The organism is Shewanella sp. Isolate7 (assembly GCF_022398425.1).
Lineage (GTDB): Bacteria > Pseudomonadota > Gammaproteobacteria > Enterobacterales > Shewanellaceae > Shewanella.
Genome location: NZ_JAKEVJ010000024.1, coordinates 1 through 57,671, shown reverse-complemented (window position 1 = coordinate 57,671; position 57,671 = coordinate 1). Strand labels below are relative to the sequence as shown.

The following is a 57,671-nucleotide window of genomic DNA, read 5'->3' as shown; positions in this document are numbered from 1 at the left end:
GCGCTATGCTTGATGACGGCAGCGCGTATTGCCTTGATATGTTCCGGTGTAGTGCCACAGCAGCCGCCGATGATGTTGAGCAAGCCTTCCTGGGCCCAGGGGCCAATGACCTTGGCCATCTGCTCCGGCGTCTCGTCGTAGCCGCCAAACTCGTTGGGTAGGCCTGCGTTGGGGTGGGCCGACACATAACACTCGGCGATCTTCGACAGCTCCTCGACATAGGGGCGCAGCTCCTGTGGCCCCAGGGCGCAGTTGAGGCCGATAGACAGCGGCTTCACATGGCGCAGCGAGTTGTAGAAGGCCTCAGTGGTCTGCCCCGTCAGGGTACGGCCCGAGGCATCGGTAATGGTGCCAGAGATCATCACCGGCAGGCGCTGGCCCAGCTGGTCGAACAGGGTCTCAATGGCAAACAGCGCCGCCTTGGCGTTGAGGGTATCGAAGATGGTCTCCACCATGATGATGTCGGCGCCACCTTCGATAAGGGCCTGGGTCGATTCTAGATAGGCCGCTACCAAGTCGTCGAAATAGATGTTGCGATAGCCAGGGTCGTTGACATCCGGGCTGATGGAACAGGTGCGGTTGGTGGGGCCGAGTACCCCGGCGACATACACCTCGCGGCCGGTCTCGGCGGCGACTTCATCGCAGGCGGCGCGGGCCAGGCGGGCACCTTCGAGGTTGATCTCCTTCGACAGGTCCTGCATCTCATAGTCGGCCATGGCCACGCGGGTGGCGTTGAAGGTGTTGGTCTCTATGATATCGGCGCCGGCCAGCAGGTAATCCTTGTGGATCTGCTTAATCAGCTTGGGTTGGGTCAGTACCAGCAGGTCGTTGTTGCCCTTGAGATCGCAGGGCCACTGCTTGAAGCGCTCGCCGCGAAAGTCGGCCTCCTCCAGTTTGTGGTTCTGGATCATGGTGCCCATGGCGCCGTCGAGGATCAAAATTTCCTTATTGAGCCGCGCGCGGATCGCATCGTTAATCTGCCTTACGTTTCGAACGGGGGATTGGGTCGCCATAACTTTTACCTACTTCAACTGACCTGTGCCTAATCTGACTCTTCTTAAGGGCTCTGCCTGAGGCTCTGCCTGAGTGTCGACGTTTTATTTTAATTTTGGATGTATAAACGTATAGACGTCTATACTAATCGACTTATAATACTCAGGGCAAGTCAAAAGAGTATAAGCACAAATCTGGTTTTACTTCGAGGGAGGCGGGGCGCTGGGTGTAAGGGTTAAGGCGCTGTGGCCTTATCCGAAAGCTTGATTATTTTGAAAGTTTTTCAATACCTTATTCATCTTTAATTGCCAAGCGAGTCTCCCAGGGCGTATGCTGATAACGACTCAACTTGAAAAGGTTTAATGCTGGGGTTATGACGCAAACGACACTCTATTTGATGCGCCACGGTGAATGCGAAGGCGGCAACCTGCTTCGCGGACACAGCGATCAACCGCTTACCGAGATAGGTTTCGCCCAGATGCAGCTGGCCTATGCCAAGCTGCCCGAGGCGGTGGACAGGGTGATCAGCTCGCCGCTGTCACGCTGCCGCGTGTTTGCCGAGCATCTAACCAGCAAGAATCAGGTCAAGGTGGCGCTGGACGCCGGATTGAAGGAGGTTTACTTCGGTCGCTGGGACGGTCAGCCGATTCCTGAGCTGCATGCAGATCATGGCGCCGAGCTCACCGCCTACTGGCAGGACCCTTGGGTCAATCCATTGCCCGAGGGCGAGCCCATGGCGGCGTTCGAACAGCGTGTCGACGAGGTGGTCGAGCAACTTGTGCATCAGCACAGCGGCGAGGTGCTCTTGCTCATCACCCACGGCGGAGTGATTCGTCACCTGATGGCCAAGGCGCTCGGGGTCGAGCGCGCGGTGGGTTTCTATACCCGCTTGAGTCTGGATTACGCCAGCGTGGTCAAGGTAAGCCATTACCGCGATAAGGCGGGAGAAAGTTTCTGGCGTCTGCACTGGCATGACGCCGAGTGAGTCCGGCCTTGTGTCGGCGGCAAAATTTAGCATAATAACCGGGCGCAGGGACCGCCTGCGCCGGGAGTATGGTGTCGAGATCGCTAAGGCGAGAACTCGGACTTAATAGGGAATTGGGGAAGGCCGAGCGCCACTAGCCCAAACTGTGCCCGCAACTGTGAGTGTGCCCGCCAACTGGTTTTATCCTTTGGTCGCCACGAGTCAGGATACCTGCCTACTCTCTAACCACTATCTCAAGCGGGTGACTTGAGGGAAGCAAAAGATGAAGAATTCCTCGGGGCCGCAAAAGGCCCAAGGGCGATGGCGCCTCGGCGTGAGTCGTTTGGAGGGCGTGTAGTTGAACGCCCGTACAGATCAAGATCCACTCCCCGCACATGACCTAGGCGATGGCACAGGTGATGGCTTATATAAAGGCTTTGACGAGGGCTTAGACGCGAAGGTGGCGCTGTCGGTGCGCGACCTCGGCTGGCGCTGCGGCGAGCGCGCCATATTGTCTCAGGTTAATCTGGCGCTGCCCGAGGGCAAGATGCTGGGGATCATTGGCCCCAACGGTGCCGGTAAGTCCAGCCTGCTGCGTTGCCTCTATCGTTTTCTCACCCCGAGCCAAGGGGAGATCACCCTGTTTGGTCAGCCCATTGCCAGCCTGAGTGCCAGGGCCTTTGCCCGCGAGGTGGCGGTGGTGTTGCAGGATACGCCGCAACATTTCGATATGACGACGGCCCAGCTGGTGGCCCTCGGACTCACGCCTCACAAGCAGGCGTTCTCTCTGACGACCAAGGCTGACCGTCTGGCGGTGAGTCAGGCGCTGGAAACCGTAGGGCTTAAGGAGCGCGCCGGGCAGACCTACGCCTCCCTCTCCGGCGGCGAGAAGCAGCGGGCGCTTATCGCCCGCGCCATAGTGCAGCAGCCCAAGTTGCTGATCCTCGACGAACCCACTAACCACCTGGACATACGTTATCAGATCCAGATCCTCGAGCTGCTCAAGACCTTGGGGATCACTGTGGTGATCTCGATTCACGACCTAAACCTCGCCAGCGCTCTGTGCGATCACCTGTTGCTGCTGGATCAGGGCCGGGCCGTGGCGCAGGGAAGCCCCAAACAGGTGCTGAGCGAGGCGCAGATTGCCAAGGTGTTCGGCGTCTGCTGTCAGGTAGCGCCCCATCCTCAGCATGGTAACCCGCAGATCCACTATTTCTATGGCTATCACAACAATCAGCCGGGGGCTCAGCGAGATAAAGGAGGCGACTCATGCTGAGCGCTAGTCTGAGTCAGGGCGGGCGATATGGCGCCTTGCAGCAACTGGCCTTCGTCTGTCTGGGGCTCTTGACCCTGGCGACCCCGGTGCTGGCGGTGAGTTTCGGTGCGGCGCAGATAGGCGTTGCCGAGGTGCTGGAGCTGCTGCTGGCTAAGCTGAGCGGCGCCGACCCCGGCGGCGTGACCGCGAGGATCATCATAGAGCTGCGTCTGCCACGTATCTTGCTGGCTTTTATCGCCGGATTCGGCCTGGCCCTGGCGGGCGCGGTGTTACAGACGGTGACCCGCAACCCTTTAGCCGACCCCTATCTGTTTGGTATCTCCTCGGGCGCCTCGCTGGGGGCCGTGGTGGTGATCACCCTGCTGGGCGGCGCAACCGGTGTCCTGGCCAGCGTCGGCCTGCCGCTGGGGGCCTTCATCGGTGCCAGCCTGGCGGTGATGATGGTGCTGGCTTTGTGCGGGCGGGATCTGAATACTCAGATAGAGCGCATGCTGCTCTCTGGGGTGGCGATCTCATTCCTGTTTGGGGCGCTGGCTAGCCTGATGCTCTATTTCTCCGGGCCGCAATCGGCCGCCTCTGTGCTGTTTTGGAGCCTGGGCAGTTTCGCCAAGGCCAGTTGGTCTATGCTCTGGCTGCCCTGGCTGGTGGTGCTTGGCGCCAGCGTTGTGCTCCTGCTGTTGAAGCGGCAGATCCTCGCCATACAGGCGGGAGACGAGACCGCCCACACCTTAGGGATCCGGGTGCAGCGCCTGCGACTGATCAGCCTGCTGCTCTGCTCCCTGATCACCGCCGTACTGGTGGCAAATTGTGGCGGCATAGGTTTTGTCGGCCTGATGGTGCCCCATATGGTGCGCCTGCTGTTGCCGGGACGCTTCGCGCTCATGCTCACGGCGCTGGTGGGTGGCCTGTTTATGATCTGGGTGGATGTGCTGGCCAGGTGTCTGCTGAGTTACCAGGAGCTGCCCGTGGGGATCATCACGGCTGTGATAGGTAGCCTCTTCTTCCTGTTTATTCTGGGTGGCAAGCGGCGACGTTAGCCCCTGATGCGAATATTGAGTGATGCGAAAGAACTAGGGTGAGTTGTATGTATGAGGGAGCTGTATGTTTGAAGTAGTCGAGGTAAGCAGAGAGTTCGATGCCAGGATACAGGCGCGCATCGACAGCAAGACTAAACCCCTGGGGGCCTTGGGAGAGCTGGAATCCCTGGCGATGACTATCGCCCGGGTGCTGGGGCCCGACAAGCCGCAGATCAGCGCGCCGACCCTGCTGGTGTTTGCCGGCGATCATAGCATCGCCGCCTCGGGGGTCTCTATCGCCCCCAGCGAGGTGACCACTCAGATGGTGATGAACTTCCTGCAAGGCGGGGCGGCAATTAATCTCTTCTGTGCTCAGGCTGGAGTCACCATGGAGGTGATCGACTGCGGCATCGCCCTTGAGATCACCGATCAACCGGCGCTTATCAATCAGCGGCTAGGGGCTGGCACAGGTGCTATTCATCGCGAGAGCGCCATGACCCTGGGCGCGGTCAAACAGGGCTTTGCCATGGCTAAGGAGCGCGTCGCCCTGCACCATAGACGTGGCTGCAACCTGATCGCCTTTGGCGAGATGGGCATAGGCAACACCAGCTCGGCGGCGGCCATCATGGCGGCGCTGCTCGGGCGTGAGGCGGCCGAGTGTGTCGGCCGGGGCACAGGCATAGATGCTGCCACCCTGGCGCGCAAACAGATGCTGGTGGAGCAGGCGCTGTTTCTGCACCGTGAGCAACTGGGCGATCCCTATGGGGTATTGGCCTGTCTGGGCGGGTTCGAGATAGTGCAGATGACAGGCGCCATCCTGGCCGCGGCGGAGCTGAAGATGCTGGTGCTGATCGACGGTTTTATTGCCACGGCGGCGGCCCTGGCGGCGGTGACGATAGCACCTCAGGCGCGGGACTATATGATCTTCGCCCACGAGTCGGACGAGCGCGGCCATAGGCAGATGCTTGAGCACCTCAACGCCAGACCGCTGCTCTCTCTGGGTATGCGTCTGGGTGAGGGGACCGGGGCAGCCTTGGCCGTGCCTCTGGTGCAGGCGGCGGCCAAGTTTTATAACGAGATGGCCTCCTTCGAAGACATGGGCATTTCGATTTAGCGGCAATAGCCATTTGAGGGTTAGCAATAAGGAAAGGCTTAGATGTTCGCCAGAGAGTTAAACCTGTTTTTTATCGCCATGGGCTTCTTTACCCGCATCCCCATGCCTGTATGGGTGGAGGTCGACAACGAGCGCCTCAATCAGGCCAGCCGCTACTTTGCCCTGGTAGGCGTGGTGGTGGGTGGGCTCAGTGCCCTGATCTATGGCCTGACCATACAGATACTGCCTAATAGTGTGGCCGTGCTGTTTGCGATGCTGACGGGGTTGCTGCTCACCGGCGGCTTTCATGAGGACGGCCTGGCCGATACCGCCGACGGTTTCGGCGGTGGCTGGCAGGTGCAGGATAAGCTCACCATAATGAAAGACTCGCGCATCGGCACCTATGGTGTGCTGGCGCTGGTGATGGGGTTGCTGCTGAAATTTGTGTTACTGAGCGAGATCGCCCTGTTCGACGGCGACCTGGTGATCGCCGCGCTGGTGGTGGGTCACTGCTTGAGCCGCATGGTGGCGGCTTCCTTGATCTTCACCGAGACCTATGTCCGTGACGATAGCAGCAGTAAGAGCAAGCCACTGGCACAGTCGCAGACGCTGAACGAGCTGGGGATCTTACTGCTCACGGGTGTGCTGACCCTTTGGCTCAGCGGCATCGCCTCGGCGATATCGCTCTGTCTGTTGTTACTGGCACTCAGGCAGCTGTTGGTGCGTGGCTGTCGACGTCAGATCGGCGGCTATACCGGCGATGTCCTGGGCGCGGTGCAGCAGGTGAGTGAGCTGGTCTGCTACCTCTTTATCCTGGTGATCAGCCTATGATAAACCTTGTGCTGGGCGGTGCCCGCAGCGGCAAGTCGCGCCATGGTGTGGCCCTGGTGGCCGATTATGTGGCCAAGGGGTATGAGTGCCTGTTTGTGGCGACTGCCCAGGGGCTGGATGAGGAGATGCAAGCGCGCATCGCCCGCCATCAGGATGAGCGCCGTTGGGACGGCCTTCCCTGGCAGACCCTGGAGTGTCCGCTAGACTTGAGTGCCTGCATCGACAATCACGCCAGGGAGAACCGGGTGATCTTAGTCGACTGTCTCACCCTCTGGCTCAGCAATCAGCTATTGCAGGGAGACTGGCAGCCGGCCAAGGCGGCGCTGCTAAGCAGCTTGCAGAGTGCGCCGGGGAGCATAGTGCTGATCAGTAACGAGGTGGGCTGGGGCGTAGTGCCGGCCGACCCTCTGAGTCGCCGCTTCGTCGACGAGGCGGGCTGGCTGCATCAGGCGATAGCCGAGCTGGCAGACAGTGTGGTGCTGGTGAGCGCAGGCCTGCCGCTGCATCTCAAGGGCGCGGCGTCAGCCTCCTAGGCAGCGTAAGCAGCTAGGCAACTAAGCTGCTAAGCAACAAGGCAACCAGGTAACAAGATAGGATAAAACAGTTAATGTCAGTCGATAATGCCAGCGCCCAGCGTGAGGCCAAGGCGAGTATCTTGATGGTGCAGGGCACCACCTCGGACGCGGGTAAGAGTACCCTGGTGGCGGGCCTGTGTCGCTACTTTGCCCGCGAGGGACGAAGGGTCGCCCCCTTTAAGCCGCAAAACATGGCGCTCAACAGCGCGGTCACCTCAGATGGCGGCGAGATAGGCCGCGCCCAGGCGTTGCAGGCCGAGGCCTGTTATCTGGCGCCCCATACCGACTTTAATCCCATTCTGCTCAAGCCAAATTCGGATACCAGCTCACAGGTGATAGTGCAGGGCAAGGCACTGTCGCACATGGATGGTCAGGCCTATTTCGGCAAGGACAGTCAGGGCTATCGCACCAAGGCGATGGCGGCGGTGCTCGATTCGCTGTCGCGCCTGCAAAGGCAATATGAGTTGGTGCTGGTGGAAGGGGCCGGTAGCCCAGCGGAGATCAACCTGCGCGAGGGGGATATCGCCAACATGGGCTTTGCCGAGGCGGTAGACTGCCCGGTGATCCTGATCGCCGACATCGACAAGGGCGGGGTGTTCGCCCACATAGTCGGCACACTGGCGCTGCTGTCGGCATCTGAGCGGGCCAGGGTCAAGGGCGTGGTGATCAACCGTTTTCGCGGCGATGTCGCTCTGCTGCAATCCGGCCTGGATTGGCTGGAGGCCGAGATAGACAAGCCTGTGCTCGGCGTCTTGCCCTACCTTAACGATCTGCATCTGGACGCCGAAGATGCCCTGGACGCACGCCAGGTGACCCAGGCGAATAGCCGTTTCCGGGTCTTGGTGTTGGTCTTGCCCCGCATCAGTAATCACACAGATTTCGATCCCCTCAGGCTGCATCCGGATATCGATTTTCGCTACCAAAACATCAATGAGGCCTTCGATGGCCAGCCGATAGAAGCGGATCTCATCATCCTGCCTGGCAGCAAGAGCGTGCGTCAGGATCTGGCAACTCTGTTGGATAAGGGCTGGGATCGCGCCATTAAGCGCCATCTCAGGTATGGCGGCAAGTTAATTGGTATCTGCGGCGGTTATCAGATGCTGGGCCTAGCAATCGAAGACCCGCAAGGGGTCGAGGGCGAGGCGGGCGACAGCGACGGCCTCGGTCTGCTGCCCATAGTCACAGAGCTGACGCCCAACAAGCGGCTGGCTCAGGTGACCGGCAGCCTCAGGCTGGCGGGCAAGGCGGCAGAAGTCAGTGGCTACGAGATCCATTGTGGTCGCTCCAGCCTGTTATCTAAGGCGGCCAAGCCCCTCACCCTAACGAGCGACGAGGGTAACCATTTCACCGAGGGCTGCCTGTCGCAGGATGGGCAGATATTTGGCAGCTATTTGCATGGCCTGTTCGACAGCCCCGAGGCCTGTGCATTGCTACTAGAGTGGGCCGGGCTATCGACAGCATCCACCATAGACCCACAGGCCATCAAACAGGCACAGCTGGATCGCCTGGCCGATACCCTGGCCGAGCATCTGGATATGAGCAGGCTGGGCGCGATCCTCGCGAGTGGTAACTAAAGGGTTTTGAGACTAATGAGTAATCAAAGGAGTAAAGATGAGCGCGGATAACCAGGCGGCAAACGACAAGGCCAAACGTCATAAGGCGCGCCAGCAGAAGGTGAAAGAGGCGGTCGATGCCAAGATCGCCAAGGCCCAGACAGAGAAGGGCGTGCTGCTGGTGATGACGGGCAATGGCAAGGGCAAGACCACCGCCGGTTTTGGCAATATCACCCGCGCCGTGGGCCATGGCAAGAAGGCCGCCGTGGTGCAGTTTATCAAGGGCAACTGGCCCTGCGGTGAGCGCGCCGTGCTGGAGCAGGTAGGCGTCGAGTTTCATGTGATGGCCACTGGCTTCACCTGGGAGACCCAGGACAGAGAGGCCGATACCCTGGCGGCGCTGAGTGCCTGGGAGGCCGCCGAGACTTTGCTTAAAGACGACACCATAGACATAGTGCTGCTGGACGAGCTGACCTACATGGTGAGTTATCACTATCTGGAGCTGGAGAGGGTGCTGGAGGCGCTGAAAAACCGCCCGCCTATGCAGCATGTGATCATCACGGGGCGAGCCTGTCACAGGGCGATTCTGGAGCTGGCGGATACAGTGAGTGAGGTGCAGCCGATAAAGCATGCATTTGAGAATGGCGTTAAAGCCCAGCTCGGCTTCGATTACTAAAAATTGCTTTTGCAGCACTCAATTGCGGCGTTGCGTCCTCATTCACGGCTCGCCTACCTATAGGTATGTCTTCGCCGTTCATTGCGGGGCGCCTTGCTCTTGAGCACTTCATGACGCAATTTGGATTTCTGCCTGTTTGCTCCTGTGGCGGTATTGTCTGCGCTGACTCACCCAATCACATACTCGTGTATGCTCATGGGCTGAGCCAGCTTGACGGCTTAGCCACAGAAGCAAACAGATTGAAATGAAGGATATAGGCTTCATGACGCAATTTGGATTTCTGCCTGTTTGCTCCTGTGGCGGTATTGTCTGCGCCAGTTCACCCAATCACATACTCATGTATGCTCATGGGCTGAGCCAGCTTGACGGTTTGGCCACAGAAGCAAACAGATTGAAATGGGCGAGTGGATTTTCTTCGAGCTCACCACGGTGGCGTTATTGTCTTCATTTCTACTGCCAATCACATACTTATATATGCTCATGTCAGTAGAAAATCGACGGCTTAGCCACCGCGGCGATCTCTGTGAAAAATTGATTGGGATGGCGGGTTGAAATGTTTGATTGCGAACAAGTTATTGTTCTGTCAGCTTAATATGGAAAGGGAAAAGGAATCGATGAAGATAAGGGTTAAGCTGTGGCTGATGTTGGCCTTGTTGCTGTGTGCGCCTGGGCTTAAGGCGGCGCCTGCGAAGCGGATCATCGCCTTGTCGCCCCATGGGGTGGAGATGCTATTTAGCATAGGGGCGGGTGACAGTGTGGTTGCCACTACAGATCACGCGGATTTTCCCGATGCGGCCAAGGCGATTCCGCGCATCGGCGGTTACTATGGCGTGCAGATAGAGCGAGTGATCGAGTTAGACCCAGATCTTATCGTCATCTGGGGCGGCGGCAATAAGCGCGAGGATATCGAGCGCCTGACCCAGCTGGGTTACCCCATCTATGACAGCGATCCTAAGAGCTTGGAGGCGGTGGCGGAGGATCTGCTGGCGCTGGGTAAGCTGACCGGTAAGGAGGTTGAGGCGCAGCGGGTGGCCGAGCAGTACCTGATTGGCCTTAAGACGCTGAGAGAGGAGTACCGCGCCAAGGCGCCGGTGAGCGTCTTCTACCAGCTCTGGTCAGTGCCTCTGATGACGGTTTCCAGGGGGAGCTGGATAGAGCAGATCATCGAGGTCTGTCATGGCGAGAATGTGTTTATCGATGCGGGTAACGAGTATCCCCAGGTGAGCCTGGAGGCGGTGCTGCTCAAGCGTCCTCAGGTGATTCTGCAGAGTCAGGATGAGGGCAATGTCAGCGGCATCGACTGGTCGGCCTGGCAGGAGATCCCGGCGGTGAAGCAGCATAATATCTATCAACTGGATGCCGACCTCTTGCATCGCGCCACGCCTAGGGCCATCTTAGGGGTTGAATCTCTGTGCCAAGCCCTGGATCGGGCGAGATAATTTTCGATATAAAATAAGGAGAACGTCGATGACTATGTTACTGGCCTGCCTACTCCTGGCCATGTTGCTACCCTACTTAGCCAAGGTGCCAGTGGCCATGGCGATGGCCAAACAGGGGGGCTATGACAATGCCTATCCCAGGACCCAGCAGGCGCAGCTCACTGGCTTTGGTGCCCGGGCCTTGGCGGCCCATCAGAACGCCTTCGAGTCCCTGCTTATCTTCGCCGTGGCGGCGCTGACCGTGATAGCGCGGGACAAGGTGGACGATACAGTCGGCCTGTTGGCCCTGGTGCACGTGTTGGCCAGATGCGCCTATCATCTCCTCTATCTGCTGGACAAGAGCACGCTGCGCTCCCTCTCCTGGTTTGTGGCCATTATCGCCGCCTTCGCCATCTTCGCCCGGGCGTTTTAAGCCTCTATAGGCTAGTTCCTTATCAGCCCTCTATTAGCATTAGCCCTCTAAACCGTCCTGTACAGGCGGTGAGAGGGCCTGAATAATGCCCTCGTTCTCTTTCACATCTCCCCATCTGTCCGCTTTTACTCATTTGCGGACACCTGGGGAAAATGACCGGACACTTTTGCGGGTGTCCGCGGACACTTTCATCGAGCGATGAACGGACGAGTTTACTTNATATAAAAGTTGGCACGACAATTGTAATCCTAATGGGCAGAAATCGACTCGGTCGAGTAACGGACACTGTTAGGGATAAACAATGATTAAAGATACCAGCGCACAAGATAAGCAAGTTGCCCCCAGCTTAGGACGTCGTATCAAATGGCCTGTCACTATCGGCGCAGGCGTACTCCTGGTTTCTGGTCTGGTTTGGGCCAGCGTCAGCGGCAGCAGCGTGAGCGAGTCTATCGACCGTAGTGAGCTGCGTTTTGCCACCCTTGAGCGTGGCACCCTAGTACGTGACATCGCCTCGACCGGCAAGATAGTCGCCGCCAACGCCCCCATCCTATACGCCCCCGAGAAGGGCACGGTTACCCTTATCGCCAACCCGGGTGACAAGGTGGATCAGGGCCAGGTGGTAGCAACCATAGAGAGCCACAGCCTGACCAATAGCCTCAAGCAGCAACAGGCGCTGCTGGAAGGGATGCAGAGCAGCCTTGAGCGTGCCCGCCTCGATGCCCGCCGCGACCAACTCAAGGCGATACAGACCCTAGACATGGCCAAGGTGGATCTGGAGGCGGCGGATCGCGAGAGCCGTCGTGGCGACCAGCTGATCGAGTCCAGCCTGATCTCCAAGATAGATTATGAGAAGAGCAAGGATGAGCTACACAAGGCCAAGTTGCTCTACGCCCACGCCCAGCAGGAAGCCGAGCTGATGAAAGATACCTTGAGCTTTGAGCTGAAGAATAAGGCCTCCGAGGTGGATCGTCAGGCCTTAGTGGTTAGCGAGCTGGAGCGTCAGGTGGCGGCGCTGAGTATCACCGCGCCCGTCGGCGGCATCATAGGTAACTGGCTGACCGAGCAGAAGGCCCGCATCGGCCAGAGTCAGCCCATTTTGACCGTCGTGGACCTGAGCGCCTTCGAGGCCGAATTGGCGGTGCCAGAGTCCTACGCCGACGAGCTGGGTCTGGGCATGGATGTCGAGCTGAACTTCGGCGGCCAACTGGTGATGGGCAAGCTGTCGGCCATCTCCCCCGAGGTGCGTAACCGTGAGGTGACCACCCGAGTGCGCTTCGCGCAGCAAGATTCGCTGCACCTGCGTCAGAACCAGCGCCTGTCGGCCCGCGTCCTGCTGGAAAACCGTCCCGACGTGCTCATGGTCAAGCGTGGCCCCTTCGTCAACAGTGGCGGCGGCACTTTGGTCTATGCGGTCAAGGGCGATCTGGCCGAGCGCACCGAGATCCAGCTGGGTGCCCGCAGCATGAGCCATATAGAGGTGGTCTCGGGCGGCGAGGCGGGTGAGCAGTGGATCATCTCCTCCACCGACGCCTTTAAGAACGCCGCGCAAGTATTGATACGCTAAGGAGCGAAGCGATGAAGTCCCTGATAACAAGCCTTAATCCGCAGAGAGTGGTCGCAAGCCTGGCTCTATTACTCCTGCTGGTGGCGACTCAGGTCTATACCCAGAATGCCTCAGACTGGTTTCTGCTTGGGCTCAACATTATCGAAGCGACCGGCATGCATGGGCAGGCCGTCGATAGCAACCAACTTCCCGACGTCGCCAGAGTTGGCGGTGATTTAACTCAATGGTTATTGGCCCGATTGTCTTAGGGAAGGTGCGAATAAGTCCCGTGCTTGCTCTGCGTGTGCTTAAAGTGGATAGATGCAAGGCACAGTTTGCAGCGAATGGCCCTAGTCCTTCGCAAGAACTGTAACGCAGCAAATACCGCTGTAAGCCTCGCCCTGCGGGGCTTTGATAGCAACACCATTTCGGCGTTATTCAACTTCAGCAGGCCTCGGCATGCCCTCAGTTGAATGCCTTGAACTGTCGCTGCTATCAAAGCCAGAGCTGTGCGTGCTTGCTCTGCGTGTGCTTAAAGTGGATAGATGCAAGGCACAGTTTGCAGCGAATGGCCCTAGTCCTTCGCAAGAACTGTAACGCAGCAAATACCGCTGTAAGCCTCGCCCTGCGGGGCTTTGATAGCAACACCATTTCGGCGTTATTCAACTTCAGCAGGCCTCGGCATGCCCTCAGTTGAATGCCTTGAACTGTCGCTGCTATCAAAGCCAGAGCTGTGCGACGACTTGTTCGCACCTTCCTTAGTTGTAGGCATAGGTGAAATAGCAAACTGAATAACGCGATACAAGAAACAAAGGAAACAACCCATGTTAACGATGAAAAATATCAACAAGGTGTTTAAAACGGATTTGGTGGAAACCCATGCGTTACGGGATTTCAATCTCGAGGTGAAAGAAGGCGAGTTTGTCGCCGTCACCGGACCGTCTGGTTCGGGCAAGACCACCTTTCTCAACATCGCCGGCCTGCTAGAGGGCTTTACCAACGGCGAATATCATCTGGACGATGTCAACATCTCCAACCTGAGCGACAACAAGGCAGCCGCCATTCGCAACGAGAAGATAGGCTTTATCTTTCAGGGCTTTAACCTTATCCCCGATCTTAACCTGGCGGAGAATGTCGAGGTGCCACTGCGCTACCGCGGCTTTAGCGGCAAGGAGCGTCAGCGCCGGGTGAAGGCCGCGCTGGAGCAGGTAGGCCTGGGCGCGCGTATGAAGCATCTGCCATCACAACTTTCCGGTGGTCAGCAGCAGCGTGTGGCGATTGCCCGCGCCCTGGCTGGCGAACCAAGATTTCTCCTCGCCGACGAGCCAACAGGTAACTTGGACAGCCTGATGGCTCGTCAGGTGATGGAGCTTTTAGAAGAGATCAACAAGGCGGGCACCACCATCATCATGGTGACCCATGATCCCGAGCTGGCGCGCCGCGCCCAGCGCAATATTCAGATCGTCGATGGTCAGGTGTGTGACTTCACCCTGTATCAGGGCGGCCAGTCGCACCTGGTCGATACGGCCGAAAAAGTGGCCAGCTAAGGAGAGTGAGCATGTTTCTATACTATGTCGATCTGGCCTGGCGCAGCATACGCAAGACGCCGATTCTGTCATTGCTCATGGTGCTGGCCATCTCCGTGGGGATAGGCATCACCATCACTACGCTCAATGTCTACTCTATGATGGCCTATAACCCGGCCGGTGAGCGCTCGGAGCAGCTCAATGCCATTCAGCTCTGGTCGCAGGGGCCGGACACCTGGGATGACTTTCATCGCCTGATCACCTACCAGGATGCGATGAACCTGCGTAAGGGCAATGTGGCTAATGCTCAGGCGGCCATGTTCCGTAGCGGCATGGCGGTGCAGGCAGACAACCCAGAGGTACTGCCCAGACTGCAAGGCATCAGGGTGACCGACGGCGATTTCTTCAAGATGTTTGAGGTGCCCTTCATCTATGGTAATCGCTGGGACAAGGCGGTGGACCTAGATCCTGCCTATCAGGCGGTGATTGGCGAGAAACTCAACCAGAAGCTGTTTGGCGGCGAGAATAGCGTCGGCAAGACCATCTACCTCAACCGTAAGCCCTATCAGGTGGTGGGGGTGATCGGCGACTGGAATCCTCAGCCTAAGTATTACGATCCGACCAGTGGCGCCTTCGCCAAATCGGAGCAGATCTATATTCCCTTTTCGCTGGCGGCAACCGAGGAATTTAGCGTCTGGGGTAACTCCTCAGGTTGGAAACATGAGCCGATGAACAACTATCAGGACAGGTTGAATTCGGAGAAGGTGTGGCTGGAGTTTTGGACCTATCTGCCGAGCGCGGAAGATCGCGCCGCCTATAAGAACTACTTGGCCAACTATGTCGAGCAGCAGAAGGAGCTGGGTCGTTTCACCGATAACAAGTCACCTGTCGACTCTGTGCTTATGTCAGATGTCGACGGCTGGTTGGAGCGCAGCCATGTGGTACCGGAAGATAACAAGATTCTGGTGGGACTGAGCGCCCTGTTCCTCAGCGTCTGCCTGGTGAATATCCTCGGCCTGATGCTGACCAAGTTTCTTAAGCGTGCGCCGGAGGTGGGTGTCAGACGCGCCATCGGCGCCAGCCGGGCACAGATCTTCTCTCAGTACATGGTGGAAGTGGGCGTCATCGGCCTGTTTGGTGGCCTGGTAGGACTCTTATGGGCCTGGGGCGCCCTCTATGCCCTGTCGGCACGCTTCGGTGTCGCCGAGGGACTGACCCATCTCTCCATGAGCATGTGGTTGATCACCCCTAGTATCGCAGTAGGTACCGCACTGCTGGCCGGACTCTATCCAGCCTGGGTAGTGTGCCGCACTAAACCAAGCGTCTACTTGAAGAGCCAATAAGGGATTGAAAATGCTTAATATTAAACCAATTTTTAGCAGTTTGCTCCGCAGTAAGAGCGGCCCGGTATTGCTGCTGGTACAGATAGTTTTGTCGGTGGCCATAGTCGCCAACGCCAGCTTCATCATCCATGAGCGTCTCGAGATGATGCAGCGTGACTCTGGCATCGCCGAAGAGGAGGTGTTGACCTTTAGTGTGTTTAACTTCGACCCCAGCATAGATGGCGAACAGCAGAATAAGATCGATCAGCAGATCCTGCGCGGATTGCCAAACGTGCAGGCGGCCACCTCCACTAACATGTTGCCCCTGAGCGGCAGTGGTTGGTCGAGCACCCTCAACCTGGGGCCTGATCCTGAGACGGCCAAGTCGACGCCGCAGTTTGCCATGTACCTGGGCACAGAGCATACGGTTAAGACGCTTGGGCTCAAGCTTATCGAGGGACGTAACTTTTACGCCGATGAGATCAACACGAGCGTCAACGATCCCGGTAAGCTGGCGATCATCTCCAAGGCATTTGGTGAGGCGGTATGGCCGGGTGAGTCGGCCATCGGCAAGTTGCTCTATGTCGATGATGAGCAGCTTGAGGTGATAGGCGTGGTGGAGAAGTTTCAGGGCGCCTGGGTCGACAGCGACGATCTGGAATACAGTGTGATCCACAACGTCGACTTTGCCGGTTACAGCTATATGGTGCGCGCCGCGGCCAGCCAACATGAGGCGCTGCAGGATGCCATCGTCAAGGCGCTGATGAAGGAGAATCCTAACCGGGTGATCGACGATTTCCAGTCTGTCGCCGAGGTGAAGAAGCGCTCCTACAGTGACCATGAGCTGATGATAACCGTGCTCTCCATGATGGTGGTCTTACTGCTGTTGATCACGAGTCTGGGGCTGACAGGTATGGTGATGTTCAACATCCAGCGCCGCACCAAGCAGATAGGTACCCGTCGCGCGCTGGGCGCTACCAAAGGGGATATCCTTCGCCTCTTCCTGGTGGAGAACTACCTCATCTGTATCTCGGGCGGGGTGTTAGGCGCCTGTCTGGCGGTACTGCTTGGACAACAGCTGATGAAATACTATGACCTGCCGCAGCTCAACCTCTTCTATCCGGTCGTGACGGTAGTGGGTATGATGCTGGTGACCACCATTGCCGTGGTATTGCCGGCGCGCAAGGCGGCCAACATCTCGCCAGCCATGGCGACCCGCAGCGTCTAGCCTGATCTTTAACTCAGGGCGCTAAACAAGAGACACCGAAAGCGTTTGCCCTTTTCATCGGCGGCGCTTTCGGTTAGTTTGTTGTTTTTATGTGAAAATAAGAATATATGGATACGATTCTCATCGTCGACGACAATCAGGCTGTATGCAGTGCATTGTCTTTGATGCTCGAACTCAATGGATTTAAGACCCTAAGTTGTTTCTCTCCCGAAGAGGCGCTGCGCCTGGTGGCGGAGCAGGAGATCGCCCTGGTGATCCAGGACATGAACTTCACTCAGGACACCACCTCGGGCGAGGAGGGCAAGCGCCTGTTCTACGATATCCGCGCCAGTCAGCCGCAATTGCCTATCATACTCTTGACCGCCTGGACGCAACTGGAACTGGCGGTAGAGCTGGTTAAAGAGGGCGCCGCCGATTACATGGGCAAGCCCTGGGACGATGATAAGCTGCTCAACAGCGTCAATAACCTGATCTCCCTGCACGCCCTGTCGCGGCAAAACTCTCAGCTGGCCCGCTCAGAGCACCAGCGGATGTCGGCGATCAAAGATGCCGATCTCTGCGGCATCGTCTTCGGCAGCGGCGCCATGCAGCGCTGCATCGATCTGGCGCTGCAGATCGCCAAGTCCGATGTCTCTGTGTTGATCACTGGACCAAACGGTGCCGGTAAGGACAAGCTGGCAGACATACTGCACGCCAACTCGCCCCTCAAGCATAAGCCCTTCATCAAGGTGAATATCGGCGCCCTGCCCATGGAGCTGCTGGAGGCCGAGCTGTTTGGCGCCGAGGCCGGCGCCTTCACCGGTGCCAACAAGGCACGTATCGGTCGCTTCGAGGCGGCCGACGGTGGCACCCTGTTTCTCGACGAGATAGGCAACCTGCCGCTGTCGGGTCAGGTGAAGCTGCTGCGGGTGTTGCAGACCGGCGAGTTCGAACGCCTGGGCAGCCATCAGACCCGTAAAGTTAAGGTGCGGGTGATCAGCGCCACCAACGCGGACCTTGCCGAGGATATCGCCAGCGGCCGTTTTCGTGAGGATCTCTTCTACCGTCTCAATGTGATCGAGCTGGCGCTGCCGCCCCTGAATCAACGCCAGGACGACATTCTGCCCCTGGTGAATCACTTCATCGGTCAGGACTTTAGCCTAAGTAAGCCCACCCAGGAGGCGCTGGTGAGCTATCCCTGGCCCGGCAATGTGCGCGAGCTGGAGAATGCCTGTAAGCGGGCGGTCATTCTGGCCGCCAGCCCGACGCTGACCATGGCCGACTTTGGTTTGAAGCCTGTGAGCGGCTCAAAACCTGTGAGCGGCGCGTCAGCCACCTCTGAGTCCACGCCGAGTGGGGTCACTACGCAGCAGGCTAATGCTCAGCAATCGGCTCAGCAATCGGCTCAGCAAACGGCTCAGCAACCGGCTCAGCAAGAGCCTCTGCAACAGGGCGGGGGGGCGCAAGTCTCGACTCCCGCCGAGTCCCAGCCAGAAGTTAACAGACCTCAGGCGTACGAACCCACCGGGGCCGATATCGAGCTGGCCCTGGCGGAGCATAATGGGGTGATCGCCCGGGTGGCCAAGTCTCTGGGACTGAGTCGTCAGGCGCTCTATCGCCGCATGGAAAAATTTGGGATAGAGAAGTAATGCCTGCGCTGCGCACTAAACTCATCTGGGGCAATGTGATTGCCAGCCAACTGGCGATCGGCCTGTTTGTTCTGCTGCTCAATTGGCTGGCGCCCGAGCTGTACCACAAGGTCGCGCCTGAGCTGCTGGCGGCCTGCTTCTTGTTGTCCGGGGGGCTGGCCTGGCTCTTGAGTCGCTGGCTGACCCGAGGACTCTCCACCAGTCTTAAGGCGCTGGAGGTGGGGCTACTCAACATCAAGGACAATGATTTCAGCGTCAACATCCCAGTGAGCGGCGATAGTCAGCTCAAGGCGCTGGCCAGCCTGTTTAACGAGTCGGCGGCGGTGCTGCGCCGCGAGCGCCAGTATATCTATCAACGTGAGTTGCTGCTGGACAAGGTGATTCAAAGCTCGCCCAATGTGATGGTGTTGCTCGATGACCGTCAGCGGATCATCTACGCCAACGACGCCGCCCGGCACCTGTTTGCCAAGGGGGCAAGGATAGAGGGCAGCATGCTAGATGAGCTGCTCGATGGTGTCAGCGAGGAGCTGGCCGGCGCGGTCAACAATCCCAAGGGCGGCCTGTTTACCCTGGCAAGTGTGGAGGAGGGCGGCGAAGATGAGACCTGGCATCTCTCCCGTGGCCGCTTCCTGCTCAACGGCCAGTATCATCACCTGATCCTGCTGAAGCAGATGACCCGTGAGCTGAACCGTCAGGAGGTGGCGGTGTGGAAGAAGGTGATTCGCATCATCAGCCACGAGCTGAACAATTCGGTGGCGCCCATCGCCTCCATGGTGAACTCGGGACGCAAGCTGACAGAGCCGCTGGATGATCTTAAGCTCAAGCTGATCTTCGATACCATAGAGGATAGGACCAGCCATTTGAGCCAGTTTATCTTCAACTATGCCCGCTTCGCCAAGCTGCCGCTGCCGAAGAAGAGTGAGGTGGATTGGCATAAGCTGGTTGCCCAGTTGGCGGAGCATTTCAGCTTCAGCTTAGTGGGGGAGCTGCCCCAGGGCTGTGGCTATTTCGACCTGATTCAGCTGGAGCAGGTGCTGCTGAATCTGCTTAAGAACGCCCACGAGTCGGGATCGCCGGCAGAGGCGATCAGCCTCAGCGTCAGGGCCCAGCGCCTGAGTGATGGCAGTGATGGGGTGAGTATCGAGATCTGTGATGGCGGCAGCGGCATGTCCCCAGAGGTGCTGACCCAGGCGCTATTGCCATTCTATTCCACTAAGCAATCGGGAACGGGTCTTGGCCTGCCTCTGTGCAGGGAGATCATCGAGGCCCACGATGGCCGTATCAGCTTGCATAACCGTGAACCCAAGGGGCTGACGGTGCGCATCTGGCTGCCTGATGATGCCGCCCAGCCGCTGGAGCAGGCAAGCGCCTAAAGTTTTTTTCCCGATATTAGAGTCCGTTTATCAATAAAAAACACCGCCAATTGGCGGTGTTTTTCTTTTTATCTAGAGCGGGTTAGTCTTCTACCTGCCATTCAATGGTTTCGCCGGCGCGGATCGGCACTACGCCCGTGTCACCCAGCGGATAGGTGGCGGGCACCTCCCAGCTGCGCTTGACCAGGGTGATGGTGTCTGCGTTGCGCGGCAGGCCGTAGAAGTCAGGGCCGTTGAAGCTGGCAAAGGCTTCCAGCTTGTCTAGGGCGCCCACCGACTCGAAGGCCTCGGCGTAGAGCTCGATGGCGGCGTGAGCCGTATAAGAGCCGGCGCAGCCACAGGCGGCCTCTTTGCGATCCTTGGCGTGTGGCGCCGAATCTGTGCCCAGGAAGAACTTCTTGCTGCCACTGGCCGCAGCCGCGAGCAGGGCCTGCTGGTGGGTGTTGCGCTTGAGGATAGGCAGACAGTAGAAGTGAGGACGAATACCACCGGCCAGCATATGGTTACGGTTATACAGCAGGTGATGGGCCGTGATGGTAGCGGCCACATTGTCCGGCGCATTCATGACGAAATCTACCGCGTCCTTGGTGGTGATATGTTCCAGCACTATCTTTAGCGACGGGAAGTCGGCGACCACCTGTTTGAGGGTATTTTCGATGAAGGTCGCTTCACGATCGAAGATGTCGATGCTCGAATCTGTGACTTCGCCGTGTACCAGGAAGAGCATGCCGACTTCCTGCATCGCCTCCAGCACAGGGTAGATGTTTTTCACATCGGTTACACCCGAGTCAGAGTTGGTGGTGGCACCCGCAGGATAGAGCTTGGCGGCAACCACCTTACCCGAAGCCTTGGCGGCGCGGATGTCATCGGGTGTGGTGTTGTCGGTCAGATAGAGCACCATCAATGGCTCGAAGTTAGTGGTGCAGACCGCCTTGATGCGCTCATAGTAGGCCAATGCCGAGTCGACATTGGTGGCCGGTGGCACCAGGTTAGGCATGATGATGGCACGGCCCATATAGCGGCCTGTGTCTCTTACGGTATCGGTTAGCACGTCACCATCTCGCAGGTGAACATGCCAGTCATCGGGTCGGGTAATGGTTAATCTTGTCATCGAGGACTCTTTCTTTTGCGTGGACGGGCTGGATCTTATGTGGCTGGCCAGGGCCTGTAAAGGGCTATCTTTGTCCTGTGGTGTGACAATTTCTTGCAATTGATTGTTGACGATGCCACCGAGATCACTGTTTTCACTATTCGCTTAGATTTTTCTAATAAAAGGAATTTGCATGTAATGGTGAATGTAATACACTCACGGCCAAGGTCTGTTTAGTGCAGTAGGAGAAGCATTGAGATGAAGAAGATACTGATCATAGGCGGCGTCGCCGGTGGCGCCTCGGCGGCGGCAAGGGCGCGCAGACTCAGCGAAACCGCTGAAATCATTATGTTTGAGCGTGGCGAGTATGTTTCCTTTGCCAACTGCGGCCTGCCCTATCATATCAGTGGCGAAATAGCCCAGCGCAGCGCCCTGGTACTGCAGACCCCCGAGAGTTTCAAGGCCAGATTCAATGTGGATGTGCGTATCCAGCATGAGGTGGTGGCCATCGACCGCGTTGCCAAGCAGGTGACCGTAAGACGCTTGAGTGATGGCAGCGAATATCGGGAAAGTTATGACGCCCTGCTGTTAAGCCCAGGTGCGGCGCCCATAGTGCCGCCTATCCCGGGTGTCGATAATCCTCTGACCCATTCCCTGCGTAACATTCCCGACATGGACAGGATCCTACAGACGATCCAGATGAACAATGTCGAGCATGCCACCGTCGTCGGCGGCGGCTTTATCGGCCTTGAGATGATGGAATCCTTGCATCATCTGGGCATCAAGACCACGCTGCTGGAGCTGGCCGATCAGGTGATGACCCCGGTGGATCGTGAGATGGCGGGCTTTGCCCATCAGGCGATCCGTGAGCAGGGCGTGGATCTGCGCCTGGGTACGGCACTGTCAGCCGTTGAGTATCAACCGCAGACCCATCTGGCCAGCGAGGCCGCCGGTGAAGAGACGAGCCATCAACACATCAAGGGCCACCTCAGGCTGACCCTGAGCGACGGCGAAACCTTAGATACGGATCTGTTGATCATGGCCATTGGCGTGCGCCCCGAGACTCAGCTGGCGCGCGACGCAGGTCTGGCCATCGGTGAGCTCGGTGGCATCAAAGTAAACGCCATGATGCAGACCAGTGACCCCGCCATCTATGCGGTAGGGGATGCCGTCGAAGAGCAAGACTTCGTGACCGGCCAGGCCTGTCTGGTGCCACTTGCCGGTCCGGCGAATCGCCAGGGCCGCATGGCGGCCGACAACATGTTTGGTCGACAGGAACACTATCAGGGCACCCAGGGCACGGCGATCTGCAAGGTGTTCGATCTGGCTGTTGCCGCCACGGGTAAGAACGAGAAGCAGCTCAAGCAGGCGGGCATCGACTATGAGAAGGTGTATGTACACACCGCCAGCCATGCCAGCTACTATCCCGGCGCCGAGGTGGTCTCCTTCAAACTGCTGTTCGATCCAGTCAAAGGCACTATCTTAGGTGCCCAGGCGGTGGGTAAGGATGGCATCGATAAGCGGATCGACGTGATGGCGGTGGCCCGGCGCGCCGGCATGACGGTCGAGCAGCTGCAGCACCTGGAGCTTAGCTACGCGCCTCCATACGGTAGCGCCAAGGATGTGATCAACCAAGCCGCCTTCGTGGCCAGCAATATCATCAAGGGCGATGCCACACCGATCCACTTCGACCAGATAGATGATCTTAGGGAGGATCAGCTGTTGCTGGATGTGCGTAACCCGGGCGAGTTGAAAAATGGTGGCCTGGAAGGCGCGGTTAACATTCCCGTGGATGAGCTGCGTGATCGCATGCATGAGCTGCCAAAAGACAAGGAGATCATCATCTTCTGTCAGGTGGGTCTGCGGGGCAACGTGGCCTATCGTCAGCTGGTCAACAATGGTTACCGTGCCCGTAACCTGATCGGCGGCTATCGCACCTATATGTTTGCCCGGATGTAAATTTGCTAGGGCGTAAATTTGCCCGCGTGTAAGTTTCAGTATTTAAACTTCTCAGGCCGGGGCACCTTGCCCCGTCCCTTCCTTCTGCGACAGATGAAAGAGGTACTCGATGTTTTCATCATTCGCTATCGCCCTGTGCGGTGGTCTGTTAATTGGCTTGGCGGCAAGCCTTCTCATGGTCGTCAATGGCCGTATCGCGGGTGTCAGTGGCATCATATCCGGCGCCTTGTGGCGCAGTGAATCGACGGGTTCGGCCATAGGCTGGCAGGTTTATTTTCTTGCCGGAATGGTGCTGAGCGGTCTGCTGCTGGCCGCCCCCTTGGAGGCGTGGCTGGCTATCGAACCTGTGGTGATTAGTGCCAGGGGAATCGCCTTGCCGACCCTCTTGCTGGCGGGGCTGCTGGTGGGCCTGGGCAGTTCTCTGGGTAATGGCTGTACCAGTGGTCATTGCATCTGTGGCATGGGACGCCTGTCGCCGCGCTCCATCGCGGCATCGTTACTCTTTATGCTGGTGGGCGTCATCGCCGCCGTGCTGCTGAGTTAGGAGGGGCCTATGCGTAATTTAATGGCGTTACTGTCCGGGTTGCTGTTTGGTGCCGGTCTGCAGCTCTCTGGGCTTGCCGACCCCGCCAAGGTGCTTAGCTTCTTAGATATCAGCCGTGTGGTCAGCGGTGAGTGGGACCCGAGCCTGATGCTGGTGATGGGCACCGCCTTGAGTATCTATCTGCCCGTCTATCTCTTGTGGGTCAAACCCAGAGCCGCGCGTAAGCAAGGCCCGCTGCTGGACAGTCAATATCATCTGCCTGGCAACACCCGTATCGATGGGCAGCTAGTGCTGGGAGCCGCCTTGTTTGGCCTCGGCTGGGGCATGTTAGGCATCTGCCCAGGCCCCGCGGTGGTCAATCTGGCCAGCCTAGATCCCATGGCGCTGGCGTTCATGGCCGCCATGGTGCTGGGGGTCTACCTGGGTAGGCTGATTAAGAGAACGATCGCACGTAGGGAGTCTGGCCCAATCCAGATCTAAGCGGCTTATTTTTATATAAAAGTGCTTGGCAGCCTCACGCTTTGATGCTTAGCTTATAGGTAGATAATTGATAAGGCCAAGGTTGGCCATCTAGTCTGCTGGAGCTTGCTATGCACTGCTTGCTGTTTAGGGATAGGTTTGCGTTCTCGTTCTCGTTCCCATTCTTCGTGGCGTTAGCCCTGCGGCAGTTGGCGCCGGTCTGAGTCTGGTCGGTGCCATGTCAGAGATACCACAGCCACTGTTAACCCTCATCCTACTCCTGGTCATCGCCTTAGCGGCTTTGGCGACCCTTATTCTTCTGCGCCGCCGTGCTGTCGACTTTGCCGCCTTGGCAAGCTCAGTCGACGATGGACTCATTCTTATCGATGACAGCGCCAGGATCTTGGCCCATAACTCTTGCGCCGCCACCTTGATGAAGGGCGAGGGCAGCGATATCAAGGGCCAACCGCTCACCCTCTGGCTCAAGGATTCCAGCGGCGAGCAGTTGCAATTGTTTGCCGACCGTCAGCTTGGCACCAGCATGAATCTGGGCCAAGAGATCTTAAGCTTTACCCGCCTGGCTCGTGAGCCCAAGGGGCTGCTTCTGTTGGTGCGTCATCACGACCTGGAACAGGACATTCGCCAGGATATCGCCCGCTATCACCACAGCCAGTATTTCGCCAAGATAGGCACCTGGGACTGGCAGGTAGGTACAGACACCCTCTATTGGTCCGATGCCATCTACGGCATCTTCGGCTATAAGCTGGGCGAGGTGACGCCCAGCTATGAGTTCTTCTATTCACGTGTGCATCCCGAGGATCGCGACAAGGTCAAGGCGGGTGAGGCGCGCTGCATTGCCACGGGGGAAAATCATGACGAGGAGTATCGCATCGTCTGGCCCGACGGCTCTGTGCACTGGATGCGCGAGACGGGCAACCTGGTGAAGGATAGTGAGGGGCAAGTGGTGAAGATGGTGGGTGTGGTGCGCGATATCACCCAGGAGAAGACCTTGCATCATAAGCTGGAGCAGATGGCCCACCAGGACCCTTTAACCGGGCTGCCCAACCGGCTGCAGCTTGAGGTTCGCCTGAGTGAGGCGATTGGCGAGGCGGCGGCGCGAGATGGTCGTCTGGGACTGATCTTCATCGATCTCAATCAGTTTAAGCAGATCAACGATACCCTGGGGCATCAGGTGGGAGACTGGGTGCTGATGACGGCGGCGACCAGGTTGCAGAGCCTTCAGGGGCCAAAGGATCTGGTGGCCCGCATCGGCGGCGATGAGTTTGTGATGCTACTGCCCCAATGGCCGACTGACGCTGAGCTGGATGAGGTGGCGGCGCGCCTGGCCAAGGCGTTGTTTGAACGCTTCGGCGAGCCGGTGATCCAGACCGGCAGTGGCATACAGGCCAGCATCGGCTTTGCCATCTATCCGGATCATGCCAAGCATATGGATGCCTTGCTACATGTGGCCGATCAGGCCATGTATATCGCCAAGGGGCGGGGTGACAACCAATACCATCTGGGGCCGGATCATAGAGCCGACCTCGGTCATCGTCTGTTTCATTGAGCTAGCTGGCCGTCTGTAGCGCCGGGCTGACCGATAACGCCTGTCGACGGCGCAGGAAGAGGGCGTAATACCAGGCGAGCGCCGAGAACCAGGAGATGGTGAGCGTCCACACATCGTGTGAGATGAAGTGAGCGCCCCTGAGCTGTTGGGCTATGCCGAAGGTGAGCCCCAGCAGCAGGCCAAAGCCTAAGCCAATCCAACGAAACCTTGGGCCATAGGCCAGGGCGAAGAAATAGAGTGCCACCCAGGCGTAGCCGCCGCTGGAGTGACCGGCGGGAAAGCATTGACCCGGCGAGTCGGCATCAAACTGACCCGAGAACAGCGAGAAATAGTCGGCGCTACCGCCGAAGATTTTCAGGTGCCAGGGGCAGTCCAGGTGTACCCAGGACTTGCCGAGCCTCACCAAGATCACGCTAGTCAGCACGCTCATGAAGAGGAAGGCCAGGCCCCTGCGATAGGCCTTCAGGGCCGGTTTCTTATAGCTTAGCCCCAGCAGACTCAGCACTATCACACCCAGTAAGATCACCAAGTTGCGCCCGCCGACATGGATTAGCTTCTCGGTAAGCCAGGCATTGCGTAGCGGCCAGCCGTCGACGCCATCTTCAAGGCGAAACAGCCATTGCCCCAGGGCGATATCCAGGTGAAACAGCTCGATGAAGCTGACCGCCAGCAGGAAGCAGATGGCGGGTAGCATGAGGTGATGACGCCAGAAGGCGGGTGAGGTTGGCGTGTCTACTGGCAGGCTAATCGACCCAGTCATCAACTCTGTCATCGGCTCTGTCGTCGGCTCTGTCATAGGTTTGGCAATCGACATAGCAAAGTGTCCCATCGGCACCTAAGCTCAGGTGCAAAGATAAAAATAGCGGTTAGGGAAACAGTCTAGGGAGGGGGGCGTGAATATTATGTGGATCGCCCGGCCGCTTGGACGCAGCCGGTTTTGAACCGAGTATAGACCTTAGCGCTTGCTCGATTCGATGGCGGCGGCCTTGATCGCCTCGGCCAGTGCCAATACGCCGTTGGTGCGCGATGGACTCAGCTGGCCGCTGAGCCCTAGCTGATCGAAATAGGCATTGAGATCGAGCGCGGCTATGGTCTGCCTGTCTTGCCCCTGTACTGCTGTGAGCAGCAGGGCGATCAGCCCCTTGACGATGCGGGCATCGCTGTCTGCCAGGTAGTAGTGTTTACCCTCTATCTCTCTGTGATAGAGCCAGGCATTGCTCTCGCAGCCCCTGACCTGAGTCGACTGCTGCCTTAGTGCCTCAGCCAGTGGCGGTAGGCGTTTACCCAAGAGCATGAGGGCGCGGTAGCGCTCCTGCCAGTTTGCGGCCTGGGTGAAGCTTGGCAGTATCTCCTGGGGATCCAGTGTCAGGCCGGTAAAGGCCTCGGTGGATGGGCTTAGCTGGCTTTCATTTAACTGGCTTTTATTTAACTGACTTTTATTTAAATGACTGTCACTCATTTGGAACTCGTTCAATTAATACTGTGGCTCGTTAGAGCAAGAGGTCTTTTACCGATTCTAGCGCCTGGATGAAGCGATTGATATCTTCATCCGTGCTATACACGCCGAGGGAGGCGCGGCAGCAGCCAGCAAGGCCCAGGGTCTGCATCAGTGGCATGGCACAGTGATGGCCACAGCGCACGGCGATTCCCTGCTGATCCAATAAGATCCCCACATCCTGATGATGCTCGCCGCTAAGGTTAAAGGCCACGGCGCCGACATTGTCGTCGTGGGCGCCATAGAGGGTGATCCCCCCAAGTTGCTTGAGCTCGGCCTGCAGCCGTTTGAGCAGAGTCTGTTCGTGCGCCCTGACGGCCTCGCGCGGCAGCGACTGGATGAAATCGATGGCGGCGCCCAGGCCTATGACCTCGGCAATGGGCGGGGTGCCGGCCTCGAGACGATTGGGCAGGATATTAAATTCTGTGGCTTCGAAGCTCACCAGCTTGATCATCTCGCCGCCGGTCAGCAGGGGCTCGAGCCGGTCGAGCCGCTCAAAGCGGCCATAGAGGATGCCAACGCCCGTGGGGCCATACATCTTGTGGCCGGAGAACAGATAAAAGTCGCAGTCGATGGCCTGCACATCCACCTCAAGATGGGCGATCGCCTGGGCACCGTCGATGAGTGTGAGTGCGCCGACCGCCTTGGCCTGGCTGACCATCTCCTTAACGGGATTGACCGTGCCCAGCACGTTGGAGACATGGCACAGGGCGACGACACTCGGCTTACGGGCAAGCAGCTGTCGGTAGGCGTCTTGGTCGAGGCGCGCCTCGTCGGTGAGTGGAATGGGCACTATCTCGGCGCCGGTTTGTTTGGCCAGCATCTGCCAGGGGACGATATTGGCATGGTGGGCCGCGCTGTCGAGCAGGATGAGATCTCCCGCGTTTAGCTGGCCAGCCAACCCGAGTGCCACCAGGTTGATCCCCTCTGTGGTGCCGTGGGTAAAGATGATCTCTTCCCGGCGCTTGGCATGAATAAAGTCTCTGACCTTCTCGCGAACCGCCTCATATTGGCCGGTGGCACGGGCAGACAGCTGATGGGCTGCACGGTGCACGTTGGCATTGTCCGCCTGATAGTAGCGACTCATGACGTCGATCACCCCCTGGGGCTTCTGACTGGTAGCGGCCGTGTCCAGATACACCAGCGGATAGTCGCCGAGTGACTGGGTGAGGGCGGGAAACTGACTGCGCAGCTGGCTAAATTCCATCGATTGGGTCCGTTGGGTGGTTCAAACAAAAAAGGCGCTCAGATCTTGGGAGATCTCAGCGCCTAATGCAAGTTGCATTTAGCCTTTTGGGCTAATCTGGGCTTTAATTCCAGGCCTTAGCACTAAGCCTTAGTAGCTGGCCTTAGTAGTAGGCCTTAACATCAGGTACTGGGGGATCCCCTCATAGTTCAGGTCTCCCAGCAGTGTGAATCAACTTGATGTATTCATGCATTGCCCAGCGTAAATGTTGCGCTGTTATTCGATAGTTTTCTCTGCGCCGTACTTCTTTCCCTAGCCTGACAACCGACAACACTGGCCGATGCCGAATGGTGTTGGCCTGAAAGTGTTTTTGCCAGCCTAGATGTAAGGCAACGATACCAATTAGCCATAAGGCAATCTCTGCTAGCATAGCGATAAGCAGCAACACATCTAGCCGCTTCGGACAACGACTTTTGCAGTGCCTCAGCCCCATGCCGTATTGTGGACTCTTCAAGTCTCTAAAGGTCTCTTCAATCTGCATTCGCTTAGCGTAGAGCTTTGTGACTTGGACTGAGTTGAAATGGTTAGGCGGTAAGTTGGTTGCCAATAACCACGGCTCTTTGCTGCTTCTTCCATAGCTTGCTTGAGCGGTATGGTTTCTTCCTGCTTTAGAGGAACGGCGGTCTTTACGGCCTTTTTCTTTCGCTCTGTACAGGTGTAAATGACAGGGTAATGGGCTTTTCTGGCGAGGTTAACACGGCCGATATATTTGGCTTTGTTTGTCGCTGTTGGGTAAAGCGACTTATTGGAGTGCCACTGAGGCGTTCCAACATGCTGATAACTGACGTCACCACGAACACGCCCTAACCAAAACCAGCCGTGACTTGCGACTTGAGCGAACCAAGTATTGCGATAACCAGCATCGGTGACGATTAGCGGGCAGCAGCCATTCGGAAGCCCCTTTGCCAATTCAGCCAGAAAAGCATTGTGGCTGCGAGGTGCATTGTAATCTTTGAACTCAAAAGTACGCTCATAAAGGGTCACGCTGCGTCCTTGAACACTAATGGAGGCACGCAATGTCATTAAACGCAGTTGCTCTCTCACATCGGCCCAATCGACAAGCACAATAGGCATAGGGTTAGCCCCGCAAAGGTGCATTGCATGCCATCGATATATCGTCAATCTGTCGTTATTGATGTGGCGATTACCAAGCAAGCGGTCAATGCATTTGATACTGTGTTTAGGCGCCACATTGCCAGAGATATTACGGCCTAGTTGGGTCAAAGAGAGTTGATCACCATCTAGTAATGATTTAGTGGCAACCATAAGAGAATTAAGACGTTTTTTGTGGATGGAAGAGCATTGATTGCTAAGAGAGTCATGTAGTATCGTAATGTCACGCATGGTGTTGTTCTAGTTTGTTTTTGGCGAAATTGATTAGATCAAACAGCACCATGCGTGTCTACTAATTGATTGTAAAAGGAATTATCTGGGGATTCCCTAGCGTGAAGCGTATAGGGACATATTCACAGCGTGCCAAAAGTGTGCTTGCACATAAGCCTGCCGCAGGCAATTGGTGAAGATGAAGGTATAAGCTTCAACTTTCCTTCACAAGTAACAAGATCCCAGTTCAACTGCCAGTTCGGCATCAATGTCTCTCGTTCGTGAACACGAAGCTGAGCTTCACTCACAGGCGTATCTGCACATACGTCGTTCCTTCACATCCATGTGATCACGACGTTGGTACTTCCATGTACTGCACCCGCCGGGCAGGCGTTAGGTTACAGTGAAGGTACGATCTGCAAATCTACTTAGCCAACGACCGCGACGTTAACTGCTAACACTGAGTTTTTCGCACATTAATTACAATGTGCCTCCATATTCCCCCGCCGGGTAGGCGTTAGATTACAATGAAGGTACGACCTTCTGCGCTAGGCCAAATACCAATACCGTTAAATGGCAAAAAACTATCTAGGCCGTGATTGCCGCCAGGCAATAAAAAACCACCCATTATCGGGTGGTTTTATGTTTCAGCGTCTAACGTTCAAGTCTGCAAGATTTGAACTTAAAGCCTTATTGATTCGAGAAGCTATTCTCAACCAACTTCTGCTTGTTTTCCGCCTGTGGCACGTGGCACTGAGTACAGTTGAAATACTCATAGTTGAGCTTGTTGTCCGCCAGAATGTGCGATGAGTGGATCTGGGTCGCCTTCATGCGCTTGGCCTTCTCTGGGCTGTGACAGGTCATGCAGCCATTTTTCTTGATGCTGATCTGATAGTCCGCTTTGTGGGGGATCAGCGGTGGCTGGTGGACGAAGCCGCGTTCAATCGCCTGACCTTTCCTAGGATAGGTCGGCATCTCGTCGGCGGCGCGTACCGCGGTGATCTCGCCTTTTCCGAGTGAACTGATGTTCACGGGTTCGGCCGCAGGTTTAGTTTGCTGACCAGAACAGGCTCCTAGCGCCATCAGCGCGACTAAAGTGAGTACTTTTTTCATTGGTTGTTCTCCGCCTTTAGGGCAATTCGATTTTGATACTGGAAAACGCGTTGGGCACAAACATCGATACATCGGCCACACTGGGTGCAATCGCTGTCGACTATCATGGGATTGTCGCCCTTGAGGGCTGGCTTCAACACCTGCCGTTCGGGGCAGACCTCGAAGCAATCCATGCAGTTGTCGCATGCACTGGCATTGACCGCAGATACCTTGATCGGGCTAGCCTTGCCCAGCAGGGCAAACAGGGCGCCTGTGGGACACAGGTGACCACACCAGGCCCGTTCACTGATGAAGAGATCCAGCAAGAAGATCATCGCCAGTATCCACAGGCCACTACCGGCACCAAACAGCAGGGCACGATAGAGGATAGGCACTGGGTTGACCCACTCCCACACAGTTATCCCTGTGACCAAGGGCAGTAATAGCACCAGGGCCAACAGGTAGTAGCGCAGGTTCCTAGGCATCTCGGCGGTGCGTGGCAGACGCAGTTTGCGCCTTAGCCAGCTTGCACTGTCGGTGACTAGGTTGACCGGGCAAACCCAGCTGCAGAATACCCGTCCACCTGCAAGCAGGTAGAAGAGGGCGATCAGCAGCGCGCCGATAAGCAGCGCGGTCTCGGGTAGGTGTCCCGTCATCAGCACTTGCAGGGTCACAAGGGGATCCGACAGCGGGATAGTGCCCAGCAGCTCGCTGGAAGAGAGATTGCCTTTGAGTACCCAGAGCCCCATCCAAGGGCCGATGGCAAAGGTGAGCAGCACACACAACTGACTGGCACGACGCAGGAACAGGAACTTGTGAGCGCGCCACCAGCCCAGTTCATCTATCGCCGCCTGAGCGAAACGCGTCTGAGCCGCGCCAGGCGTCTTCATCTTCGTATTGCTCGTCATAGTGTGAGCCCCTTGTTTAACATCTCAAGCGTGGTCTCTTCGGTATTGATATAGGTATCGTGTGTTGCCGTCTTACCGAGCGCGATATGGGCCGGCAGCACCTTGATCGCCGCCTCTTCCAACACGCAGGCATGTTCGCATTTACCACAGCCGGTACAGGTGTCGCTGTTGACTGTGGGCAGAAACATGGCGTGATGGTCGCTGCGTTGATTGTGCTGGCGTTCGAGCGTGATGGCGTCGTCGATCAAGGGGCAGACGCGGTAACAGACGTCGCAGCGCAGCCCTTTGAAGTTGAGGCAGTTTTTCTCGTCGATCAGTACGGCAATCCCCATCTTGGCCTCATCGATATTGGTCAAGGCGTGATCCAGCGAGCCGGAGGGGCAGGCCTTCACACAGGGGATATCCTCGCACATCTCACAGGGCACTGTGCGCGCCGTGAAGTAAGGCGTGCCCGTTGGCGCACCCTCAAACCAGCGTGCCAGTTTCAGGGTGTCGTAGGGGCAGGCCTGGACACAGAGTCCACAGCGCACACAGGCCGACAAGAAATCTTGCTCATCTAACGCGCCAGGCGGTCGAATCGCCATAGGGTCAAGGTGTGAGGATTGCTTGGCAACCCCGGTAACCCCCAGACCAAGCAGGCCCACGGCGCAACCCGCCTTAGCCGTAGTGGCTAAGAACTGGCGGCGGTTGACGCCCTTGGCTTTGCTATTGCGATTGACCTGGCTCATATCTAGCTCTTCATATCTGATGTTTGACTCAAGCGATTAAAGGGTTCAGTTGAACCGCTTTAGGCTTTCATCACTTTTACCGGACACTTCTTGAAATCTGTCTCTTTCGAGAGCGGATCTGTGGCGTCCAGTAACAACTTGTTGACCAGTTGGCGCGCGTCGAAGAATGGCATAAATACCACGCCTCGTGGCGGTTTGTTCCGGCCTTTGGTTTCAACACGTGTCTTGACTTCACCGCGAGGCGAGGCCACGACCACTTCATCACCACGCTTAAGACCACGGGCCTTGGCGTCTTCCGGATGCATGAAGATCTGTGCATCTGGGTAGGCGCGATACAGCTCGGGTACGCGGGCGGTCATCGATCCTGTATGCCAGTGTTCGAGCACGCGGCCCGTCGACATCCAGAGATCGTATTCTGCGTTTGGCTCCTCGGCGGCAGGCTCGTAAGGCAGGGCGAAGATCACCGCCTTACCGTCTGGCTTACCATAGAAGTTGAAGCCTTCACCAGCCTTGACGTAAGGGTCGCTGCCTTCGACGAAGCGGCGCAGTGTCTCCTTGCCATTGACCACAGGCCAGCGTAGACCGCGGGTCTCATGGTAGGTGTCGAAGTCGGCTAAGTCGTGGGCATGGCCGCGACCAAACTGGGCGTACTCTTCGAAGATACCCTTCTGCAGGTAGAAGCCGAAGGCTTCAGATTCATCGTTGAGATCACCCTTGCAGTCAGAGGTTGGGAACTTGTTGATCACTCCGTTGGCAAACAGCACCTCATAGAGTGTCTTGTCGGCGTATTCAGGCTTCTTGGCCACCAGCTCGGCCGGCCAGACTTCTGATACCTTGAAGCGCTTAGAGAACTCGACCAGCTGCCACAGATCTGACTTGGCGCCCTCGGGAGCCTTCACCTGCTGATGCCACATGTGGGTGCGGCGCTCGGCGTTACCATAGGCACCTTCCTTCTCGACCCACATGGCGGTAGGCAGAATCAGGTCAGCCGCCATGGCGGTAACCGTTGGGTAAGGATCCGAGACCACGATGAAGTTGTCTGGGTTGCGGAAACCAGGGTAGATCTCGTCGTTGATGTTAGGGCCGGCCTGCATGTTGTTGGTACACATGGTCCAGTAACAGTTTAGCTTGCCATCTTTGAGCATGCGGCTCTGCAGCACGGCGTGGAAGCCAGGCTTAGGCGGAATCGTGCCTTCCGGCAGCTGCCACAGCTTCTCGGCCACGGCTCTGTGCTTAGGATTCTTCACAACCATGTCTGCTGGCAGACGGTGGGCGAAGGTACCCACTTCACGGGCGGTACCACAGGCAGATGGCTGACCCGTCAGCGAGAATGGGCTGTTACCTGGGGTGGCTATTTTACCGGTCAGCAGGTGGATGTTGTAGAGCATGTTGTTGGCCCATACACCGCGCACGTGCTGGTTGATCCCCATGGTCCACAGGCTCATGATCTTCACCTTAGGATCGGCGTAGGCCTTGGCCAGGGTCTCGAGTTTTTCAGGCTCGACACCACTCATCTTGGCGGCATATTCCAGGGTGTAGGTGCTGACGAACTTGGCGTATTCGTCGAAGCTGATGGCGGTTGACTTGCCGTTGCCAGGGTTCTTGGCCTTCTGCTCCAGCGGATGGTCGGGACGCAGACCATAGCCGATATCAGTTGTGCCCAGGGCAAACTTAGTATGCTTGCTGACGAACTCTTTGTTTACCGCACCATTCTGGATGATGTAGTTGGCGATGAAGTTGAGGATCGCTAAGTCAGACTGAGGACGGAACACCATAGGGTTGTCGGCCAGGTCGAAAGAGCGGTTTTCGAAGGTCGACAGCACGTGCACGCGGCTGTTTGGCTTGCTCAGGCGGCTGTCTGACAGGCGTGCCCACAGGATAGGGTGCATCTCTGCCATGTTGGCGCCCCAGAGCACAAACTGGTCGGCGGCTTCTAGGTCGTCGTAGCAACCCATAGGCTCGTCGATACCGAAGGTACGCATGAAGCCACCCACGGCCGATGCCATACAGTGACGGGCGTTTGGATCTATGTTGTTGGTGAGGAAACCTGCCTTGTGCAGCTTAGACGCGGCGTAGCCTTCCCATACCGTCCACTGACCCGAGCCAAACATGCCGACGGCGGTTGGGCCCTTGGTTTTCAGTGTGTGTTTCCACTTCTCGGCCATGGTGTCGAAGGCCATGTCCCAGCTGACTGGGGTGAATTCACCCTCTTTGTCGTACTGGCCGTTCTTCATGCGCAGCAATGGCGTGGTAAGACGATCCTTACCGTACATGATCTTCGACAGGAAATAGCCCTTAATACAGTTAAGGCCCTTGTTGACCGGACTTTCTGGATCGCCTTTGGTGGCAACGACTTTGCCGTTATTGGTGCCGACCAATACGCTACAGCCCACGCCGCAGAAACGGCAGGGGGCCTTATCCCACTTGATGTTGTCATTCTGCTCAGCGGCTTCAACTACTTTCACTGGCAGAGTGACGCCAACCGTGGTCGCAGCGGCAACTGCGGCGTTGGCTTTTAGAAACTCGCGACGGCTAATGCTCATGGTGTTTCCTCACTCTTTTCTTCTATTGGTTCAACTTGGTGATAGACAAGACTGCTTGATAACACCCCGCTAAGGGCGTTGATGGCTTCGACGTTATCGAGGATCGCACCCTGGGTGGCCCCCTCTAGGGTAATGATGAACTTACCCTCGTCGGTAATGGCGTGAATATCGGCGCCAACAAGCGCGTCGATATCCGCTGTTATTTGTTCGACCTTACCGGGAGCGGCGTGTACCACAAGGCTGGTCACATGATATTCCTGTGTCATGGGTTAACCCTTCTTTGGCGACCTGATCCCCGGGATATTGGCGATATTTAGGAGAGTGGTCGCATTAGGATAGGATTCAGTCTAATCCTTGCTTTTGATAGGGGTATACCTCTTGAGAGGTAACTGAGGTTTTTATAGATCGAGATCAAAGTTTTTCGTGTGACCTAACTCTCAGTTCGAAATTTAAACAGTTTTTAGGGCTGGACATCTGCGGTTTTCAAACACCTTAACCCTGGTTAATTTGCTCAATGTGGGATTGGGGCGTATAACCAAATGAGGGGCCGGGAAGATATTTGTTCCTGCGGTGAAAGCCTAAGCTTATTTGGGTTGGCGCTAATTTAGTGAATCAGGTTTTGCCCCGAGAGGAGGTCGCTATGGCGCACGAAAATACGCGTGAGATCCCTGTGTGGGATCTGTTTATTCGTCTGTTTCATTGGTCGCTGGTGCTGCTTTTTACCCTGATCTACCTCACCGAGGGCGAGGATGAGTGGATACTGATACACAGCTACGGCGGCTATATCATCTTAGGTATATTGATGCTCAGGAGCCTTTGGGGGCTGGTGGGCACCCGACATGCGCGTTTTAGCTGTTTTGTCAGGCCACCGGCAGAGGCCTTGGAATATCTTAAGCAGCTGTTTGCCGGCAGGGCAAAGGACTATCTGGGCCATAATCCCGCCGGCGGGCTGATGATAGTGGCGCTGATCGTCTGTGTGTCATTAACGGCGGTGACAGGCATGTCCTTGTATGCCACCACCGGCCACGGCCCCCTTGCGGGCAGCTTCATCGCCGCCTGGCCAGAAGGCGCGCTGGAAGAGGTGCATGAGTTCTTCGCCAACTTCAGCCTGACGCTGGTTGTTGTGCACATTGTGGGGGTGATTGTCGGTAGCCTGGCCCACAGGGAAAACCTGATGAGAGCCATGTGGACCGGCAAGAAGCGCAGGCCTCTGCCTTAGCCGGTCTCAACTCAGTTCATATCCGGCTAGTAGCCGGTCAGCTCCATATATCCCTGGCCTCGATGGGAGCCGCTAATCTGTATGGGGCCCTCCCAATAGCGCACGCTTAGCGGCATCAGGCTATCTGGATTGAGGGGCGCGATGTTTAGCTGCAACTGCTCGCTGGGGATACTTATCTGCCATCCCACCGGGTAGCTGGCCTCGTCTATCTGCCGCCAGTCGCTGGGCGTCATCGTGATGGCATGGCTCGCTATGTTGCGGCCGCTGCCGTCGGCAAACATGCGCCGGGCGCTGTAGAAGGGCTCAGCGCTTGATCTCAGCTGAAACAGCATCAGCGCCGAGCCATCATCGAGTCGCAGGGCAAACCAGTCCCAGCCCTGCTGCTGACGGGTGAGAAACTGCGAACTCCACTCCCTGTCGAGCCAGCCCTGTCCCGCCACCTTGTGAGTTAAGCCCTCGAGTGTGACAGTGCCCGTGATGTCGATGAAGGGCTGGCTGTAGTAGTAGGAGGCCACCTCGCCATTCTTACTCTTGATGCTGTAGCCCTCTTCGCCCTGTAATTGCAGTGGCGCCGTGCTTGTCAGCTGCAGTTGATAGCGAAAGTCGTCGCCGTTGACCGCCAGTGTGGCCGGAAACAGCTGTTCCCCCGCGCTCTGCCAGCGCCAGTCATCCAGTGCTATGGTCAGGGGGGAGGCCTGAACGCCCGCAATTGGGTCTAGGCCGCGAGACCAAAGTTCACTCGCCTTGTGTGTGGTCGGGCTGGTTATGGCGCCGTGGGCCATATAGAGCTGGTTGGTCGCCCAGGGAGAGTCAGATGTCGGCGCTTCGGGCGAGAGGGCGATGCGAAATTGGGTCCATTGCAGCCCTAAGGGCTTCCCCGTGTCTGTGGTGAGGTTGGCGGTGAGATACCACCACTCCTGCCTGAATTTGTCGTGGGCGAGGTGATCAGTAGGGAAGCTGAGCGTTTTTCCCTCGATGACCTCGGCGTAACCGCCGGTGTCTGGGCCCATGAGCTCGCCCATGCCGCCGCTCGCCTGCTGCTGGGGCGAGTCGCAGCCCTGTATCAGTAGGGCGAAGAGAGTGAAGATCAGTATGCGCGTCATAGTACCTCCCGTTGCAGGCTGGATACCAAGGGGCGCCTGGTTTGCTGATAGAGGGGGAAGGCGACCGCCAGTGTGCTGGCCACCAGTGCCAGCCCCACCAGTTCCAGGTAGGCCAGCCAGTCCCACACCATGGCGATGGTCCAGCCGAAGGCCTGCAGGGTGACCTTATGGATCAGCAGATAGCCCAGCAGGGCGCCTGTGGGCAGGGCAACCAGACAGGTGAGCAGCACCATGAGCAGCATCTGACCTATGACCAGCCATATCAACTGACGACGATTGACCCCCAGGGCATAGAGGCGCGCGATGGGCGCCAGCCTTGCCTGGGTCAACATATAGCAGGCGCTGAACAGGCCGATGGCGGCCACCATCAGCGTCAGGCTGTTAAGCACCTGGGTGATGGAGAAGGTACGCTTGAACATGGTTATCGCCTGGGCCTTGATCTTCTCCTGGCTGTAGATCAGTGCATCGGGCAGGTCGAAGCGTGCCTTGAGTGCCTGGCTAAACTTGGCCACATCCGTGTTGAGGTTGAGGGCCAGGCTCAAGGGCAGCTCACCCAGACCGGCCTTGCGCCACAGGGATGGCGGGATGATCACCTCACCGTAGGGGTTGCCGTAATCATAATAGATGGCGCCTATGGTGAGGTCTGTCTCTCCCAGCGCCGCGATCTGTATCTTATCCCCAAGCTGCTTGCCGTGTTTGATGGCAAAGGGCTCGCTCACCAGGGCGAGTGGCGTCGTATCAGGATTGGTCGAGAAAAAAACTCGCCACAGATCTTCTCTTGCCTGCTTGATGATGGTGTGTTCTATGGAGTAGGGGTCCCGGGTCAACAGGAAGATGGGGGTCTGTTGATAATGACTCCTCAGCAGCCACTGCTTATACAGGCCGCTCACCTCGGGCGCATCGCTCAGCGCCTTCTCCACCTCGGCCATCTGGTTGGCGGGGGGACGCAGATAGAGCTGGGCATGCAGCCTGGCATCCAGCCACTGCTTGAGGGTGATCTCGAAGCTACCCACCAGGCTGTTCATGGCGATGTTGGCGGTGAGCGCCAATAACATGGCCATCATGGCCAGCGATAGCGGTGCCAGCAGCTCACGGGTTTCACTCACCTGGTAACTCATCAGCCCCTTGGGGCAGAGGCCTTGTAGCAGGCCAATAAGCTGTCTCAGCAGATAGGGCAAGGCCAGCGGGATTGCGATAACCACCAGGCCGAGCAGCGCCATGGTGAGCCGGTAGTCCTGGCTCAGCGGCATCAGGATAAGGGCTATGGCGCCCAACACACTGGCAAGGATCATGAGGCGGTTTTGCGCTTGCTGGCTGCTGCATTGCAGGCTGAGCTGACCGCTACTCTGGGCTAGGGGCTGATTGATGAGCTCCCTTAACAGCGAGGTGCAGGCCAGCAGGGCGGCGATCAGGGTCAGCAGACTCGCCTGGGCCAGCCATTGCCAACGCCAGCGCCCCGGTAAGATGTTGGCGCCATAGAGCTGCTCTAAGGTGACAGACACCATAGGCTGCAACCAGTAGCTCAGCTGTAATCCCAGGATGAAACCAACCAGCGAGCCCAGTAGCACCAGCAGGGTGAGTTCCAAAGTCAGAGATATCATGATGGCGGTGCGGCGCACGCCTTGTTGCTGCAGCTGGATGATCAGCCGCTTACGCTTAAGCAGGCTGTAACGCACACCGTTATAGGCGATAAATAGGCCGACGATGAAGGCCAGCAGGCTCATGGCGGTGAGGTTGAGGTGAAAGCTGTTGGTCAGGGCCTTCATCGCCTCGCCCTGGTCGCTCTCGATCAGGTTGCCGCGACCATTGAGCAGTGATGTGAGTTGTTGCTGACCTTCGCCGGGCGGGTCAAATAGGGCGATATAGCTGAGCTGGCCGGGTTTATCCAGCAGCTGCTGGGCCAGGGAGATATCCATCAATAGGCGATCGCCCAGGCGGTAACCCTCATCAACGGTCACCACCTTGAGACGCGTATCATTCAAGGTAAGCCAGGGCTCGGGGAGTAGACTCGCCCTTTGCTCACTCATCACAACTAGCGGCTCGCCCGCCAACATGGCCGCCAGGGGCAGCGGGCCCCTTAGCGGCATGTCGGGCTTAGCGGGAGCAGCAGCTGCCCGCTGGCCTGCGGAGGCAGGGGCTGGGGCTGGGGCTGGGGCTGGGGCAGGGGCTGAGGAGGAGGTGGCCGAGAGGGCGGCGATAAGATCGCTGCCGGTCACTTGCCAGCGGTGCTGGGCGTCGTCGACCGCCGTGCCCTCGAGAACTGCCAGGCTAGGGCGGAATCCCTGGGCTCTTAGCTCGAAATAGAGCGATTCTGACAGTGGCTTACCCGGTAGCGGCGTGATCAGATGGCTTGCCTGGCCGCTCAGCAGTTCGCTGGCCTGGCCATAGCTTTCGATGGCGCTCTCGTTGGTGGCCCTGACGCCAGTCAGCAGGGTGACCGCCAGCACTATGCCTATGAGTATGGCGCCGGCCTGCAGCGGCGCCTTCCTATAGTGGGCGGCAAAGACTCTGAGGGTGAGGCGGGTGGCGCGCAGCAGCGCATTGGCGCTACTCATGCACCCGCCCGAGATCCAGGTGCCAGCGTCGCAGCATAAAGGAGGCGCACTCCATGGAGTGAGTCACCATCAAGATGCTGGTGTCGTGCTCGCCCGCCAGGGCACAGATCAGCTCCATCACCTCCAGGCTGGTGGTCTGATCCAGGTTACCCGTGGGTTCATCTGCCAGCAGCAGGGCTGGCTTGTGGGCCAGGGCCCTGGCGATGGCGACTCTCTGCTGCTGGCCACCGGACAGGGCATCCACATGGCGCTTGAGCAGGGGTCTTAGCCCGAGCGCGTCGGCGAGGTGATCGCACCAGGTATTCCAGTCATCCCCCTGTAGATGCAGGGGAAAGGCGATGTTGTCTGCGACATTGAGTGGGGTGAGTAGGTTAAATTGTTGGAATACCACGCCTAACTGCCGGTGCCTGAACTGGCTCCAGCGGCTGTCGTCCCAGCCTCGGGTATCTTGATCCAGCAGGGAGAGGGTGCCCGAGCTGGGACGCTCGAAACCGGCGATGATATTCAGCAACGTACTCTTGCCGCTGCCACTCGGGCCTGTGAGGGCGACCGTTTCGCCAAGGGCAAGCCTGAGGTCGAGCCTGTCCAGCACCAGGTGAAACTTATCGCCATCGTTGAAGCCCTTTGAGATCTCGCTCAGGGTCGCGACACTCGTCATTGCCCGTCCTTATCGTTTAGCTTGCCCAAGCGCAGGGAAACACTCCTGGCACAATTTCCATTAAACCCATTGATAACCTTATCGATAGCAGATTGCAACCGCCAACCTAGCTCAATTGTGGGGTGATATCTGTTACTTACGCGGCGCCTCGAACAAAGGATCTTTCTGCTGTGACAACTTCGGGGATTTATGCCTGTGGATGACACCCAGAGGACTGATTAAATCGGCTTATTTTCATCTGTTTAGCGGGAGTCTTTCCCTAAAATAAAGGATGCGGGAAACAGGCCGGAAGGCTGGCGAGTCGGCCAAGAGCCATGACAGGCTTTATGACGGGCCTCATTGCAAGGTGACTAGTGCAAGGGATTAGTGCAAGGGATTAGTGCAAGGGGATTAGAGCGAGAAGATTAGAGCAAGGGCATTAAGGTAAGGGATAGGCGCGCTGCATAGTGCCAAGACCGTGCATTAAAAAGTGCCAAGACTGTGCATTAAAAAAGGCGCCATGGGCGCCTTCTTGATTAAATCGGTTACTCTTCATCTAGCGAGTAAGGCAGCGGTACCAGGGTGAGCGCTGATGCCTCATCGCCCGCCACTCTTAGCTGAGCGCTTAATGCCGTATCATTGGGTAGCACGACGCTCATTAGCAGCTGGCCATCACGCTGCACCGCTTCCAGTATGGTGCCGGCGCGGCGATAACCCTCATCGTCTTCTAGCTTGATCTCGAGCTGGCTGGTCGCATCGATAGCCACACTGGCCGAGCCTTTGGCGATATAGAGGGCGCGCTTATTGCCGCCACGATACTTCATGCGGGCTACGGTTTCCTGGCCCATGTAGCAACCCTTGGTAAAGCTGATGCCATCGACCGCCTGCAGGTTACACATCTGCGGCACAAATTGGTTCTGATGACGGGCATAGACGTTAGGCAGACCTGCGGCTATCTCTACCGCCTGCCAGGCGCTGGCATCATAGATGGGCTGATCTATCTTGGTCGCTAGCTCAGTCTGTGCCTCGGCCTTTACCGCTATGATGTAGCGCTCGCCGTCGCGCAGGATGACGCCAGCTGGGATGGTGGTGAGTTCGGCATTGAGCTCGCCGAAGGTCTGGCTTAGCCAGACGCCGGCCTGCTCGCCGGTGACCCCCAGGAGGAACCAGTCTTCACTGGCATCGACGAGTTCAGCCTTGCTGAACACGGCATATTTCTGTAGCTGTGGCAGGTCGAGTGCCAGTGTCTCTTTTGGCATCATCATCAGCAGGGCATCTTGATGAGCGAAGGTTCTGAAGCTGGCCAGCATCTTGCCTTTAGGATCGCAGTGGGCGCCCCAGCGCCACTGGTTGTCTGCCAGTGAGGTGATATCTGTGGTCACCTGACCATGAATAAAACTCCGCGCCTGCTCGCCGGTAACTGAGATAAGGCCGAGATGGGAGAGTTGGCTGAAAACGATGGCCGGTTGCGCCTCATTGAGGGGCCACTGAGGTTGAGAAACGGTAAGCGTCATATCATGTTCCTGGGCGATTGGGCAGAGGTTTGATTGTACCCTTAATGGGCTCATTGTCATCAATATAGGGGCGCAGTAAGAAATTTAAAGGGGCGGTAAGGCCGAATCTTTAAAATTATGATCCCTAAGCGCTTTTGGCTTGGTGGTTTTTGCATCTTCACGGTAAGAAACTCGCTAGAGTCAATCTTTGCTCAGTCTATGATGTCAGTGTGGGTGGTGCAGAGGAGTGCCGTGTGGTAAAAGAAAAAGGCATCACAGAGTGATGCCTTTATATCGCGATGCTTTTTATCGCAAAGACGGGGCCGTCTTAGTGCAGCAGACGGGTCCTGATGGTACCGTCGATCGCCTTCATCTCTTCCAGCGCCTCATCGGCCTGATCTGAGTTCACTTCCATTACCACGTAACCAATCTCTGCGGTGGTTTGCAGGTATTGAGAGGCGATGTTGATTCCCTTCTCGGCAAACGCCTGGTTAATCTTGATCAGAATACCTGGACGGTTATGGTGAATATGCAGCAGACGCGAGGTGTCTTTATGCTGTGCCAGCGATACCTCTGGGAAGTTAACGGCCGTCATGGTCGATCCGTTGTCTGAGTATTTCGCCAGCTTGCCAGCGACTTCGATACCGATATTTTCCTGGGCTTCCTGGGTGCTACCGCCCACATGTGGCGTGAGCAGGACGTTATCCAGGCCGCGCAGCGGGCTGACAAACTCGTCGTTGTTCGACTTAGGTTCGACCGGGAAGACGTCGATGGCGGCGCCGACGATATGATCGCTGCGGATCGCCTCGGCCAGGGCGTCAATATCCACCACAGTGCCGCGTGAGGCATTGATCAGTATGCTGCCCTGACGCATGGCGGCCAGTTCAGTGCTGCCAATCATGTTCTTGGTCTGCGGTGTCTCAGGTACATGCAGGCTTACTACGTCGGCGAGTGACAGTAGTTGTTCAAGCGAGTGGATCTGTTGCGCATTACCCAGAGGTAGCTTGTCTTCGATATCGAAGAAGATGACGCGCATGCCTAAGGTCTCGGCCAGGATCCCCAACTGAGTACCAATGTGGCCATAGCCTATCACCCCAAGGGTCTTACCGCGGGCCTCGAAGCTGCCATTGGCGCTCTTGAGCCAGCCTCCACGATGGGCCAGGGCGTTGCGCTGTGGAATACCACGCAGCAGCATGATGATCTCACCCAGTACCAGCTCGGCGACGGAGCGGGTATTGGAAAACGGCGCGTTGAACACCGGAATACCCAGTTTCTCGGCGGCGGCGAGATCGACCTGGTTGGTCCCAATACAGAAACAACCTACGCTGACCAGCTTTTCAGCCTTGTCCAGCACGGCCTTGGTGAGTTGGGTACGGGATCGGATGCCAACGAAGTGAGCATCTTTAATCGAGGCTAACAGCTCCTCTTCCCCCAGTGATGCCTTGTGATATTCGATGTTGTTGTAACCTGCACGCTTGAATACATCTACCGCAGATTGGTGGACGCCTTCCAACAGCAGGATCTTGATCTTATCCTTGTCCAGCGAATGTTTCGCCATGATTTAGGTACCCTCTTGCTCAATTGTTGCTAGGTGAGTATCGCTCTCGAGGACTCTTTCTACTCGGCTTTCGTTCGGTGGCCTGATACCAGCGAATCTTCATCGTCTTGCTGCTGGCATTGAGCCAAAATGGGACGCTGAACTTCTACTTTTGGCAGGACGCTGAACTCGGTCGGGCAAGGTTTATGGAGACGCTATGCGGTTGCTGGCCGACTTGTGTAGAATGACTACACAGAGCAAGCATTTTCGCTGCAAAGCCTCTAAACCTTGGTAAAAATGCGCCCAGAAAGGTCTACAAGCCCTGTTCTTGTGGTGATTTTTATCTGTTGCCTGTCAATGCCTCCACAAAATAGCACCTTTTTTAGTCAGTGTGGAGGGCTAGATGGCTAAAGTTATTATTCTGATATTAAAACAATATCATCTAAGGAGTTCTTATTTTGAATAAAAGCACCGTGTGGCTCACAATTTTCTTCGCCGTGCTGATCTGGTCAGGGATAGAACCAAAAGATAGCTTTACCTGGTTTTTAGAGGTCGTCCCCGCGCTGATCGCCCTGCCTATCCTGTTTCTTACCCGTAAAAATTTCCCGCTGACCTCTCTGGCCTACGGGCTTATCTTGATCCACGCCGTCATACTCATGGTGGGTGGCCACTACACCTATGCCGAGGTGCCCCTGTTTGACACCCTGGCCGACTGGATGGGCAGCGAGCGCAACAACTATGACAAGGTAGGGCACTTTGCCCAGGGCTTTATTCCCGCGCTGCTGGCAAGGGAGGTGTTTCTGCGGCTCGAGGTGGTGAAACAAGGCGCCTGGTGTCATTTCCTCGTGTGTTGTTTCGCCCTGGCATTGTCGGCCTTCTATGAGTTGGTCGAGTGGTGGGTGGCGCTGGCTACCGGTGAAGATGCCGAGGCATTCCTGGGCACTCAGGGCTATGTGTGGGACACCCAGTCTGACATGGGGATGGCGCTAATTGGTGCCCTAGCGAGCGTGCTGCTTCTCTCCCGCTGGCATGACAGACTGCTGCTGAACCTGAAAAAGTAATAATAATCTGTAGCTTGCCTATCACATCAGAAGCATTATTATATGCTAATGATGTGATTAGTCAGCTTTATATAACTAATAGTGATAACTATTCTCACTCGAGTTAGTTAATATAGCCGACATACTTTTTTACTAGTCATGGCTGAATAGATTCAGTGCTATCTATGGCTAGGAGGAATGAAGTTCATAAAGATCAATAACAGGGATAGCTTACTCACATATGGTTAATTGCGTTGAGATGCTTTTCAGGGAGAGAAGCGTATGAGTAAAATTGATGAACTGGTTTTTCTGCACCAAGATTCAACACCGTGCCATCTGGCCGTTCTGGCCGAATCCATCGGCTTAAAGACACGTATCGCACGTCAGGTCAGTGACCTGGACCCCGAGCGTGATCGCAACAGTTTCTACCTTATTGCCCAGAAAGGGGCGGCGCTTGACAGCAAGGGCGTGCCCCTGATCGTTGCACGTCTATTACCCCATGTGCCTATCGCCCTCTATCAGGTCGAACGTGGCAGCCTGGAGCCTGAATCGGCCCTGCTGCTTGGGGTGCGTGGGTTGCTGTTTTCCGATCAGCGTATGGATCTCTCGCTGACCGGCCTGCGTAAGATGGTGAACGATGAGCTTTGGTATGACAGACCATTGATCTCTAAGGTGTTTCGACAGCTTGTTAGTCGCCAGGACAGTGGCGTCGAGCTGACCCAGGATATGGTTGCCATGCTGCAAAAGCTCACCAGCCGTGAGCGTACCATCATACAGCTGGTCTCCAGCGGTGCCCGCAACAAGGAGATCGCCGATCGCCTCTGTATCAGTGAGCATACGGTCAAGGCCCATATCTCCTCTATCTTCCGTAAGACACAATCACGTAACCGGGTCGAGCTGCTGCGCTGGTCCCAGGCAAACGCCTGTCACTTCGAATTTTGTTAATCCATTCGGGATATTAAAGACAGCAAGTCAAAGCCCGGTGGATGCTGGGCTTAGCATTTGGCTTAGTTTTGGCGCTTAATTGTCCCAATGCGTTAGGCGCTTGGCCGAAGCTGATTTGATTTTGAGCGCTATTCTGACCAACCCAGGTTGCGGCTTGTCACACTTTCGACATTTCACCTTCTCACCGTTAAAAAAGTTAAATTGACCAAAATTTGAAACCGCGGTTTGTAAATTCATTGAGTATTTATACTAATCAGGTCTGATGGTGAGCGTTTAAATGCTCAGACTTATCTATTGTTTTATTTGATATTCTCTGAACCTGTCACGAATGAATATCGACGGCCTTTACTTTTGTGCCGTGAAACCAATCGTTTAATCACAATTTACTAATATGTATGCCATCTCCTGTATAGATATTAACCGCATTTTATAAACATAATGTTCGCTATTTTGGAATGTGATCTATATCACAAATTGGCTTGGGCACTTCTGTAACAATCTCGCCGCACGTTAATAAAAATTAGCGGCATTATTATAAAAATGGGGTTGAACAATGGATAATGTTAAAAAGTTGTCAGTGCTTGCGCTGTCAATAGCCGCGGCTTTGCCCGTTTCTGCGAAAGCCGACCTGCTCATCAGCGAATACGTTGAAGGCAACAGCAACAATAAGGCGATCGAGCTGTATAACTCAGGCGACGCCGCCTTAGATCTTACCGGCTACAAGCTGGTGCGCTACAAAGATGGCGCTACCAATGCCTTAGATATGGTCGCCCTAGACGGTCTCACCATAGATGCCAAAAAACTCAAAGTGATCGTACATCCAAGCGCCGAAATCGCCCTAGGTAGCGATGTCGACAGCAGCACGGGTAATCTTTATTTCAACGGTGGTGATGCTGTAGCACTGGTCAAAGACGGTGCAGTGGTTGACATCATAGGTGCTGTGCCAACGCCTAGTGGCTGGGGCATGAATACCACAATGCAGCGCAATACCGATGCGCTTAGCGCATCAAACGTCTTCGTCGAGAGCCAGTGGAAGGTATTGCCTGTCGATACCTTTAGCGGCCTGGGTAATCTTGACGGCAGCAGCGCACCGACCGAACCTGAAGCGCCAGCCTTCACCTGTACAGGTGCCAAGATCACTCCTATCTACAGCGTACAGGGCGCCGGTAAGTCTAGCCCGCTGATCGCCGACGGCGAGTATGCTTCTAAAGAGGAAGTCACTATTCGTGGTGTGGTTACCGCTCGTGGTGACAGCCTGTTCAAAGGCTTCTACCTGCAGGAAGTTCAGGGCGACGGTTCGCCTTATACCTCTGACGGTATTTTTGTTTACCTGGGCGAAGCGGCCGGTGAAGAGATCCAGCCTGGCGTTGAAGTCTGTGTTCAAGGTCTGGTGAAAGAATACTATGGCCTGACTCAGCTCGATATTAAAGCCGACAAGAAGATGGAAGTGGGCGAGAACCTGGGCGCGCCAGCCGCAACGCCTTTCTATGTGGCTGACGGCGAAAATCTTGGCGATGCGCTAGAGCGTTTCGAAGGCATGAATGTGGTGCTCGATGCCGGTAGCGACATGAAGGTCAGCCGCACATTTAGCTATGATTATGCCGCGCGTCGCAACAACATGATGTTGTCGTACAAGGCGCCGCTGATGAAGCCTACACAGCTTTATCCTGCCATGACAGACGAGGCTATCGCGCTTGAGAAGAAAAACCGTGCAAACCAGTTGTTCGTCGAGTCTGATTTCAAGGCAAAGAACGGTGAAGTACCTTATTTCCCAACCTTCAATGCCGAGACTGGCTATATCCGTGTGGGCGATCAGCTGACTAACCTCGAAGGTGTCGTTAGCTACAGCTACAACGAATATCGTTTGGTTGCCACAAACGAGATCGTGGCTGGCGACTTCATTCGCGAAGACGATCGAGTCGACGCGCCAGAGGTAGCGACCAAGGGTGATATTCGTGTCGCCAGCTTCAACGTGTTGAACCTGTTCACCAGCGACAGCGATGTGGGTGGTGCGTTAAATGCGTCTTGTAAGGATCAGGCCGATGCCGATGCTTCAAGAGGTTGTGGTCGTGGTGCCCATACCCTAGAAGATTACCTGTTGCAGCGTACTAAGATTGTCAGCGCGTTGACCGAGATGAACGCCGATATCATTGGCTTGATGGAGATCGAGAATAATGGCTTTGGCGAAGACAGTTCGATTCAGTACTTAGTCAATGATCTCAATGCTAACCTGCCAGCCGCCGATGCGTATAAGTTTATCGAGGTTGCGGATGCGGATAAGTACAAGGGCGAGTATGTCGGCGGTGACGCCATCACGGTAGGCATGCTTTATCGTCCAAGCAAGGTTGAGCCAACGGGTGACGCCTTTGTTATCGAGACGCCTGAGCAACATGCGATGGAAGGCGTAGTAACACGCGGCGAAGGCGATAAGCTTGAGCTAAGCCCTGCGTTCGATAAGTACCAGCGTCACAGCTTAGGCCAGGCCTTTAGCGTTAATGGTGAGAAGCTGACCGTTGTGATTAACCACTTAAAGTCTAAGGGTTCGGGTTGTATCGAAGACTGGGCTAACTTTGAAGACAGCAGCGATCCTGCGGATCTTCAGGGCAAGTGTAACGAGTTCCGTGTATCGGCCGCTAAGGTGATCGGTGATGTCCTGCAAGATGTTGAAGGTGACTTACTGGTTATCGGCGACATGAATGCCTATGGCCTGGAAGATCCTATCCGTGTGCTGACCGATTATGACGCGGCAAACTCGGATCGTGACATCATGACTGCCTCTTGGACTACGCTGGGCGGTAAGGTGTACGAGCGTGAAGGCAGCAAGATCGAGAAGGGCTACGGCATGGTCAACCTGAATACTCAGGTTCACGGTACTGCAACCTACTCATACAGCTATAACGGTGAGTTAGGTAATCTCGACCATGCGCTAGCCAACACTAGCCTGGCTGCGCGAGTGGTTGATATTCAAGATTGGCATATCAACTCAGTCGAGTCGAACCTGTTCGAATACAGCAGCAAGTACACAGGCGAGCTTGAGAAGTCTGAAAATGCCTTCTCTGCATCGGATCACGACCCAGTGATCGTGGCCCTAAGCTACCCTGCGCCTAAGCCAGAACCTAAGCCAGAGCCGAAAGAAAAGGATGACGGCGGTTCGTTAGGTTACCTAGGACTGATGTTACTTGGACTGACTGGATTGCGTCGCCGCAACTAGTCTGCCGAGTCTCCCCAAAGCCAGCTGTTCTCCCCAGCTGGCTTTTTTTATGCCTGTTACAGATTGCATTCGCTTGTGTTTCATCTCTTTAGACGTAAGTTTAGCGTCTTGTTAGCGGTTCTCTTGGTTTGTGTAGCGCCGCCTTGCCATTTCTGCGGCTCAGGTAACGCCGTGATAATTTTCTGTTTTTCCCTAACTCATCGGGCTTGTTAATTTGCGTTTTCAGGCTAAACTGTCGCGCGTTACCGGCCCGGCTTAAATGCTGCGCCAGCGCCTTGATTTGGTGCGAGATTTTTACCAGTTACCCTAGGCCTTCATTCGTCACACAAACCCACTTGATGCGGCCATTTGGCGGCAAACGAGACTAATAATTCAGGGCGGATGAAGGCCACTCCCAGCATGTTTAATCATCCTATGCCCAACTTGCTGCCTAAATTCGCCGCCTTCCAGACGGACCATTTTCCCTGGGCATATACCGATCTCAGGCCTTGGTTCCCTCAGCTTATTCTCCTATATCTTATTGCCCTGTGACCAAGTAGACTATTTGTTGATTTTTGTAAGCAGTGGAAAGAGACATGAGTATTTGGTTTAGACCCGTCACTCTGGAAGATTGCGCCAAGATGGACGCAGGCATGCACGGCAAAGGCACCCTGATGCAGACCCTGGGGATCACCATCAGCGAAATTGGCGAAGATTACATGAAAGCCACCATGCCAGCCTCGCCAGCGGTGCATAATCCCCTGGGGATAGTTCATGGCGGCGCCAATGTGGCCCTGGCCGAGACGGTTGCCAGCTATGCGGCCAACTTCGTGGTGGATTTTGAGCACTACTATTGTGTCGGTCAGGAGATCAACGCCAACCACCTCAAGGCATCACGCAACGGTACCCTGACGGCGACAGCCAAGCCGGTTCACCTGGGCAAGCGCAGTTCTGTGTGGGAGGTCCTCATTCACAATAGCGCCGGTGAGCTCTGCTGTATCTCCCGTATGACGGCGGCGGTGGTTAAGCGTCAGGCTGTCGTCTGATCTCTTAACGTTAGGGTCTGTTGACCTTTCCTGTTTGTTTTTGCTGTATTTTGTAGGGAATTTATACAAGGCAGAGCCTGTGTAGTGTAGTTAATCTACATGAACGGGAGATAACGCCGTAGAAATGGCCTACAAAAGCTGTTCAAAGGGTTCATTTAAACGCGCCTTGCCCTGTGTTGCGTGCAATTTACATAGAGTAACTATGCGACACAGCACGCGCCTTGAGCAAAACGCGTTTAGATTGAACAAAAATTAAACCTGAAAGATAAACAGACCCTAGGGTTGGCATTGCCCTGGCATGCACCTGAATTGGTGAGATAATTTTGAAAGATTGGCTGCCAGCTGTGCAGCCTAGTGCCATAATTAGGGAAGATGTGTTTTAGGGTTAAGGAGTGCCTATGGATACGGCAACAATTTGGGAGTGGGTAGGCTATCTGGCCTCTGTGGTGGTTGCCATCTCCCTCATGATGTCAAATATCAAGAAGCTGCGTTGGTGGAACCTGATAGGGGCCGCATTGTTTGTCGCCTATGGCCTGGCGATCGGTGCCCTGCCGGTGGCATTGGTGAACTTCTTCATCGTGCTGATCGATGCCTTCTATCTGGTGAAGCTGTATCAGGTTTCAAAGGTTAAGCTCGACAAGGAGAGCTGAGCCTACAGATGACGCCGGGAAAATGCGCTCTGCCTCTGGTTGTAGCCTGCCCGGCGAATATCCCTGTCCTATTTATTCATCGATTTCTATTTATCGGTTCCTGTTTGTCGAATCCTGTTTATCGACTCCTGTTTATCTATGCCTGTTTATTGGCGTCAGCTTCTCTATTTTAAGTGACTCAATTCAGCCGATTCATTCCCGCTGACTTATACTCACTCTTTTAGGGGGAACCGCCGACTCAGGCGCCATTTGTCTATTTCAGTTGTCTATTTCAGTTGTCTGTTCCTGTTGCCTATTCCTGTCCTGTCGGGTTTGAGTCGGTGGTTATTGTAGGCTGCTCTGCCAGGCTTTTTGCTCCCGACTTTAACCTGCTGTTTTCGAGTTAATTGTACTCCTGTCATCTAGCGCGAAGGCGATCGCTGCGAGAGCATAGCGGCAAGGCTGGCTTCAACCTTAATCTGTAAATTGGATTAAGGTTATTTGTTTTAATCGTTTTGACTTAATCTGTCGCTCGCCTAATCTTACTTCATCGACAAGTTAAATAGCTAAGTGAAGCGCCTGGTGCAAGGGCTCATCGCCAGCTTCGGTGCAAGCACTTAGTGGAGTACACGCTATGGCCACAATATTTGATGTTATCGAAGATTGGTTGAGCTGATTCAAGGCTTAAGCCAATCGCTAGTGCAAGACCTAATCTAACCCCGAAACAAATGCCAGATAAGCTAAACAGGATGGAGCGAATTATGACAACCAACTACTTAACCAGCCAGAGCGGCGCCCCAATTGCCGACGACCAAAACTCACTCTCTGCCGGCGAGCGCGGCCCGCTATTAATGCAAGACTGGCATCTTATCGAGAAGCTGGCCCACTTTAACCGTGAGCGCATTCCCGAGCGCGTGGTGCATGCCAAGGGCACGGGTGTCTATGGCACCTTTACCCTGACCAAAGATCTGAGTGATTACACCATCGCCGATCATTTTAACGGCGAAGGCAAGCAGACTGAGACCTTCGTGCGCTTCTCGACCGTGGGCGGCGAGATGGGCTCTGCCGATGCCGAGCGCGATCCCCGTGGTTTCGGCCTGCGTTTCTACACCAAGCGCGGCAACCACGACATAGTGGGTAACAACACCCCGACCTTCTTCTTGCGCGATGGTATCAAGTTTCCGGACTTCATCCACACTCAGAAGCGTAACCCTTTGACGAACCTGAAAGATCCGCAGGCGATGTGGGACTTCTGGTCACTCAACCCTGAGGCGATGCATCAGGTCACCATCTTGATGTCAGATCGCGGTATTCCCGCCAACTATCGTCAGATGCACGGCTACGGCTCGCACACCTTCTCCTTCTGGAATGCCAAGGGAGAGCGTTTCTGGGTGAAGTTCCACTTCAAGTCGCAGCAGGGTGTGGTGAATCTGACCAACGAGCAGGCAGACAAGCTCAAGGGTATCGATCCCGACTCGTCACAGCGTGACATGGTGGCGGCGATACAGGATGGCAACTTCCCACGCTGGACGGTGAATGTGCAGATCATGCCCGAGACTGATGCCAACACCTATCATATTAACCCATTCGATCTGACTAAGGTATGGCCTCACGCCGACTACCCGCTGATCGAGATAGGTGTGCTGGAGCTTAATCGTCTGCCACAGAACTATTTTGCCGAGGTAGAGCAGGTGGCCCTGGCGCCGAGTAACCTGGTACCTGGGGTGGGGGCCTCGCCCGACAAGATGTTGCAGGCGCGCCTGTTTGCCTATGCCGATGCCCAGCGTTACCGCATCGGTGCCAACTATAATCAGCTGCCGGTTAACTGCCCCCATGCGGCTAAGGCGAATCATCATCAGCGTGGTGGCGCCATGGCGGGGACTCAGTGTCCATTCAGTGGCAGTCAGACAGGTGGCGATGCCAGCGTCAACTATGGGCCGAACAGCACACAGTCTGCCTTGGTGGAGCCTACACAGTTTGCCGAGCCACCGCTGAGACTCGATGGCGAAGCCGATCGCTACAGCCGTTACGATCAGGATGACTATACCCAGGCGGGCAACCTGTATCGCATCTTCTCTGAGGAAGAAAAGGCCAGATTGGCGGCGACCATCTCGGGCTCTCTGAGCCAGGCAAGTCAGGAGGTGCAGGAGCGCATGTTGGCCCACTTCTTCAAGGCCGATGAAGACTATGGTCAGCGCATCAAGCAGGGGCTCGGTCGCTAGCAGTAACTCGGTTGTTAGTCGCTACCCGGCTGCTAACTGCAACTAAAATTGAAAAGCCAGTGACTCACATCACTGGCTTTGTTGTTTCTAGGTTTAGCGCTTAGGTTTAGCCCTTAGTCCTTAGCGCTAGGGGTTAGTAGAGCAGGGTGGCCACGCCAAGCAGGGCAAACAGGGCGGCGCAGCCGCGGTGGATCCACTTAAGCGGTAGCTTGTCGGCGCTGAAATGCCCGGCGATCACTACGGGTACGTTGGCGATCATCATCCCCAGCGTGGTACCCAGGACGACCAGGGGCAAGGCATCATACTTGGCCGCCAGCACGACGGTGGCTACCTGGGTCTTATCGCCCATCTCGGCGAGGAAAAACAGGATGAAGGTGGCGATAAAGGGGCCCATCTGATAGAAACGGCTCTCCTCGGCGTCGACCTTGTCGGGCACCAGTACCCAGAGGGCGATGGCGAAGAAGGAGAAGGCGACGATATAGGTGGCCATTTCAGGGCTTATCCAGTTGATGGCCCATTGGCCTAGCCAGGCGGCGGCAAAGTGGTTCGCCAGGGTCGATAGCAGTATCCCTAGTATGATGGCGGTCTTATTTTTGAATCTTGCGGCGAGGATCAATGCCAGCAGCTGGGTCTTGTCACCTATCTCGGCAATGGCGACGGTGAAGGTTGAGGCGAGTAATGCTTCCATCATAGTTCCTAAGGGGGCAAAAAATCCAAGCACGATCCGCCGCCCCCTAATGAATGAACGGTAACCGTGCTCAGGTCTTGCAAAGTAAGAGGTGCTCCCCTTACCGTGAGTACCATGGCATGTGGCCAAGTATGTTGACACTCACTCAAGGCAAATTGGCTCGCCTTGTTAGCTACTCCCCTGAAGCAGTGGCGGCCATTATACTCAAATCCGTTAGCGGCGCAAGGCGTTGCCAACTCGCCTGGGGTGATCACTCTGTAGACAGCTTGTTTCGGGCATTTTACGCCTTTGTACAAACTTGCATCCGATCATCTTGCATACCTTGTGCGCCGCCTGTGGCTCTGTTAATGTGCCAAACAGTCAAATTTATAGAGTAAAGGTAGTGATGAAACAAACCTATCGATATTGTTACCGATTTAGGCAGCCTCAGGGGCTTAGCTAGATCGGAAGATAGTAAAAGCTAAGCTGTTGAGGCCAACCCAACGCGTGCTAGGGCAGAGATCCTTAGTTCGGTTAGGAGGCTATCACTTAGCGTGTTTCATGACTAAATCCCGCCTTCGCAGTCGTTCTAAATCTGACCTTCCAAAAAGAGATAATAAATAAAGACAGGACTAATTTGTGAACTTAAAAATGCTTGGCTCTATTGCCATCGTTGCGGGTACCGCAATTGGGGGCGGCATGTTGGCCTTGCCTCTGGCAACGGCTTCTTTGGGGACGATTCCAGCCTTACTATTACTGGTAGCGATTTGGGCGGTGTCCATCTACACCTCGCTACTCATGTTAGAGATTAATTTACGTGCCGGGGTGGGGTTGAATGTTCACGCCATCACGGGCAAGACCCTAGGTAAAGTAGGACAGCTCATTCAAGGCGGCTCCTTCTTGAGCCTGTTATTCGCCCTGACCATGGTGTATCTGATGGGCGGCTCATCCCTGCTGAAATCCCGTTTCGAACCCTTAGGGATCGAGGTGAGTCATGAGGCGGCGGTATTACTCTTTACCTTTATCTTCGGTGGCTTCATCGCCATAGGTGTCTCCTGGATCGACAAGGTCTCTCGGGTGCTGTTTACCGCCATGGTGGCCCTGTTTGTCATCGTGGTGCTCTTCCTGCTACCCGAGGTGAGCCCGAACTACATTCTGCGGGAATCTGCCGCGCAGCTCGTGTCTAAGGGCGAGCTGGGTAACCTCTGGCTGGCGGCCATCCCTGTGGTGTTTACCTCTTTCGGCTTCCATGTCTGTATCGCGACCATAGTGCGCTACCTGGATGGTGATGCCATGTCGCTGCGTAAGGTGCTCATGATTGGCTCGACCATCCCCTTGGTGTGCTACATCCTCTGGTTGATGGTGACCCTGGGCACGGTGGGCGGCGCTACCGTGCACGGCTTCGAGGGTTCTCTGCCTAAGCTGGTCGCCGCGCTGCAGGGGATTGCCCACTCGAGCATATTGCAGCAATGTATCGACCTGTTTGCCAACCTGGCGCTGATCACCTCCTTCCTCGGGGTCACCATGAGCCTGTTCGACTATATAGCCGAGCTGACCCGCGCCAGAGAAAACCTGCTGGGCCGCGTTCAGACCTGGCTGGTGACCTTTGTGCCGCCGCTGCTGTGCGCGCTCTACTATCCCGATGGTTTCATTAAGGTGTTAGGCTTCGCGGCCCTGCCGCTGGTGGTGATGATCATCTTCCTGCCTATCGCCATGGCGCTGGGACAGCGTAAACAGAACCTGGGCGGTTATCAGGTGAGTGGTGGTCTGCCCGCGTTGGCGACAACTGCGCTGCTGGGATTGGTGATTATTGCCGCTCAGCTCTGGGTCGCACTGTAAAAATCGCCTGACAATGGGCGCTAAAGCGAAGGGGGAGGGGGCTGGAAATACCTGCTTACCTTTTCGCTGATTTGCTAAGCTGTTTGTTACTCAACAATTTATGATAAAGTCGGGCCATTGCCCGACTTTTTTGTAGGGATTTTAAGGCCCCAGCAACTGAGGCTTTAACAACCCATTGGGTATTATAAAAATTTTTATAACGATAAAACGGACTTAGCAAATGAAAAAGTTACTCGTGTCAGTGGCGCTTGCCGCTGCCTTCGGCGTTCAAGCCGATGAAGGGATGTGGCAGCCCTATCAACTGCCTGCCATGGCAGATGAGCTGAAGGCTAAAGGGCTGGAAATCGACGCCAAATCTATCTCTAAACTCACCGAATTTCCCATGAACGCCGTGATCAGCCTAGGTGGCTGTACCGCGTCTTTTGTGTCGCCAAAGGGCCTGGTGGTGACTAACCATCACTGTGCCTATGGTTCGATTCAATACAACTCGACGCCAGAGAAGAATCTGCTAAAAGATGGCTTCCTGGCCAAGAACTATGGCGAAGAGCTGCCAGCCACCCCAGGCTCACGCATCTATGTCACCGAGGAAGTTACCAATGTGACCGACAAGGTGAAGCAGGGGCTGGAAAACAAGGTAGGTAACGATTTCTATCAGGGCATCGAAGCCAAAGAGAAGCAGTTGGTTGCTCAGTGTGAGGCCGATGACGGCTATCGCTGTCAGGTCTACAGCTTCCACGGCGGCCTGGAATATTACCTGGTGAAGCAGCTGGAAATCCGCGACGTGCGTCTGGTATACAACCCGGCAGCCAGCGTAGGTAAGTATGGCGGCGACATCGATAACTGGATGTGGCCACGTCATACCGGCGACTTCTCTTTCTATCGCGGCTATGTCTCTAAAGACGGCAAGCCGGCCGATTTCAGCAAAGACAACGTGCCTTACGAGCCAAAGAGTTTCCTTAAGGTATCGGCCAAGGGCGTCAGCGATGGCGATTTCGTGATGGTGGCCGGTTATCCGGGTCGCACCAACCGTTACCGCACCGCCAACGAAGTGGAAAACCAGTTCGAGTGGGCTTATCCAGAAGGCAAGATGCTGCGTGAACGCTTCATCGAGATCATCAAGGAAACCGCCCCAGAAGGTAGCGACGAGCGTATCAAGTACGAGAGCCTGATCGCCGGCCTGGCCAACTATGCCAAGAATTTCACCTCGATGATCGAGTTCTATGGCAAGTCGACCATGCTCGACGATCGTAAGGCGCGTGAGGCGGCACTCACTGGCTGGATCAACAAAGACAGCCAGCGTCAGGCTAAGTATGGCCAGACCATGGCCGAGCTGGACAAGCTGATTAAAGAAAGCCAGGAGCATCAGGCCCGCGACATCATCTTGGGTTATATCGGTTACACCACCATGTTGCCGACTGCCCGTAAGCTATACCGTCTGGCGAACGAGAAGCAACTGGACGACATGGCCCGCGAGCCAGGTTACCAGGAGCGCGACATGACTCGCTTCAAGTCGGGCCTCGAGCGTATCGACCGTCGTTATGCCCCAAGCGTCGACAAGGCCGTGGTACTGGATCTGCTGACCCGTTACGCCCAGCTGCCGAGCGAAGAGCGCATCCCTGAGCTGGACAAGGCCTTTGGTATTGGCAAGAAGTTCGATGCGGCTAAACTCAGCAAGGTGCTAGACAAGATGTACGCCAAGACTGAGCTGGGCGACAAGGCGACTCGTCTTGCCTGGATGGATAAGTCGGTTGCCGATTTCAAGGCCTCTAAAGATCCTTTCATCAAGTTTGCGGTTGCCATGTATGACACAGATATGGCTCAGGAAAAGAAAGAGAAGGAACTATACGGCAAGCTGATGAAGGTGCGTCCTCAATATATGGATGCCATCATCGCCTACAACAAGGAGCTGGGTAAGCCGGTTTATGCCGATGCGAACTCTAGCCTACGTGTCACCGTGGGTCATGTTAAGGGCTACTCGCCACAAGATGGTCTGCATGCCGTACCATTCACTCGTCTTGAAGGCATAGTGGCCAAAGATACGGGTGAAGTGCCATTCGACGCGCCTAAGAAGCAGCTTGAGCTGATCAAGCAGAAGCAATACGGCGACTACTATGTGAAGTCTATCGACTCAGTGCCGGTAAACTTCCTGTCGACCCTGGATACCACAGGTGGCAACTCAGGTTCACCAACCCTTAACGGCCGCGCCGAGCTGGTCGGTCTGCTGTTTGACGGTGTGTATGAGTCTATTATTGGCGACTGGGGTTACGATACCGAAACCAACCGCTCTATCCAGGTAGACAGCCGTTACATGCTATGGGTGATGAAGTATCTGGATCATGCCGATAACCTGTTGGCAGAAATGGAGATTGTTCATTAATCACTGCGATTAATGAAGGCGCAGGTTTGATGCTTATAGCATCGGGTTAGCGTTAAGATTAAAAGGGCTTAGATGAGAATCTAAGCCCTTTTTTGCGTTAAAGGGGTAACCTTCTTTGTATTGGTTGCCTTCGTTTTAGCGTTAGCCGCAACTGTTATCAATTGCCTGCCGCAGGTGAAGTGCAGGAAGCACAAATGTCGTGATCACATGGATGTGAAGGAACGACCTCATGTGCAAACATTCTTTTGGCACGGTGAATGAAGCGAAGCTTCGTGCTTATGAACGAGAGGCATGGATGCCGAACTGGTCGTTATACAGGGATGTTGTTCAAGTCCATCCATGGATGCTCTGCGAAATCATCCCTGATTTCGAAGGCCAAAAGCATGTTTACACTGAGTTATCCATCTCTTCGATTTGGCCGTGTTGGATCATCAGGTCGGTTAAAATCAAATCACTTTTGGACATTTCCGAGTTTAAGCATTAACGCTAACTCGTCATTTTCGGATGAAAATTTCTATGGGTAATGTAGTGGCATAGTGAATTTGGCCACCTGAATAGACGAAGTGATAGACTCACTTCCAGAGAAAAGGTGGTAGAAATGAAGAACACAAGACCGACATTCAGTGCAGAGTTCAAATTAGAAGCTGCGCAGCTGGTAACGAAACAGGGATACAGCATAACTGAGGCTGCAAGCGCGATGGGCGTCAGTAATTCAGCCATGCGTAAATGGGTAAACCAGCTTCGACAGGAGCAGCAAGGCGTATCCCCCA

47 protein-coding genes, 1 pseudogene and 1 riboswitch (1 of these 49 running past the window's edge) are annotated in these 57,671 nt (G+C 55.8%); of the genes and pseudogenes, 31 read left to right on the top strand and 17 right to left on the bottom strand.

All coding sequences use genetic code 11. The features are described from left to right. A protein-coding gene (gene metH, locus L1D47_RS07905) for a methionine synthase (protein ID WP_239883855.1) crosses the window boundary here: on the bottom strand, positions 1 to 1,013 show its start. Its footprint begins 2,710 nt before the window's first position; the window shows 1,013 of its 3,723 coding nt (coding positions 1-1,013); its start codon is at positions 1,011 to 1,013; its stop codon lies off the left edge, out of view. Between the two features lie 353 nt (positions 1,014 to 1,366). Here metH and L1D47_RS07900 point away from each other — a divergent pair, with 353 nt between their 5' ends. The 17 genes from L1D47_RS07900 to L1D47_RS07820 all read left to right on the top strand — a co-directional run bounded on the left by L1D47_RS07900 (position 1,367) and on the right by L1D47_RS07820 (position 19,448). After that, entirely contained in the window at positions 1,367 to 1,978 is a 612-nt protein-coding gene (locus L1D47_RS07900) for a histidine phosphatase family protein (RefSeq protein ID WP_239883848.1), read from the top strand. Positions 1,979 to 2,030: 52 nt separating this feature from the next. Next, positions 2,031 to 2,211, top strand: a riboswitch (cobalamin riboswitch). Between the two features lie 206 nt (positions 2,212 to 2,417). Next, positions 2,418 to 3,233, top strand: a complete 816-nt coding sequence (locus L1D47_RS07895) for an ABC transporter ATP-binding protein (protein WP_239883862.1) — start codon at positions 2,418 to 2,420, stop codon at positions 3,231 to 3,233. After that, entirely contained in the window at positions 3,227 to 4,270 is a 1,044-nt protein-coding gene (locus L1D47_RS07890; RefSeq protein WP_239883846.1) for an iron ABC transporter permease, read from the top strand. The genes L1D47_RS07895 and L1D47_RS07890 overlap by 7 nt, the downstream gene beginning before the upstream one ends. Before the next feature lie 64 nt (positions 4,271 to 4,334). Beyond that, entirely contained in the window at positions 4,335 to 5,363 is a 1,029-nt protein-coding gene (gene cobT / locus L1D47_RS07885) for a nicotinate-nucleotide--dimethylbenzimidazole phosphoribosyltransferase (RefSeq protein ID WP_239883845.1), read from the top strand. Between the two features lie 42 nt (positions 5,364 to 5,405). Beyond that, positions 5,406 to 6,173: an adenosylcobinamide-GDP ribazoletransferase gene (locus tag L1D47_RS07880; protein WP_239883836.1), complete on the top strand. Its 768-nt coding sequence runs from the start codon at positions 5,406 to 5,408 to the stop codon at positions 6,171 to 6,173. After that, positions 6,170 to 6,706, top strand: a complete 537-nt coding sequence (cobU, locus tag L1D47_RS07875; RefSeq protein WP_239883834.1) for a bifunctional adenosylcobinamide kinase/adenosylcobinamide-phosphate guanylyltransferase — start codon at positions 6,170 to 6,172, stop codon at positions 6,704 to 6,706. The genes L1D47_RS07880 and cobU overlap by 4 nt, the downstream gene beginning before the upstream one ends. 74 nt (positions 6,707 to 6,780) lie before the next feature. Further along, positions 6,781 to 8,322 carry a cobyric acid synthase gene (locus L1D47_RS07870; RefSeq protein ID WP_239883832.1) on the top strand — a complete coding sequence of 514 codons (1,542 nt, stop codon included), beginning with the start codon at positions 6,781 to 6,783 and terminating at the stop codon, positions 8,320 to 8,322. Positions 8,323 to 8,359: 37 nt separating this feature from the next. Beyond that, entirely contained in the window at positions 8,360 to 8,977 is a 618-nt protein-coding gene (gene cobO / locus L1D47_RS07865) for a cob(I)yrinic acid a,c-diamide adenosyltransferase (protein ID WP_239883830.1), read from the top strand. 641 nt (positions 8,978 to 9,618) lie between these two features. Further along, positions 9,619 to 10,416: a cobalamin-binding protein gene (locus L1D47_RS07860; RefSeq protein ID WP_239883859.1), complete on the top strand. Its 798-nt coding sequence runs from the start codon at positions 9,619 to 9,621 to the stop codon at positions 10,414 to 10,416. A gap of 28 nt (positions 10,417 to 10,444) precedes the next feature. Then, entirely contained in the window at positions 10,445 to 10,828 is a 384-nt protein-coding gene (locus tag L1D47_RS07855; RefSeq protein ID WP_239883822.1) for an MAPEG family protein, read from the top strand. Positions 10,829 to 11,129: 301 nt separating this feature from the next. After that, on the top strand, positions 11,130 to 12,392 hold the full coding sequence (locus tag L1D47_RS07850) for an HlyD family efflux transporter periplasmic adaptor subunit (RefSeq protein WP_239883815.1): 1,263 nt from the start codon (positions 11,130 to 11,132) through the stop codon (positions 12,390 to 12,392). Between the two features lie 11 nt (positions 12,393 to 12,403). After that, positions 12,404 to 12,640 (top strand): hypothetical protein, encoded by a 237-nt coding sequence (locus tag L1D47_RS07845; RefSeq protein WP_041508502.1) that lies wholly within the window; start codon positions 12,404 to 12,406, stop codon positions 12,638 to 12,640. 555 nt (positions 12,641 to 13,195) lie between these two features. Beyond that, positions 13,196 to 13,918: an ABC transporter ATP-binding protein gene (locus tag L1D47_RS07840; RefSeq protein ID WP_041508503.1), complete on the top strand. Its 723-nt coding sequence runs from the start codon at positions 13,196 to 13,198 to the stop codon at positions 13,916 to 13,918. A gap of 11 nt (positions 13,919 to 13,929) precedes the next feature. Then, positions 13,930 to 15,240: an ABC transporter permease gene (locus tag L1D47_RS07835; RefSeq protein WP_239883813.1), complete on the top strand. Its 1,311-nt coding sequence runs from the start codon at positions 13,930 to 13,932 to the stop codon at positions 15,238 to 15,240. Positions 15,241 to 15,250: 10 nt separating this feature from the next. After that, positions 15,251 to 16,447 carry an FtsX-like permease family protein gene (locus tag L1D47_RS07830; RefSeq protein WP_239883810.1) on the top strand — a complete coding sequence of 399 codons (1,197 nt, stop codon included), beginning with the start codon at positions 15,251 to 15,253 and terminating at the stop codon, positions 16,445 to 16,447. Between the two features lie 107 nt (positions 16,448 to 16,554). Continuing rightward, positions 16,555 to 18,075, top strand: a complete 1,521-nt coding sequence (locus L1D47_RS07825) for a sigma-54 dependent transcriptional regulator (RefSeq protein ID WP_239883808.1) — start codon at positions 16,555 to 16,557, stop codon at positions 18,073 to 18,075. Further along, complete coding sequence (locus tag L1D47_RS07820) at positions 18,075 to 19,448, top strand: ATP-binding protein (RefSeq protein ID WP_239883806.1); 1,374 nt, start codon at positions 18,075 to 18,077, stop codon at positions 19,446 to 19,448. Before L1D47_RS07825 ends, L1D47_RS07820 begins: the two co-directional genes overlap by 1 nt. Before the next feature lie 82 nt (positions 19,449 to 19,530). Here L1D47_RS07820 and pyrC read toward each other — a convergent pair whose 3' ends face one another. Then, complete coding sequence (pyrC, locus tag L1D47_RS07815; protein ID WP_239883805.1) at positions 19,531 to 20,559, bottom strand: dihydroorotase; 1,029 nt, start codon at positions 20,557 to 20,559, stop codon at positions 19,531 to 19,533. A gap of 237 nt (positions 20,560 to 20,796) precedes the next feature. Between pyrC and L1D47_RS07810 the strand changes: the two genes are divergently transcribed. The 4 genes from L1D47_RS07810 (at position 20,797) to L1D47_RS07795 (ending at position 25,067) form a co-directional block, all read left to right on the top strand. Further along, positions 20,797 to 22,497: an FAD-dependent oxidoreductase gene (locus L1D47_RS07810; RefSeq protein ID WP_239883803.1), complete on the top strand. Its 1,701-nt coding sequence runs from the start codon at positions 20,797 to 20,799 to the stop codon at positions 22,495 to 22,497. A gap of 109 nt (positions 22,498 to 22,606) precedes the next feature. Continuing rightward, positions 22,607 to 23,041, top strand: a complete 435-nt coding sequence (locus L1D47_RS07805; protein ID WP_041508510.1) for a YeeE/YedE thiosulfate transporter family protein — start codon at positions 22,607 to 22,609, stop codon at positions 23,039 to 23,041. A 9-nt stretch (positions 23,042 to 23,050) separates the two neighbouring features. Then, positions 23,051 to 23,521 (top strand): YeeE/YedE family protein, encoded by a 471-nt coding sequence (locus tag L1D47_RS07800; protein WP_239883801.1) that lies wholly within the window; start codon positions 23,051 to 23,053, stop codon positions 23,519 to 23,521. Between the two features lie 217 nt (positions 23,522 to 23,738). Continuing rightward, entirely contained in the window at positions 23,739 to 25,067 is a 1,329-nt protein-coding gene (locus L1D47_RS07795) for a diguanylate cyclase (protein ID WP_239883799.1), read from the top strand. 1 nt (position 25,068) lies between these two features. Here the strand turns inward: L1D47_RS07795 and L1D47_RS07790 are convergent, their stop codons facing one another. From L1D47_RS07790 to L1D47_RS07750, 9 genes and pseudogenes are all read right to left on the bottom strand, one after another. Further along, a complete protein-coding gene (locus tag L1D47_RS07790; RefSeq protein ID WP_239883797.1) occupies positions 25,069 to 25,881 on the bottom strand; it encodes a phosphatase PAP2 family protein in 813 nt (270 codons plus the stop codon). A 141-nt stretch (positions 25,882 to 26,022) separates the two neighbouring features. Continuing rightward, positions 26,023 to 26,526, bottom strand: coding sequence for a SufE family protein (locus L1D47_RS07785; protein ID WP_239883796.1), 504 nt, complete (start codon positions 26,524 to 26,526; stop codon positions 26,023 to 26,025). A 31-nt stretch (positions 26,527 to 26,557) separates the two neighbouring features. Continuing rightward, entirely contained in the window at positions 26,558 to 27,769 is a 1,212-nt protein-coding gene (locus L1D47_RS07780; protein WP_239883794.1) for a cysteine desulfurase, read from the bottom strand. Between the two features lie 181 nt (positions 27,770 to 27,950). Then, a pseudogene (locus tag L1D47_RS07775) lies at positions 27,951 to 29,152 on the bottom strand (IS4 family transposase). A gap of 669 nt (positions 29,153 to 29,821) precedes the next feature. Further along, positions 29,822 to 30,244: a nitrate reductase cytochrome c-type subunit gene (locus L1D47_RS07770; protein WP_239883792.1), complete on the bottom strand. Its 423-nt coding sequence runs from the start codon at positions 30,242 to 30,244 to the stop codon at positions 29,822 to 29,824. After that, positions 30,241 to 31,131, bottom strand: a complete 891-nt coding sequence (gene napH / locus L1D47_RS07765) for a quinol dehydrogenase ferredoxin subunit NapH (RefSeq protein ID WP_239883790.1) — start codon at positions 31,129 to 31,131, stop codon at positions 30,241 to 30,243. The genes L1D47_RS07770 and napH overlap by 4 nt, the downstream gene beginning before the upstream one ends. After that, positions 31,128 to 31,859 carry a ferredoxin-type protein NapG gene (napG, locus tag L1D47_RS07760; protein WP_041510016.1) on the bottom strand — a complete coding sequence of 244 codons (732 nt, stop codon included), beginning with the start codon at positions 31,857 to 31,859 and terminating at the stop codon, positions 31,128 to 31,130. The genes napH and napG overlap by 4 nt, the downstream gene beginning before the upstream one ends. Positions 31,860 to 31,918: 59 nt before the next feature. Further along, on the bottom strand, positions 31,919 to 34,402 hold the full coding sequence (napA, locus tag L1D47_RS07755; protein WP_041510017.1) for a nitrate reductase catalytic subunit NapA: 2,484 nt from the start codon (positions 34,400 to 34,402) through the stop codon (positions 31,919 to 31,921). Continuing rightward, the gene (locus L1D47_RS07750; protein ID WP_239883781.1) at positions 34,399 to 34,668 is read right to left on the bottom strand and encodes a chaperone NapD; all 270 of its coding nucleotides are present in this window, start codon (positions 34,666 to 34,668) and stop codon (positions 34,399 to 34,401) included. The genes napA and L1D47_RS07750 overlap by 4 nt, the downstream gene beginning before the upstream one ends. Positions 34,669 to 35,042: 374 nt before the next feature. Between L1D47_RS07750 and L1D47_RS07745 the strand changes: the two genes are divergently transcribed. Further along, positions 35,043 to 35,621 carry a cytochrome b/b6 domain-containing protein gene (locus L1D47_RS07745; protein WP_239883779.1) on the top strand — a complete coding sequence of 193 codons (579 nt, stop codon included), beginning with the start codon at positions 35,043 to 35,045 and terminating at the stop codon, positions 35,619 to 35,621. 26 nt (positions 35,622 to 35,647) lie between these two features. Here L1D47_RS07745 and L1D47_RS07740 read toward each other — a convergent pair whose 3' ends face one another. The 5 genes from L1D47_RS07740 to serA form a co-directional block, all read right to left on the bottom strand. Then, positions 35,648 to 36,724 (bottom strand): lipocalin-like domain-containing protein, encoded by a 1,077-nt coding sequence (locus tag L1D47_RS07740; protein ID WP_239883777.1) that lies wholly within the window; start codon positions 36,722 to 36,724, stop codon positions 35,648 to 35,650. Then, the gene (locus L1D47_RS07735) at positions 36,721 to 39,279 is read right to left on the bottom strand and encodes an ABC transporter permease (protein WP_239883775.1); all 2,559 of its coding nucleotides are present in this window, start codon (positions 39,277 to 39,279) and stop codon (positions 36,721 to 36,723) included. The genes L1D47_RS07740 and L1D47_RS07735 overlap by 4 nt, the downstream gene beginning before the upstream one ends. After that, positions 39,272 to 39,937, bottom strand: a complete 666-nt coding sequence (locus tag L1D47_RS07730) for an ABC transporter ATP-binding protein (RefSeq protein ID WP_239883773.1) — start codon at positions 39,935 to 39,937, stop codon at positions 39,272 to 39,274. Before L1D47_RS07730 ends, L1D47_RS07735 begins: the two co-directional genes overlap by 8 nt. Before the next feature lie 524 nt (positions 39,938 to 40,461). Next, positions 40,462 to 41,430 (bottom strand): tRNA-modifying protein YgfZ, encoded by a 969-nt coding sequence (gene ygfZ / locus L1D47_RS07725; protein ID WP_239883858.1) that lies wholly within the window; start codon positions 41,428 to 41,430, stop codon positions 40,462 to 40,464. 307 nt (positions 41,431 to 41,737) lie between these two features. Next, the gene (gene serA / locus L1D47_RS07720; RefSeq protein ID WP_160798979.1) at positions 41,738 to 42,967 is read right to left on the bottom strand and encodes a phosphoglycerate dehydrogenase; all 1,230 of its coding nucleotides are present in this window, start codon (positions 42,965 to 42,967) and stop codon (positions 41,738 to 41,740) included. A gap of 437 nt (positions 42,968 to 43,404) precedes the next feature. On the opposite strand from serA, the gene L1D47_RS07715 reads away from it, so the two are divergent. The 6 genes from L1D47_RS07715 (at position 43,405) to katB (ending at position 52,018) form a co-directional block, all read left to right on the top strand. Beyond that, the gene (locus L1D47_RS07715; RefSeq protein WP_239883771.1) at positions 43,405 to 44,007 is read left to right on the top strand and encodes a DUF2238 domain-containing protein; all 603 of its coding nucleotides are present in this window, start codon (positions 43,405 to 43,407) and stop codon (positions 44,005 to 44,007) included. Between the two features lie 261 nt (positions 44,008 to 44,268). Next, positions 44,269 to 44,931: a LuxR C-terminal-related transcriptional regulator gene (locus L1D47_RS07710; protein ID WP_041510027.1), complete on the top strand. Its 663-nt coding sequence runs from the start codon at positions 44,269 to 44,271 to the stop codon at positions 44,929 to 44,931. Positions 44,932 to 45,484: 553 nt separating this feature from the next. After that, a complete protein-coding gene (gene exeM / locus L1D47_RS07705) occupies positions 45,485 to 48,142 on the top strand; it encodes an extracellular exonuclease ExeM (protein ID WP_239883768.1) in 2,658 nt (885 codons plus the stop codon). A gap of 575 nt (positions 48,143 to 48,717) precedes the next feature. Beyond that, positions 48,718 to 49,167, top strand: a complete 450-nt coding sequence (locus L1D47_RS07700) for a PaaI family thioesterase (protein ID WP_041510029.1) — start codon at positions 48,718 to 48,720, stop codon at positions 49,165 to 49,167. 398 nt (positions 49,168 to 49,565) lie between these two features. Then, the gene (locus L1D47_RS07690) at positions 49,566 to 49,817 is read left to right on the top strand and encodes a YgjV family protein (protein WP_041510030.1); all 252 of its coding nucleotides are present in this window, start codon (positions 49,566 to 49,568) and stop codon (positions 49,815 to 49,817) included. Between the two features lie 740 nt (positions 49,818 to 50,557). Then, on the top strand, positions 50,558 to 52,018 hold the full coding sequence (katB, locus tag L1D47_RS07685) for a catalase KatB (protein WP_239883765.1): 1,461 nt from the start codon (positions 50,558 to 50,560) through the stop codon (positions 52,016 to 52,018). Positions 52,019 to 52,151: 133 nt separating this feature from the next. On the opposite strand, the gene L1D47_RS07680 is transcribed toward katB, so the two are convergent. Next, positions 52,152 to 52,706, bottom strand: a complete 555-nt coding sequence (locus L1D47_RS07680; RefSeq protein ID WP_239883757.1) for a TMEM165/GDT1 family protein — start codon at positions 52,704 to 52,706, stop codon at positions 52,152 to 52,154. A gap of 618 nt (positions 52,707 to 53,324) precedes the next feature. Here L1D47_RS07680 and L1D47_RS07675 point away from each other — a divergent pair. The 3 genes from L1D47_RS07675 to L1D47_RS07665 form a co-directional block, all read left to right on the top strand. Then, positions 53,325 to 54,524: an aromatic amino acid transport family protein gene (locus L1D47_RS07675; RefSeq protein WP_239883754.1), complete on the top strand. Its 1,200-nt coding sequence runs from the start codon at positions 53,325 to 53,327 to the stop codon at positions 54,522 to 54,524. 220 nt (positions 54,525 to 54,744) lie between these two features. Beyond that, positions 54,745 to 56,901: a S46 family peptidase gene (locus L1D47_RS07670; protein WP_239883753.1), complete on the top strand. Its 2,157-nt coding sequence runs from the start codon at positions 54,745 to 54,747 to the stop codon at positions 56,899 to 56,901. A 598-nt stretch (positions 56,902 to 57,499) separates the two neighbouring features. Next, the coding region (locus L1D47_RS07665; RefSeq protein ID WP_239882384.1) for a transposase at positions 57,500 to 57,671 on the top strand (172 nt) is incomplete at its 3' end.

Excerpts from the sequence above, each read along its gene's own strand:
- L1D47_RS07900 (WP_239883848.1), top strand. The coding sequence starts at position 1,367 with ATGACGCAAACGACACTCTATTTGATGCGCCACGGTGAATGCGAAGGC.
- L1D47_RS07890 (WP_239883846.1), top strand. The coding sequence starts at position 3,227 with ATGCTGAGCGCTAGTCTGAGTCAGGGCGGGCGATATGGCGCCTTGCAG.
- cobT (WP_239883845.1), top strand. The coding sequence starts at position 4,335 with ATGTTTGAAGTAGTCGAGGTAAGCAGAGAGTTCGATGCCAGGATACAG.
- L1D47_RS07880 (WP_239883836.1), top strand. The coding sequence starts at position 5,406 with ATGTTCGCCAGAGAGTTAAACCTGTTTTTTATCGCCATGGGCTTCTTT.
- cobU (WP_239883834.1), top strand. The coding sequence starts at position 6,170 with ATGATAAACCTTGTGCTGGGCGGTGCCCGCAGCGGCAAGTCGCGCCAT.
- L1D47_RS07870 (WP_239883832.1), top strand. The coding sequence starts at position 6,781 with ATGTCAGTCGATAATGCCAGCGCCCAGCGTGAGGCCAAGGCGAGTATC.
- cobO (WP_239883830.1), top strand. The coding sequence starts at position 8,360 with ATGAGCGCGGATAACCAGGCGGCAAACGACAAGGCCAAACGTCATAAG.
- L1D47_RS07860 (WP_239883859.1), top strand. The coding sequence starts at position 9,619 with ATGTTGGCCTTGTTGCTGTGTGCGCCTGGGCTTAAGGCGGCGCCTGCG.
- L1D47_RS07855 (WP_239883822.1), top strand. The coding sequence starts at position 10,445 with ATGACTATGTTACTGGCCTGCCTACTCCTGGCCATGTTGCTACCCTAC.
- L1D47_RS07850 (WP_239883815.1), top strand. The coding sequence starts at position 11,130 with ATGATTAAAGATACCAGCGCACAAGATAAGCAAGTTGCCCCCAGCTTA.
- L1D47_RS07845 (WP_041508502.1), top strand. The coding sequence starts at position 12,404 with ATGAAGTCCCTGATAACAAGCCTTAATCCGCAGAGAGTGGTCGCAAGC.
- L1D47_RS07840 (WP_041508503.1), top strand. The coding sequence starts at position 13,196 with ATGTTAACGATGAAAAATATCAACAAGGTGTTTAAAACGGATTTGGTG.
- L1D47_RS07835 (WP_239883813.1), top strand. The coding sequence starts at position 13,930 with ATGTTTCTATACTATGTCGATCTGGCCTGGCGCAGCATACGCAAGACG.
- L1D47_RS07830 (WP_239883810.1), top strand. The coding sequence starts at position 15,251 with ATGCTTAATATTAAACCAATTTTTAGCAGTTTGCTCCGCAGTAAGAGC.
- L1D47_RS07825 (WP_239883808.1), top strand. The coding sequence starts at position 16,555 with ATGGATACGATTCTCATCGTCGACGACAATCAGGCTGTATGCAGTGCA.
- L1D47_RS07820 (WP_239883806.1), top strand. The coding sequence starts at position 18,075 with ATGCCTGCGCTGCGCACTAAACTCATCTGGGGCAATGTGATTGCCAGC.
- pyrC (WP_239883805.1), bottom strand. The coding sequence starts at position 20,559 with ATGACAAGATTAACCATTACCCGACCCGATGACTGGCATGTTCACCTG.
- L1D47_RS07810 (WP_239883803.1), top strand. The coding sequence starts at position 20,797 with ATGAAGAAGATACTGATCATAGGCGGCGTCGCCGGTGGCGCCTCGGCG.
- L1D47_RS07805 (WP_041508510.1), top strand. The coding sequence starts at position 22,607 with ATGTTTTCATCATTCGCTATCGCCCTGTGCGGTGGTCTGTTAATTGGC.
- L1D47_RS07800 (WP_239883801.1), top strand. The coding sequence starts at position 23,051 with ATGCGTAATTTAATGGCGTTACTGTCCGGGTTGCTGTTTGGTGCCGGT.
- L1D47_RS07795 (WP_239883799.1), top strand. The coding sequence starts at position 23,739 with ATGTCAGAGATACCACAGCCACTGTTAACCCTCATCCTACTCCTGGTC.
- L1D47_RS07790 (WP_239883797.1), bottom strand. The coding sequence starts at position 25,881 with ATGTCGATTGCCAAACCTATGACAGAGCCGACGACAGAGCCGATGACA.
- L1D47_RS07785 (WP_239883796.1), bottom strand. The coding sequence starts at position 26,526 with ATGAGTGACAGTCATTTAAATAAAAGTCAGTTAAATAAAAGCCAGTTA.
- L1D47_RS07780 (WP_239883794.1), bottom strand. The coding sequence starts at position 27,769 with ATGGAATTTAGCCAGCTGCGCAGTCAGTTTCCCGCCCTCACCCAGTCA.
- L1D47_RS07770 (WP_239883792.1), bottom strand. The coding sequence starts at position 30,244 with ATGAAAAAAGTACTCACTTTAGTCGCGCTGATGGCGCTAGGAGCCTGT.
- napH (WP_239883790.1), bottom strand. The coding sequence starts at position 31,131 with ATGACGAGCAATACGAAGATGAAGACGCCTGGCGCGGCTCAGACGCGT.
- napG (WP_041510016.1), bottom strand. The coding sequence starts at position 31,859 with ATGAGCCAGGTCAATCGCAATAGCAAAGCCAAGGGCGTCAACCGCCGC.
- napA (WP_041510017.1), bottom strand. The coding sequence starts at position 34,402 with ATGAGCATTAGCCGTCGCGAGTTTCTAAAAGCCAACGCCGCAGTTGCC.
- L1D47_RS07750 (WP_239883781.1), bottom strand. The coding sequence starts at position 34,668 with ATGACACAGGAATATCATGTGACCAGCCTTGTGGTACACGCCGCTCCC.
- L1D47_RS07745 (WP_239883779.1), top strand. The coding sequence starts at position 35,043 with ATGGCGCACGAAAATACGCGTGAGATCCCTGTGTGGGATCTGTTTATT.
- L1D47_RS07740 (WP_239883777.1), bottom strand. The coding sequence starts at position 36,724 with ATGACGCGCATACTGATCTTCACTCTCTTCGCCCTACTGATACAGGGC.
- L1D47_RS07735 (WP_239883775.1), bottom strand. The coding sequence starts at position 39,279 with ATGAGTAGCGCCAATGCGCTGCTGCGCGCCACCCGCCTCACCCTCAGA.
- L1D47_RS07730 (WP_239883773.1), bottom strand. The coding sequence starts at position 39,937 with ATGACGAGTGTCGCGACCCTGAGCGAGATCTCAAAGGGCTTCAACGAT.
- ygfZ (WP_239883858.1), bottom strand. The coding sequence starts at position 41,430 with ATGACGCTTACCGTTTCTCAACCTCAGTGGCCCCTCAATGAGGCGCAA.
- serA (WP_160798979.1), bottom strand. The coding sequence starts at position 42,967 with ATGGCGAAACATTCGCTGGACAAGGATAAGATCAAGATCCTGCTGTTG.
- L1D47_RS07710 (WP_041510027.1), top strand. The coding sequence starts at position 44,269 with ATGAGTAAAATTGATGAACTGGTTTTTCTGCACCAAGATTCAACACCG.
- exeM (WP_239883768.1), top strand. The coding sequence starts at position 45,485 with ATGGATAATGTTAAAAAGTTGTCAGTGCTTGCGCTGTCAATAGCCGCG.
- L1D47_RS07700 (WP_041510029.1), top strand. The coding sequence starts at position 48,718 with ATGAGTATTTGGTTTAGACCCGTCACTCTGGAAGATTGCGCCAAGATG.
- L1D47_RS07690 (WP_041510030.1), top strand. The coding sequence starts at position 49,566 with ATGGATACGGCAACAATTTGGGAGTGGGTAGGCTATCTGGCCTCTGTG.
- katB (WP_239883765.1), top strand. The coding sequence starts at position 50,558 with ATGACAACCAACTACTTAACCAGCCAGAGCGGCGCCCCAATTGCCGAC.
- L1D47_RS07680 (WP_239883757.1), bottom strand. The coding sequence starts at position 52,706 with ATGGAAGCATTACTCGCCTCAACCTTCACCGTCGCCATTGCCGAGATA.
- L1D47_RS07670 (WP_239883753.1), top strand. The coding sequence starts at position 54,745 with ATGAAAAAGTTACTCGTGTCAGTGGCGCTTGCCGCTGCCTTCGGCGTT.